The sequence below is a fragment of the Psychrobacter vallis genome (genome assembly GCF_904846715.1).
GTDB lineage: Bacteria > Pseudomonadota > Gammaproteobacteria > Pseudomonadales > Moraxellaceae > Psychrobacter > Psychrobacter vallis.
On sequence record NZ_CAJHBU010000004.1, the window covers coordinates 115344 to 173014 of the forward strand.

The following is a 57671-nucleotide window of genomic DNA, read 5'->3' on the forward strand; positions in this document are numbered from 1 at the left end:
AGCGACGCAAAACATTATGGTGGTGAAATTCAATCCCGCTACTATCTTAACAATAACATCAGTATCGGTAGCTTTGCTGACATCGCATTAATAACGCTAGACAGTAATAATCTCACCAGTAAATATGCACCAAGATTGGTCGCGCCTCGCATTGGTGGTGACATTACGACTCAATTTGGTCAGTTCGATTTGGTAGTTTCTGGATATCACCGTTTTGAGCAAGACCATATTGCTGACTTTGAAACCAACACGCCCAGTTATAACATGATTGACGCCAAGCTTGTCTATCACAGTCCTAGCGCTTATGACTATACCGCCTTTCTCGAAGTTAATAACCTTTTAAACGAGCTGGCATATAACCATGCGTCTTATTTGGTTGAACATGTACCTATGCCAGAGCGTTCGTTAAATGCTGGAGTGACCTATCGTTTTTAACCATCAGTCATCTAAATATTGGCTTTTCTGACTTTTTAATAGCAACTAGTAAAAATAATACCCATGAATGGAGCACCTTTATGATTCAGTTTCACCCATTAAGTAAATCTATTGCGCTAGCTTTATCTACCTTACTAACGGTTACAGCGCTTAGCGGTTGTGGCTCAGATGATGATCGCAAAACACCAACAACGCAACCAGACCATGACCACGATCATGACGAAGAAGACCATGACCATGACGAAGAGTCAGAGGTAACCGCTGAGCTGAGACAAGGGCGGATACTCATTACCGAAAAAGACAGTAATAAAGCTTATGTCTATAGTCTTGCTCAAAACAAAGTTATTCAAAATTTGGACTTAACAGGTCAAGCTGATGCACTACAAACCAGTCCAAGTGGTAATTATGTGCTGGTACTCGACCGTACTAATCAAGGGGTAAACTTTTATCATAGCGGGCTAGAAATTGAAGACCATGGCGACCACGACCATCCTTATGCTCGAGACGTCAGTAAGATGCCACTACAGTTAAATTATACCCGTCCCGTACATTATCAAACGTATGGCGAACAAGCTGGATTGTTTTTTGATGGCTTGGGTGCGGCAGGTAATCCAATAGAGAACCCTGCACAGGCGGCTGGATTTGCCCTAGTAACGGATAAAGACATTGCAAATGGCAAACTTCCTTATCAAAAATTAAATACTAACATGCATGGTACAGCAGAGCCTCGCGGGAACTATGTTATCAGTACAGGACGTTATGATACGGTGGGTAGTGCGCTCGCTGATACAATCAGTGTCTTTGAACTTCACAATGACCACTATCATTTAAACCAGACGTTTGATACCAAATGTCAGGGTCTTCATGGCAGTGGTAGTGTCACTGACTATAGTATTTTCGCTTGTAGTGACGGTATTTTGAGCGTCAAGCAAGCTGGTGATGCATTTAGTGCTGAAAAAATTACTTATCCTGTCAGCTTGACCAATAGCCAATGCATAAATGAAGATGGTAGCAGTAGCCCTGCTCGAATCGGTTCGTTTGTAACCAACCATCATCACAACTATTTGGTTGGCACTGCCTGTGGTCAGCCGTACCGTATTGATCCTGTTAGTAAAAATATTGCTCCTATTGTTTGGACGACGAATAACAGTCGCCGAGTCGTTAGCTATGATTTTGATGCTCATGGTGAGCATTTAATGCTACTTGACGATGCAGGAACCTTGCATCTGCTTGATGTGACACAGAACTATAAACAAGTAGCCGCATTAAACATTATTCCGGATGGAATCAAAAACTATAGTCATGGCGGCCCATCTTTGATCGTTAACCCAAATACTGAGATGGTTTATGTGATGGACAGCGAAAATAAGCAAATCATCGCAATCAATCCTGACGCTAAAAAAATTGAGTCGAAGCTGAAATTGACCTTTGCACCATCGCAGCTGGCTTGGTTCGGGGTAAAAACTGAACACGATGATGAGCATCACCATGAATCATAATCGACTCTTTATAAAAGCCTAAATATTTTAGACTGAACTACTTGTCGCATTCTATCTTAATATGAATTAATAAACCTTGTCGTACCCTTATTTTGAGGGTATCCGCTAACACCTTAAAACGGCAATACCCATCCATGTTAACGTCCAAATAATTGACAGCAAGGGTCAGATTATATACCATTGAAGACTCACCTTACTTATTAAGCAATAAGATCCTATAGGAGTAACTCCATGAAATGGACTAAACCCGCTTTTGAAGACATCCGTATTGGTTTCGAAGTTACTATGTATTTCGAAGCTCGTTAAAATTTAATAAATTTAAATACATTAGAAGCCCTAGATGATTAGGGCTTTTATTTTTTTGGAAATATTGATTTATGTATATTCATGTTTTGGGCTCAGCGGCTGGTGGTGGTTTTCCACAGTGGAATTGCAACTGCCATAATTGTCATGGCGTTCGTCAAGGGACGATTGACGCAAAGACTCGTACCCAATCTTCGATCGCCATATCAGAGAATGGAATCGATTGGATTTTATTCAACGCGTCACCAGATATTCGCCAGCAATTATTTGAATTTAAGGCGGCACAGCCAGCGCGCCAACTGAGAGACACAGGCATCACGAATGTGGTGTTGATGGACAGTCAACTTGACCATACGACGGGGCTATTAACCCTGCGCGAAGGTTGTCCGATTCCTGTGTGGTGTACTGATATGGTCTATCAAGATCTTACGACAGGATTTCCTATTTTCAATATGTTGAAACACTGGAATGGTGGCCTTCAATATCATCAAATTGATCCGAAACAAACCTTTAACATTGAAGGCTTTAGCAATTTAGAACTGACGCCTTTGGTGATTAGAAGCTCGGCACCACCCTACTCGCCACATCGTAATGATCCCCATGATGGTGACAACATTGCCCTGATTGTGAAAGATTTAAAAACAAAAAAACAGCTCTTTTATGCGCCAGGGTTGGGTAAGATTGATGATGACATTATGCAGATTATGAAAGCATCTGATTGCGTCATGATTGATGGCACGCTATGGACTGACAATGAGATGCAAGAATGCGGTGTCGGTACAAAAACCGGTCAAGACATGGGGCATTTACATATTAGTGGCGAAGACGGCTCACTGCATTATTTAGATCAACTCGAAAATACTCGCAAAATATTAATCCACATTAATAACACCAACCCAATATTGAATGAGCAATCTGAACAGGCGGCTCAATTAAAACAACACGGTGTCGAAGTGGCGTTTGATGGCATGCAGATCGAACTGTAAGGCAAAGACAAGGTGAAGACGATGCAAGAAGAAAAAACAGCACTTAGCGCAGAAGCGTTTGAACAAGCGATTATGGCTAAAGGTCAGTATTACCATATATACCATCCCTTTCATATCATGATGCATGAAGGACAGGCGACGCAGCAGCAGATCCAAGCATGGGTCGCCAACCGATTTTATTATCAAATAAACATCCCATTAAAAGATGCGGCAATTATGGCAAATTGCCCCGATCAGCGTGTGCGTCAAGAGTGGATTCAGCGCATGATTGATCAAGATGGCGTGTATCCTGATGGTGGTGGCCGCGAAGCATGGTTAAGTCTAGCAGAAGCGGTTGGTCTTAGCCGCGAGCAAGTGATTTCTGAGGAGTTGGTGTTACCGGGCGTGCGTTTTGCCGTCGATGCTTACGTGAATTTTGCGCGTCGTACCTCATGGCGTGAAGCCGCTAGTAGCTCACTGACAGAGCTATTTGCCCCGCAGATCCATCAGTCGCGCTTAGAGTCTTGGCCAAAACATTATCCTTGGATTAAAGAAGAAGGGTATACTTATTTCCGTTCACGCCTAAGTCAAGCCCGCCGCGATGTTGAGCATGGTCTGACCATCACCTTAGATTCATTCAAAACAGTTGAGCAGCAAGAGCGTATGCTCGAGATCCTACAATTCAAACTGGATATTTTGTGGACGATATTGGATTCCTTGAGCTTGGCCTATGTCCATAACCAAGCACCTTACCAAAGTGTCACGTCTGACCATGTCTGGCATAAAGGATTGTTCAGATGAGTATACCCGATTTAGATCACGCCATCGTACCAGTATGGCGTCATGGTTATCGCTTTCAGTTTGAGCCGGCTCAGAATGCCTATGTCTTACTGTACCCTGAAGGGATGATCAAATTAAATGACAGTGCCAGCGTTATCGGTCAGCATATTGATGGTCAGGCGTCCATTGCTGATATTATTAAAAAGGTGAAAGCCATGTTTGGAGATATTCCTGAGATTGAGCAAGACATTATCGAATATATGTTGGTGGCTCAACGTGAACATTGGATTGACTTAGTATGACTGCGCCAGTAGGACTTCCGTTATGGCTACTTGCGGAGCTTACCTATCGTTGCCCCCTGCAATGCCCATATTGTTCCAACCCCATTGATTATGCCCAGTATAAGCAGGAGCTGACGACGCAAGAATGGTTTGATGTATTTGATCAGGCACGGCAAATGGGCGCGGTGCAGCTTGGGTTTTCTGGCGGTGAACCCCTCGTTCGTCAAGATTTGGAAGAATTAGTCGCTTATGCGCATAAGCAAGGTTTTTATACCAACTTGATCACCTCAGGTATGGGACTTACTGAGGCTAGAATCACGAGTCTAAAAGAAGCAGGCCTACAGCATATCCAGATCAGTTTCCAAGCCAGTGATCCAACGGTTAACAATGCCTTGGCTGGCTCAAAACATGCTTTTGAACAAAAGTATGAGATGTCGCGTTTGGTCAAGCAGTATGACTACCCAATGGTGCTCAACTTTGTCATCCATCGGCAGAATATTGATCAGATTGATCAGATTATTGAGCTGTGCTTGGAGCTTGAAGCCGATACCGTTGAGCTTGCTATTTGCCAGTTTTATGGTTGGGCTTTTGAAAACATCGAGGGTCTATTACCGACCAAAGAACAAGTAGTCAGAGCCGAACGCATTACCAATGAATATCGTCAGAAAATTGAAGAACTAAACATCAAATGCAAACTCATTTTTGTGGTGCCTGATTATTACGAAGAACGTCCAAAACCCTGTATGGACGGTTGGGGCAAGATTTTCTTGACCGTCGCGCCTGATGGTACAGCCCTACCTTGCCATGCCGCCAGACAATTACCAATACAGTTTCCTAATGTACGAGACACTCCGCTAAAAAGCATCTGGTATGACTCTGACAGCTTCAATCAGTTCCGCGGTGACGACTGGATGCCAGACATGTGCCAAAGTTGTCCAGACAAAGAGCGCGATTACGGCGGCTGTCGTTGCCAAGCCTTTATGCTGACTGGAGACGCTAAAAATGCCGATCCTGTGTGTGGCAAATCGCCTTATCATTACCTGATTGAGGAAGCGCGTATAAACAGTGAAACGCCGGTTCCTTTTGAAGAGTTGCGCTTTCGCAATCCAAAAAATTCCAAGCTGCTAAATGATAAACAAGTGGTTCAAGAACAATTGATTCCTACTCGTACGGTAATGGATTAAACATGAATACTCAGCCTGTGATCTTTGATGGACATAATGATCTGTTGACCCGCCTTTGGCTGAGTGCAGCAGAAAATCCCGTGCACGATTTTATTTATGGCGCGCTACCGGGACATTTGGATTTAAAGCGCTGCCGACAAGCGGGTTGGATGGGAGGATTGTTTTCTATTTTCCTGCCACCTTACGCATATGTGAAGAACAATCATCCTGACAAATTAGCTAATCCCTCACATTCAGACTTTACTCCCCAAGAAATCGTCGATATTTGCTGTGCGCAATTGGCACTTGCAAAGCAATTACAAGAACGATCAGACGGTCAGATTCAAATTTGCACTTCTTTAGATCAAATACAAGCTTGCAAGCAGAATCAGCAATTGGCCATCATTCTTCACCTTGAAGGTGCTGAATTTTTGGCCATTGAGCCAGAATTATTGGATGTGTTTTATGACGCTGGACTCAGAAGTATTGGCCCACTGTGGAATAGAAAAAGTCTTTTTGGTGATGGCTTAAATGCACCCTTTCCGCATTCTCCAGATACGGGAGCAGGTCTTACAAGCCAAGGGAAAGACCTCATTCTGAAGTGTCGTGAAAAGCAGATGCTAATCGATGTGTCTCATATGAATGAACGTGCTTTTTGGGATACGCTAGAGATTATTAATCAACCCGTTGTCGCGACACATTCCAACGCCCATGCTTTGTGTGCGCAAGCGAGAAACCTGACCGATCGCCAACTGGCTGCTATCAAACAAAGCGGTGGTATGGTTGGTGTGAATTTCGATGTTGCTTTTCTGCGTGCTGATGGGCAACGCAACACACAAACATCCCTTGATGTGATTGTCGATCATTTAGATTATCTGATTGACCATTTGGGCGAAGATAATGTTGGTTTTGGCTCTGATTTTGATGGTTGTCTATTACCTGATGAGTTATCAGATATCAGTCAAATCTCTAGGCTGATTGAGCGGATGCAACAACGACACTTCTCTGATGCGCTTATTGAAAAAATCACGTCAAAGAATTGGTTCAATGTGCTTGATAAGATATGGCAGTAAACCTTTTGGCTAATTCACAAGGCAAACAAGCCAAGGAACTAGCCAAATTTTTATATCTAAGCATCAATTTTTATTGATGCCTATTAGGGCATGTTTTTAATTCAATCGATAGTCGTCTGAATGAAGACACGTCCTAGTTTCCAGGCATCGAGATATAGCCCGGCAGTTCCTGAAAGCGCTCCATCCACGTCTTAATGTTACTATACTTATCTATGATGACATTTCCTTCATATGCTACTGAAATATAAGGATAAACGGCGCAATCGGCAATAGTAGGACGGTTGGCGGCCAACCAATTGTATTTACCAAGGTGATTGTCGATTAATGCTAATGTTTTATGTGCACGCTCTAACGCTTGAGTTTTATCGATATCCACACCAAATTTCTTAATCAAGCGCGCTGCGCCTGGACCATGTTTTATCTCGTTAGAAGCGACAGACAACCACTGCATCACATCAGCTTGCAGATGCGCTTCGCTAGGCCACCACGCGCCGCCGCCATATTTATTGGCTAAATATACCAAGATGGCTTGTGAATCTCTTAGCACGATATCCCCATCTTCTAAAATGGGTATCTCTCCCCAAGGATTTAATTGGAGCAAGGCCTCTTCTTTATGTTCGCCTTGCAAGAAATCAACAGGCACAATTGTTAAAGGAATATCGATAAATGATGCAAATAGCCTGACTTTATAACAGTTTCCTGACACATCTAAATCATATAGCTTCATGGTTTGTCTCCTCAGACAGTAGTTGATTGAATTCGAGCACATTGCCATCTGGATCACGGATGAATAAAGCAATTCTTCTCGGACCTAGGTTCTTAGGTCCCTCTGTTATCTCTATCCCTTCTCTAAATAGCCAGTTTTGAAACTCCTTTATATCCTGAATAATGAATGCAGGATGGGTGATACCTGGTCTTTTAATCATTTCATCAAGTAGAAGGTTCTTTCGATCTTTTATCTTTGCGCCATTGAAGATTAGATTAATCCGCACACCAGCTGGCGTGACCATTTCATTGGCCTCACCTTCAGGTATGCGATAGGTTTCTCTGAATCCAAGACGCTCATAAAACGTAATCGCTTCTTGCCTATCACTGACTCTAATACCAACGTGATCGTAGGCAAGCGCACTCTGTGAATTTGCTTCAGATGAGGTGCTCATAAGGTATGTCCCATATTTATTTTGACATGACCAGTATGTCACTTTGCCATTTAAAAGATAATACGGTAAATTTGGTAATGATATTTTCAATAAATGAGATAATTATGGATCGATTACAAGCAATGTCTATGTTAATCAAAGTAGCAGAGGTTGGCAGTTTTTCTGCTGCGAGCAAAATTTTGAATGTACCGTTGCCAACCTTAAGTAGAAAGGTATCTGACCTTGAAAACCAACTTGGCGTGCGTCTGTTGCACAGAACCACTAGAAAACTATCTTTAACAGATTCTGGTTACGACTATATAGAGGCTTGTAAAAAGATACTGGAGCAGGTTGAAGAGGCAGAAAGTAAGGCAAAAGGAGAGTATTCGGAGCCAAGAGGCGATTTAGTAATAACTGCGCCTGTTATGTTTGGCAGATTGTACGTGCTGCCCATCATTATTGAGTTTTTATCTTTGTACTCAAGTATCAACGTGCAACTCTTATTATCGGATAAAAATATCAATCTCTTCGAAGATGACGTAGATATGGCGATTAGAATAGGCAAGTTGCCGGATAGTACAATGATAGCGACTCAAGTAGGAAGTATGCGAATCGTGACTTGTGCCAGCCAACAGTTTTTGGCGGAACATCGTAAAGTTGAATCACCTAATGATTTAACTCGGCTCTCTTGCATCTCATTAAATACTGCAATGACCATTCCTTATTGGCGCTACAACCTTCCTGATTCTGGGTTAACAACTCATATAGATATTGTACCCAGACTGACGGTTAATGATAGTGATTCCGCGGTTAAAGCTGCGATAAATGGTGTGGGCATCACTCAACAATTACATTACCAAGTGAAAGGTGCTATAGACAAAGATGATCTTAAAATCATACTAAATGAATTTGAACCTGATGAAATCCCCGTACATTTGCTTCATAAGACACGTAAATACTCACCACAAAAAATAAAAGTTTTTTTAGAATTTATATCACCGAAACTAAAAAATAGCCTGTCTGTTCTCTCAATGTCTAACTAATCCTTCAGTTTTGCGGTAATGATTGCTTAATATAAAATCACTACGCTTAATGGCCACTTAAACACAAAAAATCACCCTGACTGTTTAAGCGAGAGTGATTTTCTATTTTGGTTTTAGAACTATACTTCATAAAGCTAGAAGTTTTAAGTAGGCCAGCCTTCTAAGACAATCTTGCCATGCGCTTGCTGGTTTTCTAGCATGTGGTGCGCAATACGCACATGCTCAGCCGTGATTGTGCCAAGATGATACGCAACTGTGGTTTTAATCACGCCAGCATCAATCATTTTTGCGACATCCGTCAACAAACGATGCTGTTCAATCATATCTGGTGTATGGAACATAGAACGCGTAAACATAAATTCCCAGTGCAGGCTTAAGCACTTAGTTTTAAGAAGATTGGCATCTAATGATTTTGGATCATCAATGAGTCCAAGTTTACCTTGTGGCTTCAAGCATTTAATGATTTCTTCATAATGATCTTCGGTATTATTGAGACTGATCACGTAATCTACTTCAGTGATGCCTGTCTTTTGTAGCTCACCATGCAATGGATTGTGATGATTAATGACATGATCTGCGCCCAAATCCTTCAACCACTGCACGCTCTCTTCTCTTGAAGCTGTGCCGATAATCGTGGCAGAGGTTCGTTTTTTTAATAACTGAGTTAATATTGAACCCACCCCACCTGCCGCGCCAATCACCAATACTGAGACATCATTAGCGCTCTCACCTAATGAGCTATCAGAGACAGGCACTTGTAAACGATCAAACAACATCTCCCAAGCGGTGATGGTCGTCAATGGTAGTGCAGCTGCTTCAGCAAAAGACAACGATGCTGGCATACGCCCAACGATACGCTCATCAACCAGCTGATACTCAGCGTTGCTACCTGAACGGGTTAAATCACCTGCATAATAGACCTTATCTCCTACTGAAAATAGGCTGACCTCTTCGCCAACTTCTGTCACGATACCAGCAGCATCCCAACCAATGACCGCATACTCACCCTCTGGTGCGGGACGCGATTGACGGATTTTATAATCGACCGGATTGACGGATATTGCTTTCACTTCTACCAGAATGTCATGACCTGAGGCAGTCGGTTTATCAAGAGTAATGTCTTGTAAGGCGTGCTCATTATCGATGGCGAGATTGTCTTTATAACCAATGGCTTTTATTGTTTGAGGCTGCATTTTTTATTCCTAATAATAAATGGGTTAAATAGAGTCGTGACATGAGCAGTCATTAGGTGCTGTAGAGCATTCGATCATGGCACTAACTCCTCGCTTTTATCATTGGGGCTAATCATGAAGGTTCAACACATCCCAAATTTATAAATAAAAATAAGGCCTTAGATGACCTTATTTTGTTTACTATTTGCTGTCAAAACTATTCGCCATAGCGAGGATAATCACTATAGCCGAGTTCAGTACCACCGTACATCGTGGCAGGATCTGCCTCATTGAGCGGCCAATTATTGGCAATGCGTTCAGGCAAATCGGGATTGGCAATAAAAGGACGCCCAAAAGCAAATAAATCACCATAGCCTTTGGCTAAAACTTTGACTGATTTTTCTACTGTATATTTTCCTGCATAAATAATACGGCCTGAAAACTCAGCTCTGACTGCTTGATAAAAAGGCTCTGGTAAATCAGGTGCATTGTCCCAATCGGCCTCTGCAATGGATAAGTAAGCAATACCTGCTTGTTCGAGTACTTTAATCGCTTCAATATAAGTATGATGAGGATCTGACTCTACCAGTCCTAAGTACACACGAGTCTCATCCGTACTCGCAAATAAAGGCGCAAAACGCACTCCTAAACGATCCGCACCGACCACCTCACTGACAGCCGCCACCACTTCCTTTAAGAAACGCAGACGATTGGTTAGTGAACCACCATATTGATCATCACGTGTGTTGCTATGCTCGGAGATAAACTGATTCACCAGATAACCATTGGCACAATGCAACTCTACCCCATCAAAACCCGCCTCCAGTGCATTGCGCGCAGCTTGGGCATACATCGTTACCAGCTCGCCAACCTCATCAGTGCTGAGTGCACGTGGTTCACTTGGGTCGGCTAACGCGCCTTCGCCTGGGCCTGTTTCGATAAATACTTTGACATTGTCAGCAGTAATCGCTGATGGCCCGACAGGCTGAGCACCTTCTGGCTGCAAGCTGGTATGCGACACACGCCCAACATGCCATAACTGGGCAAAAATAATACTGCCTTTATTATGTACCGCGTGTGTGACTTTTTTCCAGCCTGCAATTTGTGTTTGCGAATGGATGCCTGGCGTCCATGCATAACCTTGACCTCTTGGCTCAATCTGCGTACCCTCAGTGACCATAAAACCTGCGGTAGCACGCTGTGCATAATAGCTTGCCATTAAATCATTAGGAATATTGTCAGGTTGCGTGCTACGAGAGCGTGTCAACGGTGGCATGACGATACGGTTTTTGAGCGTATACCGCCCAAGCTTTATAGAAGAAAATAATGTACTTGTATTTGGAATAGGTTGTTTCATAACACTCTCTTTTAATGCAAACGGATAGACTTATTATTTGAGCCAATTGAACGGCGGTTAGGTTCAATTGCCAGCTTAAGCAATATCGATAAGCATAGAGTTTTATGGGTACAACTAGAAACAACTACTTATTGTTTAATATACAATTATTAATGGTATGCATAATGAATGGTATGAATCGACTCGATATTAAGCAACTCAGAGTTTTACAGGCGCTACTTGATCTAAAAAATCTCTCACAAGTTGCGCGCAAAATGGGCTTGACCCAACAAGCCATCAGCGAGCAATTGCGTAAATTACGTGAGTTGTTTGATGATCGCTTATTTATTCGCCAAGGCAATAGCATGGTGGCAACGCCAAAAGCGTTATCGATGCAACAGCCTATTAACCATATATTGAAACAGTTAGAAGTGCTGTTAGAGCCGGATATTTTTACGCCGCAAACATATAAAGGCGTATTTACGATTAGCGCGACCGATTATGCAACGCAAGCATTATTGCCGCAATTGTTTAACATCACGCGCCGCGACGCACCAGATTTGAAATTAATCGTCCGCGATTTTGCCTCAGACAATATCAATCAACTGATTGCGGCAGGCGAGCTTGATTTACTGATTACCTTTCCCGAGTTTATTCCCGATAATTTATCCTATGTTACTCTGTTTGAAGAACAACATTTATGCGTCACTGGTTGTGAAAATACGTTGGCAACAGAAGTATTAACACTGGCACAAGTTGCCGCTTACCCGCAGCTGGTGGTATCACCTTCGCGTGCTAATTTACGAGGCTCTCATGACCAGTGGTTTGCAGAAAAGGGTCTAAAACGAAATATTGTCATGTCAGTTCCTAGCTTTTCAGCAGTACCAGATATTTTGCACACCACTGACATGATTGCTTTTTATCCTTCACGGTTGTTGCCGAGCAACAAGGTTAAAGAGCTTAGGATTGAGGCATTACCACCTACATTTAAAGTCATAGCAGCATGGCACCCGCGCACCAGTGATAGTGGTATACATCGTTGGTTGATTGAACAATTACGAAACCTATAGTCAATCCACTATAAAAGAGTGACAGCGTTAACCTCGCTTGAAGTATTACATATACATCTGCACTCGGTTGCCTTGTAACACTTTTGAATTGAATCAACTATATGATGGCTTATGATGGTTAGGCCGTGTTCTCATTTTAAAAACGGTGATAAAAAATAAAGACACGCCCTAGGGCATGTCTTCATACAACCGCATCGATCGGACCTAAACGTTATTCACCATGGTATTTGGTGATAAAATCGCCGCAAGCTCTTCATCACTGAGCAGTTTTTCTTGTCTGACCAATTCGGAGACGCCCAAACCGCTCAATAAAGCGTGGCCTGCGATACGGCTGGCATTGTCATAACCGATGTGTGGCACCAATGCCGTCACAATACCAATGCTGTTTTCTACATGCTGCGCACAGCGTTCTTTGTTAGCAGTGATGCCCTGAATACATAGCTCATCCAGCATGCGAATGGATTTTTCTAACATACGCGCATTGTTAAGCAAATTATAGATAATCAAGGGTTCCATGGCATTTAACTGCAACTGCCCTGCTTCTGCCGCCATGGTCACGGTCAAATCGGTGCCCATGACTTGAAAAGCCGTCTGGTTCATCGCTTCAGGAATCACAGGGTTGACCTTACCCGGCATAATTGAGGAGCCCGGCTGCATAGCTGGCAGATTGATTTCACCCAGACCCGTGCGCGGACCACTAGAGAGTAAGCGCAGATCATTGCTGAGTTTGGAGAGTTTGATTGCCAAACGCTTTAGTGACCCTGAAAAGGTAATAAAGGCCCCCATATCGGCACTTGCGGCCACAAGATCTTCTGCAAGCCTGACTGGCAAACCACTGACCGTCGCCAGTTCACTGATGGCCAAATGCGCGTAACCTCTAGGCGCATTGATGCCTGTACCAATAGCTGTACCGCCTAAATTCACTTCACATAACTGGAGACACGTGTGTTCTATACGAGCAGTCTCACCGCCCAAATCACTGGCAAAGGCATTAAACTCTTGTCCCAATGTCATCGGCACCGCATCTTGCAGCTGAGTACGGCCCATTTTTAACACATCACTGAACGCCTCACCTTTGGCCGCCAAGCTGTGCTGTAACTTAGTGATAGCAGCCATCAACGGCTGTGCGGCAAAGACAATCGCTAAGCGAGCAGCAGTGGGATACACATCGTTGGTCGATTGAGAGCGATTGACGTCATTATTGGGATGTAAGTGCTCATACTCACCATACTCAAAACCCATCTTAGCCAAACCAATATTGGCAATCACTTCGTTGGCATTCATGTTGGTTGACGTGCCAGCCCCACCTTGAATAAGATCAACAATAAACGCTTCATGATGCTCGCCGTCAATAAGATCCGCACAGGCATCGGTGATGGCATTGACTTTATCATCACTAAGCAGGCCATGTTGGTAATTGGCTTTGGCAGCAACATGTTTTACCATCGCCAATGCTTTGATCAAATCAGGAAAATGACTGATAGGCACGCCGGTAATATTAAAATTCTGATACGCTCGTTGCGTCTGAATACCATATAAAGCAGTAGCGGGAACGGCTTGTTCACCCAATAAATCTTTTTCGATACGCGTAAAGATTGTGTCGTTGGTCAGGCTATCGGTATGTGTCATGATTTTAGGGCTTCTTGAGAATGAGTGAAATTAAAGGGATAAAAGCGTCATATCTGTACAGTTACATTAGGCGTTGCTAAAAAGCAGACCCATCGTAACCGAGAATAGTGCGCAAGAAAAACGCAAATATTCCGCTCTCAGACCCAAAAATTTTAGTGCTCAATCAAAATTATCATAGCTAAGGTTGCGCTATATCTGCGTGGATCTTAGCGCCAATAGCACAAATAAATGCCTATTCTCAGTAAAGTATAGATGCCTTAAAATAAACAATCTGCATAACTCACAGTCCCAGCACTTGCTTTAAGGCATTGATCTGTGGCTGCTGGCGATCCGCATAACGATAAGCGAGCACGACCTCTCGAACTAAGCTGTTATCCCCCAAATGGTGGATTTGCACTGGCGCTGTACTTCTAATCCATAATCCCGCGTAAGGAATCAAAGCCACCCCCAAACCCGATTCGACCATCCTAACAATGGCATCCAGATCATTAATCTCCATGATGGTATTGACCTTGATGTCTTGTTGCTTGAAGAACCTGCTTAACTTTGCGCCCGCTGAGGACTGTAGGCTGTAATGGATAAAGGGATGTTGTTCGAGCGTTTGTCTGAGACTATAAAAAGGCCATTTTTTGGGGCTAATCAGTACATAAGGTTCCGTCATAATAGACTGGGTTACGATATCTTTGGGCAACGCAAAAGCGGGCTGTATGGTTATGGCGGCATCTATACTGCCTATTTCCAGCTGCTCGAATAGCTCTATAGAGCGCCCTGGGATAATTTCTGTCTGCATTAAGGGGGCTAATAAAGTAATGGCTTTTAGAGCCTCTGGGAGAATACCCACCTGCACTGAGTTGATAGCGCCAATTCTAAGCTGACCGTAGTAGCTAGCAATGTCGGTATCTGAAGGCAGTTGCATGGTCGCATAAAGTGCCAAAATTTCTTTGGCAATAGGCAGTATGCGGGTGCCTTGCGGGTTGAGGGTAATGGCTCTAGCGGAGCGGGTAAACAGAGCCAAACCTAAATTGTCCTCTAAGGTTTTAATTTGCGCACTGACCGCAGATTGAGTAAGGTTGATATGGCGCGCCGCCGCCGCAAAACTGTCTAACTCGCAAACGGCTACAAAAGTTTTAAGTTCTCTTATCATTTATTTCATCACATTTATTATTCAGATCACGGGTTATTAGAATCACAAGTTATCAAGATCACGAGTTATAGTCGATTCTCAATAAAACAGAACCATTATATTGCAACGCTGAACGGGTATAAATTTTTCTTGCTTGCTGTGTCTATGACTATACCTTCGCAGACAGAGGCTACGAAAATCATTTTAGCAGTACTAAATTCATTTTATAGTAGATTGACTATATCTTGACGCCATCCAATAAACGCTCTATTTTATTAAGAAAGACAACACAACTATTTTGCTAACCAATTTAACAAGAGGGCCAAGGATGATTATAGATAACGACGTATTACGGGAACGCATCAGCTTACTGGCGTCCTTCCTCGGTGATGCAATTGCGCGCCAGACTGGGGAACAGACCATCAATACTATTGAAACCCTGCGAAAAGGGTTCATCCAGCAGCGCCGTGAGCCTAATGAAGCGTATAAGCAGCAACTCATCGATTTTATTGCCTCTTTAGACAATCAAACACTAAAAAACGTCATCCGCAGCTTTTCTATTTATTTTTTCTTAGCCAATCTTAGTGAAGAAAACTACTTTCGAGAGCAACGTCAGGCATTGCGCGCGCAATCTGAGCAAAGCTGGGAAGGATCGTTTCGTCGCACCTTACTGGAGTGCCGTGAACGCAATATTGAGCCTGCACAAATGCAGGAACTCATCGATCAATTAAAATTCATCCCTGTCTTTACCGCCCATCCCACCGAAGCGCGCCGACGTACGACCATGAATATCTTACAAAGTCTATTTACCCATGGTGATGCGCTAAATAACTTTGATGAAAACAGCTTTTCGTACGAACAAGCAAAAGAGCAGACGGCGCAAACCATTGATTTACTGTGGTCATCGGATGAGGTGCGTACCCGTAAGCCGCTGGTTTATGATGAGATAAATAACGGTCTGCATTACTTTAACGCCAGCTTATTTAATGCCATTCCCAAAGTTTATCGTAATATGAAAGCCGCCATTGTCGATATCTACCCAGAATTGACCGACTACCCCTTACCTGCTTTTATGAGCTTTGGGTCTTGGATCGGTGGCGATAGAGATGGCAATCCCTTTGTGACATTTGAGACCACAGAGCTTGCCGTTCTCATGCATGCCGATACCGTACTACGTCACTACCAAGTACTGCTAAAGAAACTGCGCCGCCAGCTGATTCATAGCGATACCATCGTTACGATTGCCCCTGAAGTGTATGCCAAAATCAGCCATTATGCTGAACTCGACAGACAAGTGTTTGATTACAATTTTGATGATTATGGCAACGAGCCTTATCGCCGTTTGCTCTCTTTAATTCTGAATAAAGTCAAAGCTACCAATCAACTGATTCAAAGCAAAGGTGATGACAGCAAAGCCAAAAAAGACGCTTATGCCAACCCGCAAGAACTGCTAGCAGATTTGCGCATCATTCGTCAAAGTGTCAATACTCATGACACCACGCATGGCGAAGGATTGTTGCTCGATATGATTCGTCTGGTAAAAACCTGTGGCTTTCATCTGGCTGCCCTCGATATTCGCCAAGAGTCGTCCTATCATAGCGAAGTGATTGCGGATATTTTTGCTAGTGCCTCAAATTTGCCAGACTATCAAGCGCTGAGCGAAACAGAGCGGCAAGAATGGCTGACGCGCTTGCTCGGAAAATCCGGTACACCGCTCATTTATACTGACAATTTGACGGATAAAACCCGCGAACAATTAGCATTAATGAACTCTGTGGCGACATTGCGCAAACTGGTAGGACAAGACACCTTTGGCAGTTATGTTATTTCGATGACCAATAACGCCAGTCAGATATTAGAAGTTTTACTGCTTATGCGGTTTGCAGGCTTATGTAGAGTTGATGACGAGGGGCGATTGTCTGCCGACTTACCCGTCGCGCCGTTGTTTGAGACGATTGAAGACCTGAAAAATATCGATCAAATTTTACCTGCCGTTTTAGACAATCCTCTGTATCGAGGGTTGCTGAAGCATTCAGATAACACACAAGAAATCATGCTGGGTTATTCAGACTCATCAAAAGATGGCGGGATTATCACGTCTGCATGGCAGCTCTATAGTGCGCAACAAACCATTGATCGTATTGCAGAAAAGTATGGTATCAAAACACGCTTGTTCCATGGGCGTGGCGGCTCTGTCAGTCGTGGCGGTGGCTCGACGCATAATGCCATTGCCGCCCAGCCAGCGGGGACGCTACACGGTCAGATTAAAGTGACGGAGCAAGGCGAAGTGCTTTATGCCAAATACGCCAACACCGATACCGCGGTGTTTGAGCTGACCATGGGTATCACAGGTACGCTAAAAGCCTGCTCATCAAGGTTTGTGGTACAACCTGCGGAGCTGCCGCATTATGAGTCGCTCTTTGCGCGTTTGGCAGATGCAGGCGAGCAGCGTTATCGCAAGCTTACCGACCATACAGAAGGATTTTATCAATTTTACTCACAGGTCACTCCTGTACAGGAAATCTCTTTATTAAACATTGGCTCACGTCCATCACATCGCAAAAAAGGCTTGCCAAGCAAAACCACCTTGCGAGCGATTCCTTGGGTGTTTGGTTGGTCATTGGCACGCTTTACGTTACCTGCGTGGTATGGTGTCGGCAGCGCTTTGCATAGTGTGAAAGCAGATGAAGATTTGATGAAAGAGATGAATGCTCATTGGCCGTTTTTTAGCGTATTTATTAGCAATATCGAGATGGCATTTACCAAATCTGAGATGAGCATTGCTCAGGCCTACAGCCAATTATGCGACGATGAAGCATTACGTGACAAGATTATGAAAGCGGTCATCGAAGAGCACGAACTGACTTATTCAGGCCTGAATGCTTTACTTGAGCAAACATCGTTATTATCAAATCAGCAAAATCTTGCCGCTTCGCTGCAATGGCGAAATGCGTATTTAGACCCCATTAACTATATCCAAATCGAGCTGTTAAAACGTGCCAGACAACAAGGCGATGCGCAAAACCATGAAAGTATCAAGAACAATATCGACGTTGAAGACCCATTAATCCGTAGTATCAATGCCTTAGCAGCAGGTTTACGCAATACGGGTTAATGTCTATAAGGGCTTAAACACCAATACCATAAAAAACCCTTGTAAGCACTACGCTACAAGGGTTTATTTATTCTGAAAGACTTAACCACTAAATAATACCCCTACTACCTATACTGCTACTGATTTGTTGTAGGTGTTTTAGCCAAAATCGTATAAGCGGCTTTAACCCGTTCAATATTGGGATAGTTTTTGTTGGCTAAAATGACAATACCTGTTTTTTTAGCAGGCATATAAGCAATATAAGCGCCAAAGCCATTGGTCGATCCGGTTTTATTGACCCACACATTATTTAGCCCAGGCATCGGTGGCTCATTCACTTGTATGGGCTGAGGGTTTAAGATGGTTTCTGTTGAATTGCCCGCAACGAGCATTTGCAATGTCGTCGGCAAAGGATACATCTCCCACGCCAGTCCTTGCGTGAAGTGCTTGGTTTGATAGTAACCTTTTCTATTGTTGTCTAGCGCTTGCTGCACTTGGTTGTCTAAAGACACCAAACTAGAAGAAGACATTGCACCGCGTCTGCTGTATATGAAAAACATGATTGAGAGCAATTTATATATTAGCTAGCACGATCTGTTGCTTAGACTATAGTGGTCTATAAAAAATTGGCTCCAGAGATACTGCCAGAGCTTAAAAAGCAAGCCAATAAGACAGGTAAAAAGAGCGCTAGACTACATCAAACGCTAACTAGCGATGTAGGCCACCCTAAGCTTAGGGAGCATTTAGCTTCTATCGTGACTTTAATGAAGGTATCTGAAGATAAAGATAGTTTTTTTGAAAAGGTTAATCTTAATCATCCTGATTTCAATGAAAACTATCACATAGATTTTGATGAGTAGACATTACTACTTTTATTGATCAAGCCTTACATCATTGTAGGGCTTTTTTATTGCCAGTGTTTAATTGCTCGCTTGTTACTAATCGGTTATAGTTGGGCTTTAATCGACTGGACAAAAGACATGAAAAAGTTATTGCTGGGCTTTGGGTTAGTGGTATTGCTATCAGCATGTGGAACAGGTAATGAACCTGCAATAGAGGCTGAGCCTGATACTAGCGAACAAAGCTTAGAAGAAAGCGAAGTTATCACAGAGACGGAAGAAGTGGTGGCGGTTGTAGAGCCTGAACCCGTTGTTGAATCTGAGCCTGAACCCGTTGTTGAATCTGAGCCTGAACCCGTTGTTGAATCTGAGCCTGAGCCTATTGCTGAGCCTGATATTCCAGAAGATGACAGTGTGGTTGAAAGTAAAAATAGCGACATGGACTTCTCAACCTGCGTAACGCAACAAGCAACAATGGCAGAAGCTATTTTATCTAGCGGAAATTATAAGGTCATACCTATTGTGGACACAGAGCTTCGATCTATGGTTAAGTTTTGCACCAATGATGGTTCTGTAATTCATGCTTGTAGCGGGCTAGACAATACGATGGTAGTTACCAAGTCAACCGATAGAGAGGGGTGCTAGTTGTGAAAACCATTCTTAATGGTTATCGCTATATCACTCACAACGCTCAATCCAGCTTATGCTGAAGAATTGACGGCTATGGATTATTGCAATCAAATATTGTAGTGGTCAACTAATAAGAGATTTTTGTTGAAGTAGCGTCCCACACGTCGAGCAAACAGGTCTAGAACAACCGCTAAGTAACACCAGCCACCTTTGATACGAATATAAGTCACATCACCTGTCCAAACTTGATTAGGCGCATCTGGGCTAAACCTGCGGTCTAATATATTATCATGGGTTTTATGCGCTTGATCAGCGTGCTTGTACTTGTGAGACTTAAGCTGGCAACTGACCAAACCCATTTGCTTCATAAGCTTAGCGGCTAAGTAGCGCGTCAACCTAATGCTATGCTCATTCCACAGCATGGAGATAATGGTGCGAGTGCCTGCTGACTGCTTTGATTCGTTGAATACCTGACGTATCAAAGCTTTGAGTTTGACACGCTCAACATCAATGGGCTTAGTCTGGATGCCATAGTAGTAACTACTTCTCACTATACCAAACAGGTTGCACAGCTTCTGCTTGCTTAATCGTTTGTCCTGCTCTACAAGCTTACTTATCAGTAGTAGCTTTTGAGACTGTCCGATGCCAGTACAGCTAGCCGTACAACAAATGGTGACCGAACTCATAGATAGCCGAGTTCGCGTCATCTGTGACTTTTCTCATAGTATTCAAGACATGGTCGCAAGCGGCAGACTGTCATATGGCATTATAAAATTAACGGTCGATACTTCAGAAGATCTTCAGTCTTTTGGCTGGGCCAGCAACCAAAAGGTGTCTTTTGATGAATTAGATAAACTGCCCATCGTCTCCGCGCATAATGGTTGTTTTGTGCGGCATATTATAGAATATACCTTAAACGACAGCGGCAAACGTTACTATTTTAGTTATTTGGCGAGCCATTTACAGCACCAAGTGGCGGCCATTCATGCAGGATTTGGCATAGGGTTATTGAGTAAAGACTTCATAAGTCGTACTGCCAATCTTGAGCTGCTCGGAAAAGACGAAGGCTTTCCTATGTTACCCAGCTATCAATACCGCCTGATAGGAGATGCCGATACCCACATCAAGCAAAAAATCGAGCAGCCTTTAAAACACTTTGTGGCGAGTATAAGAGATTAAATGCTTAGGACTAAACGTAATGCCCTATACTTAAATGTGCCGTATAAAAATAACGATTCATCCCCATCAACTATTCAAGCGGTAATCATATAAGCCATATAAGCCATTTATATCGCTTTTGCCTGTCATTTTCCGTGCCTTTAAGCTAGGCGCGTTTTTTGAGGATTCACCATGAGCCAACTTTTCTCGCCTTTGAAACTTGGGCAACTAACATTAGATAACCGTATTATCATCGCACCCATGTGTCAGTACTCTGCAAATGATGGCGCGGCAAGCGATTGGCATACGATCCATTTAGGCCAAATGAGTTTGAGCGGCGCAGGACTACTTATTTTAGAAGCGACTGCGGTCAATCCACAAGGACGTATTAGCTATGCTGATTTAGGATTATGGGATGAAAGGACACAAACAGCACTGGATAAAACGCTAACCGCAATCAGACAGTACAGCCCGATGCCGATAGGCGTACAACTTGCCCATGCGGGGCGTAAAGCGTCAACCGAAAAACCATGGGACGGCGGCGGTGCGATTGCTCCTGATCAGTTAAATGGCTGGCAAACGGTTGCACCGTCGGCGCTTGGGTATGATGAAAATTCTCATGTACCCAAAACAATGGATCAAAATGACATTGATGCACTAATAAGCGATTTTGTGAATGCGGCAAAACGCGCAAATGCGCTGGGCCTTGACCTAATTGAACTTCACGGTGCTCACGGTTATCTATTACATCAGTTTTTATCGCCACTTTCTAATAAACGTGAGGATAAATACGGCGGCAACCTTGAGAACAGAATGCGCTTGTTACTTGAGGTATTTACAGCGGTTCGAGCTGAATTTCCAAGTGAAAAACCAGTGGGTGTGCGTGTTTCTGCAACCGATTGGGTTGAGGGCGGCTGGGATCTCACACAAACGATCGAGCTGGCTAAAGCATTAGAGGCATTAGGCTGTGATTATATTCATGTGAGCACCGCAGGACTTAGCCCACAGCAGCAAATCCCTGTGGCAGCTAACTTTCAAGTTCCTTTTGCAACAGCAATAAAAGAAGCGGTACATATACCAGTAATCGCAGTGGGTTTAATAACCGAAGCCCAACAAGCGCAAAGCATCATTACTGAGCAGCAAGCGGATGCGGTTGCATTAGCACGCGGCATACTTTACAACCCGCATTGGCCTTGGCATGCTGCGGCAGAGCTTGGCGCAAAAGTAAAAGCGCCTAAACAATATCTGCGCTCAAGCCCGCACGGTAAGCCCTCTCCGATAGAATAATCGTAATTGAACCACGAACATAGAATGAAGACATTACTTGCTTTAGTCTATATATTAACTCGCTTTAATTCGAGTATAAGTGATTATAGCGTAGAGATTTAGGTAAGGACAAGTTAGTTCAACTTGACAGTGGAATTCATGCCAATACCTTGATAACTGGCGTTTAGATTTCTTTATTTGTTTCTAGTGGTCACCCATTTATTAGCAACTTCTATATCAATATATTCTGCTAAGTGCAGCATTTTTTGAGCAAAAGAAAGCAACCATTTGAAATCAACTGTAGGGGTAGAGTAACTTAAAGGTAGTAAGAGCCTATAGTCTCCATAACCAGCCATTCTTTTAAAATACTGTGGAGATGCATGACCATCGTTGTGTTGAATTACATTTCTTACTTCTATTAAATCATGAAGCTCAGCAACTGAAACTGGAGATTTTTTAGAGTGAATACCGACATAAAAAATCTTTTGGAATTGTTCTACACGCTTTGGATAGGCACTCATAGCTTGATCCATTACTTTCTTTCCAATAAGTACATTTCGAATCTTATCGATATTACCCAGTTCAAATATTTCTTTAGTAGTTAGTTGTTTTTCATCTACGGCTAGTAGATGATGATTTCTTATAAATATATCCCTTGTTAGTTCATTTAAAAACTTCTCATAATTTGAAACTAGTTGTGATAATGAGTGTCTATAAAGGTTTTTTATCAGATTGCCAGAAATCTCATCATTACTGTTAGATATAGATATATTAGGTAAAATCAACGGTAAACCTTTGCCACCTATATCAGGACTTTTTACTTGCGGAAGAATAGAAGTATTTTCAATATTTATTTCGTTCGCAACATGACTAAAAACTAGTACTTCACAAATATAACTTACCCATCCAGAAGTTCTGATGAAAAAATCATCTAAGGCATCTGATTTTTCACCCTCAGGAAAAACCCGAAATGGTAATGTGATTTCTTCAATTAAGTTGATTTCACTCAGCTTCTTATCATATTGAACACTCAAATTTATTTCCTCTCGCTTAACTCAAAAATTAATTAAAGTTTAATAGCTTATTGAACACCAATTTTGTAATTTATAACACCACAAAACGACCTATATTATACCTCTTGTAAAAGTACCAATTTACTGAACTCTGCCAACGAAGCGGCTGGGGCTAGCGACGACTTATGCAAGAGGTCTATTAAATACTCCAATAATTTCACTAATAACTACCTTTGTAAACAAGTAATTAAAATAGCCAAAAATCACAGCTTGTTAGACTACAATTTCCGTAACAACTTCAGTTTTAACCGAGTTAGCGATAAAACATTGCTCATGCGCTTGATGATGCATTTTTTCAAGCTGCTCCATGGTCGGCTGCTTATCACCCGAAAATTTAACATGTGGTTTTAGGATGACTTTAGTCATTGAAATTTTACCATCGCTGTCTTTTTCCATAGTACCCACAGCATTGTCTACGTATGAATCAATCACATATTTTCTTTTTGCTGCAATAGATAAAAAGAATAACATGTGACAACTGGAAAGAGAGGCAACAAAAGCTTCTTCGGGATCTACATTTTCTTCAACAGAATAAGGCAAGGGAACAACGTGAGGAGAAGATGAGGCTTGAATGATGACACCACCATCAAAAATCCATTCGTGCCCTCGGCTATATTTGTTATCAACGTAACTTTCACTGCTATCTCTAGCCCAGTTGATTTTGGCAAAATACTCTGACATTTGAACTCCGTAAAGAATAGCTATTCTGGACTATAGCATTTATCCACTTTCACGATATGCGTATTGCAAAAACTATTTTTAAAAAAATCAAAAAAAAGCGCCACCTTAATAGGTTGACGCTTTTTAGTTCCTGACAGCTACTCTGCAAGCAAGAATCTACTGGCCTAACTGCTTATAAGTTTGGGTTTACAATGATTTTTACCGCAGATTCATTGTTGTGAATGAGCGTTTCAAATCCTTTTGAAATCAAATCATCCAACGCAATGCGCTGTGTGATAAAAGGCTCAAGATTGACCAAACCGTCTTCGACCAATTTAATGGTATCTTTGTGATTGTTGACATAGCCAATGGTGCCACGAATATCCAACTCTTTCATCACCACGCTATGGACATTGACTGACGCTGGATGACTCCAGATAGAGACAATCACCACCACGCCAGCAGGCTTGGTCAGCTCGACTAGCGAGTCGAGCACTGCATTGACACTGGTGCATTCAAACGCCACGTCCGCACCGCGATTGTCCGTGATTTTCATCACTTCTGCGTTCAAGTCCACTTCCGTAGGATCTAAAATATAATCCGCAACGCCGCTGTCTTTGGCTTTTTCTTTGCGCTTGGCACTCAGCTCCGTAAGTATGACGGTCAGACCTTTGGCTTTTAAGACCGAGGACAATAATAAACCAATGGGGCCACCACCGCCGACCAACGCGATATCGCCTGCCTTAGCGCCACTACGGACAAAGGCATGATAGCCCACAGATAGTGGCTCAATTAACGCCGCTTGATCCAGTGGAATCTCTTTTAAAATAGGATGTACCCAGCGGCGTTTTACAGCGATTTTTTCAGACAACCCGCCGCCGCGTCCGCCCAAACCGATAAAATTCATATCCTTTGATAAATGGTAGTTTTCGCCCTCAGCAGTGGAGACATCATCAGCAATGATATACGGCTCAACCACCACATGCTGACCGACTTCGATGTCATCAACGCCCTCGCCGACTTCGTATACCACACCTGAGAACTCATGCCCCATCGTGATGGGTGCAGACTCGCCTGAGATGGGATGCGGATGACCACAAGGCGGAATAAAAATCGGCCCTTCCATAAACTCATGCAAATCTGTGCCGCAAATACCGCACCAAGCCACATCGATACCGACCGTACCTGCCGCTACCGTGGGCTCTGGAATGTCTTCAATACGGATGTCACCTTTGTCATAAAAACGTGCTGCTTTCATAGTAGTCTCCTTTGAGTGTTGTGATAAAAACGATTACCGCGATGGAAGTAAGGATTACCTACTGACATCATGCCTAGATTAAAGTTACGCTGTCAACGATTGACATGTGTGCAGTTGTTAAGTGAAAGTAACGTGAATAGTCGAGCTTAGCCAAGGTGTTGATATCAATCACTATCTGTCATTACATGACTTTTTATATCAAATGATGACTATTTATAGTCCATAAAACTCTTATGAATATTCTAAGAGAGATAGTAAAACAGAAATCTGATAGCGTCTATTACTGGGCTAATTTCTTATAGTGTTGGCTGATATTGATACGCCAATAATCGAATTAAACAATAAAGGTGATAAGTTGTCAGTGTTGCCAAACTTTTGGTTGCATCTGCCCTTCATTACGCCTAGTATTTCGCCCCTGCAATAATTCTACTTCTCAAAAAAGAGCCTTAGTAGAGACATCTATTCACGATAAAGAGGGATTTATTATGTCAATTGACAACATTACGATTATTGACGGCGGTATGGGCCGAGAATTAGCAAAACGCGGCGCGCCATTTCGCCAGCCTGAGTGGTCGGCGCTCGCGATGATAGAGGCGCCCGAGATTGTCCGTGACGTACACCGCGCTTTTATTCAAAGCGGTGCTGCGGTCATCACCACCAACAGCTACGCTCTCGTACCTTTTCATATTGGCGATGAGCGCTTTGCCAATCAGGCTCAAGAATTGGCAGCGTCAGCGGGTGAGATGGCACGTGCAGCGGTTGAAATGGAAGGGAGCGCGACTAAGGTAGCAGGCTCTATCCCGCCACTATTTGGTTCATACCGCGCTGATCTGTTTGACGCTGAGCATGTCGAAGATATCGCTACCCCATTGATCAAAGGCTTGAGTGCGCATGTGGATTTTTGGCTGGCAGAAACCCAAAGCCTGATTGCAGAATCCGTCGCGGTACGTGAGCTATTAGATACGCTAGATAAAGATAACAAACCATTATGGGTATCTTTTACCTTAGAAGACAGCGAGCACCTTGATGTGCCACGCTTGCGCTCAGGCGAGACGGTAAAAGAGGCTGTTGCGACATTAGCAGATCTGAATGTTGAAGCCATACTATTCAACTGCTGCCAGCCTGAGGTGATTGAGCAAGCACTAGACGTTGCGCAAAGCACTTTGCAAGATAAGAATGCAACGCACATTAAGCTTGGCGCTTATGCCAACGCCTTTCCGCCGCAGCCAAAAGACGCCACAGCAAATGATGGTCTCGATGAAGTGCGTGATGATCTCACGCCGCCTGCATATCTGGTATGGGCACAAAAATGGCAAGCCCAAGGCGCGTCACTAATCGGGGGCTGCTGCGGTATTGGCCCCGAACACATCGAGGCATTGAGCCAGCATTTCACAGGTACTTTGACAACAGGTACTTCGACAAAATAGAGATAGCACGATGCAAAATGGACAAAAAATCGGGCTAACCATGCTCACCGCCATCGTGTTCAGCTCGATGGTCGGTGCGGGCATTTTTAGCCTACCGCAAAACATGGCCGAAGTGGCAGGTGTGGACGCCATCATCACCGCATGGATCATCACAGGCGTGGGTATTTTATTACTCGCGGGCTGCTTTTTGCATTTATCACGCCTCAAGCCTGAATTGGACGGTGGTATTTATACCTATGCCAAAACAGGGTTTGGCGATTTGGCGGGCTTCTTTTCGGCATGGGGTTATTGGCTGTGCGCCACCATCGGGGTGGTGGGCTATTTGGTGGTGGCTTTTGCCGCGCTGGGTAGCTTTGTCGATACGCCAAACAGTATTGTGTTTGGTGAAGGCAACACGATTGGGGCACTGATTGGCGAGTCGATCATCTTATGGTTGGTGCATTATTTGGTACTGCGCGGCGTCAAACAAGCCGCCTTTATCAATCTGCTGGCCACTCTAGCCAAGAGTCTACCGCTCATTGCCTTTATTGTGTTTGCCTATTATGCCTTTGATATGCAAACCTTTAACACCGACCGCGCGGGCACCACATTGGAAGCCCCCTTTATGGAGCAGGTCAAAGGGACGATGCTCATCACCTTATGGGTATTTACCGGTATCGAAGGGGCGATTGTGTTGTCGCAGCGCGCCAAAAAACGGTCTGATATCGGACGCGCCACTTATATCGGCGTGATTTTGGCATTGGTGCTGTATGTCGCTATCACCCTGCTCTCGCTTGGGGTGATGAGCCGTGTTGATGTGGCTGCTCTCAGCAACCCATCTATGGCGGGCATCATGGCACAAATGACAGGTAGCGTGGGCAAATGGGTCATCAGCATTGGACTTATCGTCTCGGTGTTGGCGTCTTATCTGAGCTGGATTCTCTACTCTGCAGAAGTGCCGTATACTGCTGCCAAATACAATGCCTTTCCGCGCATTTTTACCAAGCAAAACGCACAAGGCACACCAACTGCCTCGCTGTTGCTGACCAGTGCTACTGTTCAGCTGTGCTTATTGATGATCTTTTTGACAGGTGAGGGTTATAACACCTTGGTGATTATCTCTACCTCGATGATTTTGATTCCTTACTTTTTGGTCGGAGCCTATTTGGTCAAGGTCTCATTTGCACAGTCAGAGCGCTGGAGCATCAAAGCCATCGGTTTGGGTGCGAGTGTCTATGGCGTTTGGCTGATTTATGCTGCTGGTGTAGACAACTTGCTGTTATCACTTTTTTTATATATACCCGGCCTGTTGATTTATTACTATAGCCGCTATCAAGCAAAGCGGACGCTTCAACAGTAGCGCTAAAAGCTGTGTCTTAAAATAGAACGAACAAAGCAAAAAATGAATGGGGTATAAATCACATGACTTATACCCCATTCATTTGAGCTATTCTACTTTAATGACTTATGAGTAGTTAGCAGAGCCTCTACGCATTCTCTTTACTTCTTACCTATTTTTTATTTCTGCCGCTTACATTACACAAGCAAACAATCACTGCCCTCCAATATCTACGACATAGCGCTGCTTATCATAATGAGCAGCATAAGCGGCGCCAGTGGTTGAATGCGTTCTTTGTACATAGTCGGTATAGTCAATAGTGATAGAGTCTTCAAACTCTGTATATTGAATCTCATACTTATAAGCAGTATGGGCTGGCAGACTACCCAACATATCCACTCTTTTGGCACTGGTATATATGGCCTTAACATCAGATATTGGGTAATCGCTGTTGTTATTAATGACAATCTTGCCTTTTTCTTGCTGATTATCTGTGCATGCCACTAACAGTAATACCATAGTCGCAAAGCCTATGCGGTAATCAAACATAGTTTTTCATAATTATAGTTTTTCCTAATGACAGCATGGAGTTGATAAGAGACTAAACCCCCGCGTTTTTTGGGCTTGTTTTATATTAATGAGTGTCGCTTATCAACCATCTTAACAGCAGTTATGTGGCTAATGCCTCCAAATCAATCACTTGATGACAGTAATGGCGCATTATATGATGATCGTGACTGACCATTACCAACGTGCAATTTTGCGCTTTACATTGCGTCACGAGCAGATCCAGCGTTTCTTTTTGGGTAATCGGATCGAGTCTAGAGGTCACCTCATCGGCAAACAGCAAAACTGGATTAAAGAGTAGTGCACGCAAAATTGCCACCCGCTGCAATTCACCACCCGACACATTCAATGCATTGCGAGTGAGAATTTGCTTATCTAGCTTTAGCTTTTCTAACAACTCAGGCACGCGGCTGGCATCGAGTCGGTGCTTTTTAATCACGTCATTTAGCAAAGTCTGTAGGGGCACATGCGAGGCAAAAGCGGCTGGTGGGTCTTGATACAATTTAAGCACTTGATGGCTCTTTGGTTTTTGTTGCCAAGTGATGACGCCGCTGGCAGGTTTTAATAAGCCGCATAACGCATCGCCCAATGAGCTTTTACCGATACCACTACCTCCAATCACGCCAAGCACTTCGGCCTTTTGTAGGCTAAAATTTAAGCTCTCAAACAAGACCCGTTTACCACGCGCCAAACTTAAGTCTTGGACAGTGAGTAATGGGCTGTCTTGAATGAGGCTTCTGTCTTGACTTTGCCAATTATACGGCGCAGCGGCAATCAATTGTTTGGCGTAGTCTGAAGTGGGTTGATTGAGTACTTGTACGCCACTGCCTTGTTCTAACAACTGGCCTTTTTTCATGACCATGATACGGTCATTAGCACGACCACTTAACGATCTTGCCACCTCGATATCATGAGTAATGGTCAAAAGCGTGCCGCCATTTTCGCTGACATTTTTTAGTAATGTAATGACTGCTTGTTTGTTGGCATCATCCAAGCCTTTGGTGGGTTCATCAGCGATGACAATATACGCACCGCCAGAGGTGGCAATCGCAAAAGAAGCGCGCTGTGCCATGCCGCCCGACAGCTCATGTGGGTAATAATCTGCCGATTTTGCCAGTCCTAAGCTATCGATTTTATCTTTTGCCAACTGCTTACTGGTTTTGTTGTCTTTTTTGGCCACAAAAAATAAGCTTTCCCATACTTGGTCGAGCATGGTCATGGTGGGATTGAGTGAACGGCTTGGCTCTTGCGGCAGCATTGCCATACGTCTGCCCCAATACTGGCGCAGTTGTGATTTGTTTAGTGCTTGATGTTCAATCAGGATATCCCCTTGAGCGACCAATTCATCGGGCAATGCGCCCATAATAGCCTGTGCCAACAAGCTTTTACCCGAGCCTGTTTCGCCCAAAATGGTGACATTTTGCCCTTGATGCAGCGTCAAACTGATAGGCTCAACCAAACTTTGTCCCAACTTGGTAAACACCGCCACGTTATTGGTTTGTACCAAGATGCTGTCTATCGATGATTCTTGTACCGATGAGTGTTGTATCGATGCGTCTGCTATCATTTTATTTTTCCTGAAATCAATTGTAAGCTTAAGACCAAAACGAAGACCGCGATAATAGGCTGTAGGAAAATGAAAGGCGCTTGATAATAATAAGGAAACAATTCGGTCATCATCAATCCAAGCTCAGCCGTGGGCGGGCGCAAACCCACATTGATAAAGCCCAGTGTGGCAAGAGCCAGTACCGCATTACCAGCGGCAAAGGCACTAAGCGTCGCGATAACTGGCAAAATCTTCGGCAAAAAATGACGTTTGAAACAATAAAAAAAGTCCATACCCATCAAGCGTGACGATTCGATTTCGCGGCTGCTGGCAATCGTTTGCGTCATGGCGCGTACCATACGAAAAAACTCGACCCACAACACCAATGAAATCCCCAAATATAATGACCAAAAACTGTTAGGCGCAATAGCCGCAAACAATAATACAAATAGCAGTCCTGGTAGCGCCATGACGATGTCACACAAAAACCGACAGACAAAGTCTATCCAGCCACCAAAATAACCGCTCAACACTCCCATCAGTAATCCAAAAAATAACGCAAAACCCACCGACAACACAATCAGCGAAAACGACAAGCGAATGGCAGATGCCACCCTTGCCAGCATATCTCGGCCAAAATGATCGGTGCCAAACCAATGGCTTATACTCGATGGTTGTAACATGCTACTGAGATTTTGAGCATTGGCATCCATTGGATAATAAATCGGCTGTAAAAAGGCAAACACTAATAGTAAGAGTAGTAAAATAGCCCCAAAAAGTTGTACGGGTTGCAGTTTGTTAAATAGTTTAAACACATTCATAAAATCAGCTTTCCTAGTGTTAATGGTGAATTTAGTGGTAATAAAAGTTAGCGCGCTAAATCAACGCGCGGATCAATCAGACCACTTAATAAATCCACCACCATATTTAGTACCACAAACATAGCGCCCATGATTAACGCCGTGCCTTGTATCATCGGCACATCACGGGCAACAATCGCATGTACCAATGCATGACCGCTACCAGGCCACGCAAACAGACTCTCCACAATCACCACCCCTTCCACCAAATACACCAGTTGTACTGAATGGTAGGCCAAAATTGGAATGGCCACATTGCGTAGACCATGCCGACAAAACGCCGTCCATTTACTCAAGCCCTTAAGCTCGGCAAAATGATAATACTCAGACGTTTGTACTTGCACCATCGCATGACGGCTGACTCGGATTGAGACCGCTGCCAACCCAATCGCCAACGTCAATGCTGGCAAGATATAATGTTGCGGCGTGCCATAACCGGCGGCTGGCAACCATTTGACTTGTACGGCAAGTAGCGTAATCAGAGCAATACCAATAATAAACACTGGGACGGAACGTAGCACGGTACTCACCACCAAGGTTAAACGGTCAAATATCCCGCTCGGTCTTTGCGCTGCCAGTAAGCCTAGAGGTGGTCCAATGACCAGCGATATGACCAATGCGACCAATGCCAGTGCCAAAGTATGTCCGAACTGATGCGCAATCTCAGACCATACGGACTCCCCACTTACCAATGAACGCCCCAAATTAAACTGTGCCAAATCGACCAACCAATCAAAGTAGCTCTGCCACCACGGCTGATCCAAACCAAGCTCAGCTCGTACCATCGCGGCAGCGGCGGCATTCGTCTGATCATAACCGTAGCGACTGGCAGCGATGCGGTAAGCCATGTCGCCCGGTAAACTACGGGTCAAAATAAAGGTCAAGGTGCCGACCGACCATACGACAAAGACCAGTTGTAATAAACGCTGGAAAATATATTTAAACATAGTTATCAATCACAATTTTTTACGTGTATACAGCAAATGACGGCAACAGTGGCTTACCAAGACAATTTATTCAAATAAAAATTTCGTTCTAAACCATCAATTTCCAAGCCCTTTAATGACTTATGCGCGGCGGCGTTCTGTTGGTAATAAACCACGGGCACGATAGGTCGCTCGTCATAGATAATTTTTGAGACCTTTTGTTTGGTCGCAATGTTATTGTCACTGTCATTGTCTTTAGTCGTCTCTAGTTTTGATAAACTGTCGCTCAGCTCAGAATCTTGCCAATTCATCACGCCCCAATCGCTGCCTTTTGGATCGAAATCTTCGATGAGTGAACCCACAGGATCGGGCGTCATACCATAGTTACGCGCATACAATGCCATCTCTAACGTGCCATCTTGATGACCGGCAGGAATCTCTGAAAAATTACCCACGGACACGTCGACATCCACCCCAATTTTTTTCCATTGTGCTTGCAGCGCCGTGGCAATGATTGGTAGTTCTGGACGGTCTGAAAAAGTGCGTAAGGTAAATTTGAATGGCTTGCCTTCTTTTTGTAGCATGCCATTAGCATCCGCTGTAAAACCCAAATCCAGTAAACGTTGTTTGATTGCTTGTGGGTCTGGTGTTTGAGTTGGCGTATTGATTTGCCAGTCTTTAAAAATCGGTGGCAATATCTGATTGGCTGCGGCATTGTCTGCGCGCATCACAGACTGAGCAATGCCTTGTCTGTCAATGGCATCACTGAGCGCTTGACGGACGTTGACATCACTAAACAAAGGGTTTTTGGCATTGACTTTGTATTGAATGGTACGGGACAGCGATTTTGATTTGACCTGCAAATTAGGGTCTTGTTGCAAGCGCGCAAGGCTCGCTGAATCTAGCGTGAATACCAAATAGTTGGGTTTACTTTGCGCCAATAACGTGCGGGTTTCACTACGACTGTTGGCCAGATACGTGACGTCCTGAATTTTAGCTTTTTCGCCCCAGTAGTCTGCAAAGGCTTTTTGCTCAATCTTTTGAGGCGGCTCAATTTTGGTGACGTAATAAGGACCAGTTGCGATCAGCTCTTTGACTTCATTGTTATCGTCAAACGAGGATTTTGCCAAAATAATACTGGTTGCATGTGCCAAATAAGCCGGAAAAGACATCAATGGCTTTTCTAACGTAATTTCAACCGTTTTGCTGTCAATGGCTGTAATCTTTGAGATAAGGGCAGATTCTAATGCTGTGGGTTTGGTTAATGCTACGTCCAAACTTTTTACCACGTCATCAGCGGTCAGTGGCGACCCATCATGGAACTTGACGCCATCGCGCAATACAAACGTCCACACATCGCCTTGGTCATTGGCAGACCAGCTTTGCGCAAGCATCGGCTGCAAATCGGCATTTTGCGCAGCATCCACCAGCGTTTCGGCAAGCTGTAAACGCTGAAAAATAAACCCTGACTTACTTGGATCAGTAGACGTTATTTCCCAAGGTGTAACCACGATTAAGTTTTGTTGTTCATCGCCCTGAGGCATAGAAGCTGTCTGACCCTCTGACGGCTTAGCGCCAGCAATGAAATACCATGCTAGTCCTGCTAGGGCTAATAACACAGAAATTAAGGCAATTTTTCTCATATATTGTTCCGTTATAACATAACATTTCAAAAAAAGCGTTATGTTATAACGAACGCCATTAAAGGTAAACCATTAATATGAAAATAATTCTCATTTGGCGCTAAATCCGTATCAAGCAACTATAAAATGAGAGGCCGCACAAACCGAACTTCGAATATCCCGATGATTACCAATATGAAAGAGCGCATCTTCTAAACTGTAGTAAAACAGGCATCTATCACGCCTTAAAACGTCTTGGTGTCAGTCAAAAAAACCTTATAGCATCCAAAAGCATGTTTAACTAAAATAATGATATATCAAAATAAGCTTGAGCACTTTATAACACTCATGTTCATACCTTCTTATTAAAATTCATAATCGGACTCCTTCTTTCTGCTAAAAAAATCAAGAAGCAACCGACTGTTAATACTGAATATTTTTACAGCCTTGTACAGAAAAAACACGAAAGAACAAGACTGCCTTTATCAAAAAAATATGGCTATACTATGTTCAAATCATTTGATATGGATGAGTAGATGTCTAATATTTTAAAAAAGATATTGGTTATTTTTAGTATAGTAGCAGTTATCGGTGGTACGCTTACTTTTGTAATGACCTGGAATAGCGTCGGCTTTAGCGATGACTTTTTAGCTGCTTGGCTGAGCTCTTTTGCGCTTTGTATCGTCTGTATTGCACCTATCGGCGGTGTTATAGCAATGCTTATAAATAAAATTCTGAGAGTATTATTACCAACTATTTCTGCTGTAAAAATGAATATCATTTTTGGTTTGTGTATGGCAGTGATTATGGAGTCAATCATGGCTATTGTTACGACAATAAACCTTAATGATTTCGCTGATTGGAATCATTTTCTTTATATGTGGATCGCTAGTTTATTAACAGCCTTACCGATTGGAATTGTTTTTTCAATCATACTATCCTTAATCATTAAACCCAAATTGGAAATTTTTTGGGCCAAATAGTTTCTTCAATTATAATTTCATATTTTTTTATTAAAGATCGGTGTAATACTTTTAAAGTTTAGCTATTAAAGCGGAAATAGATAGTTAATAAAGCATAAGTTAGTTAAAGAAAAAAGGTCTAGACGCTTGCCCAGACCTTTTTTATATTTATAGAAAACGATACGTTTAGAAATTAAAAATTAACGCTGACATCGAAGATGTAGTAACGACCCGGTTCATTAAACGTACGAGCACCAGCATTGGTCGTCGTCCCTTCTCGTTTAATTTGCTTATCAAACAGATTCTTGATACCAGCGCCAATGGTGATGTCATCTGTTAGATTGTAGCGTGTGCTGACATTGGCAAGGGCGTATGGATCACGATCCAGTTTCGGTGTGGTAAGTGCATCACCCGTAGTGACAGACACCTCAGGCGCTTCAATGGTTCCATAGTAGCTAATGCCGAAGTCCGTGTTCCAGCGAGGGGTAATATCCCAACTGACATTTGAGTTCATGGTGAATTTAGGGATTAAAGATAACGGCTCGCCCGTATCTTTACGCTCTGAGCGGATATTCCCTGTTAAATTGGTAGACCATGAGACCGTATCAGTGACGGGTACTTTAACAAACCCTTCGATCCCTTCAATGATTGCATCCCCTTGGTTTTCCCACTGAAACACAGAGCGGTCAGCGGCAAGGCCATCAGCCACCACACCAACTACGCCCACACGCTCTACACCAGCGCCGATACGATTGTCATAATCATTGTGATAGTAAGTCAAGCCTGCGTTCAGCCCAGTGTCATCTTTATAAGTAAACGTCAGCTCTTTGTTCCAAGAGGTTTCGTGCTCTAGATCAGGATTACCCAAAACATAACAGCCACGCTGGTCAAGAGGAACGTTAGATGGGCAACCATTACTACGCGTATAATAGATGTAGTTCGGATCAAGCTGATACAGTGAAGGTGCTTTAAACGCGCGACTGGCACCCGCTTTTACTGACCAGTTTGGACTGAAGTTCCAAGTGGTGTTCAGGCTGGGTGACCAGTTGCTACCAGCTTGGTCGTGATAATCAAGGCGTACGCCAGGCGTAATATACCAGTCTGGTGTCAATTGATAGTTGTCTTCTAGATAAGCACCAATAAGGTAAGCATCTGTCTTTGCATCACGCTTAGACGGATCGGCCTCGGTATCACCAAAATCAAAGCCTTCATCAAATTCTACGGTCGAAACCAATGGATTGTCCAATCTTTCGCCGCGGAACTCTGCACCAGCAGTCAAGGTGTGACGATCAAAGTAGATGTCCCACTCTGATTTTGCATTTAATGTGTCATAGGTCGCTTCTGTCCAATTATATTCAGCCTCTCCTTCAGGTTGCGAGATTTCACCTTCATAACGACCGACATTGCCTTCATTAAGACGTTCATTAATGGTGCGCGTATATTCAAGATAGCTGTTACTGCTGGTATTGTCATATTCACCGCGGTGAGTGAATGCAGCACCATAGCGCTCCATCTTATTGGTTTCTTGACCTGCCAGCGCATTGACCAAGTCATCGTTGATCGTCTGGAACTGTGAATCGCCTGCCCAGCGATTGCTCTGGTTGCTATAGTTAACCTCAAAGCCGACGGTGTTCATCGCATCCATGGCATATTCAAAAAGCTGGCGGGCGTCTATATTTTCGACCCCTTCGCGGCCTGCAGCAACAGAAGCGACTGGCTCACCACGATCGTCAATGACTTGCGCAGCTTCTGCATTGATATAAGGGTCGTCGCCTTCGCTATCATGGTAGCCAAGTGTGGTACGGAACGACAGCTTGTCCGTCAATGGGCCTGCCATATTGATGTTCGTGCGCCAATTTTCACCCTCAAGATCACTTTCTGGTAACTCGTAATGACCTGTGACCGAAAACTCCTTTTTGGTTGGGGCTTTGGTGATGATATTGACCACCCCGCCCATACTACCAGAACCATAACGCGCAGCCGCTGGACCACGCAGTACTTCGATGCGTTCAATGGCGCTTGGCGGTACCCATTGTGAGTCACCGCGAGTGTCTTGCTCGCTGCCACGACCAGGACGCACCGCATTACGCGAAGTAACTGGACGACCATCGATTAAAATGAGGGTATTATTCGGTCCCATACCGCGCAAATCGATTTGACGTTGGTTACCACGCTGCCCTGACGTAGACGATCCTGAGAGATTCACACCCGGCATCTTACGCACGATTTCTGAGATATCATTAGAAAGTGAGGCTTTTTCAATCGCCTCTTCATTAATAATAGACAGACCAGGCGCTTGTACCAACTCATCCCTTGCCGCAAGTACGACAATGGTATCTAACTCAGTGCTAGGCATGTCTTGTTGTTCGGCAGCTTCTTGAGCGGCTGTCTGCTGTACCGTAAGCTCATTACTCTCAGCTGCCAATGCAGTGGTGCTAAAAACAGAAGCAATGGCAAGGCTCAACAAGGCTTGACGAGTCGCGAAATGTGGCGGTTTTTGTGAGTAAAAATGTTCTTTGGAGGCAGAAGAGGTGGATAACATGGGCATAAATAACAATCCTGAAAGTATTTGGTTGTATCGATAGCTTTCCGCTTTGCCGATAGATGAAGTACCACATAACATCGCCTATACACGCTGCAAAACAGGCATAAAAGTTGATGCTACCCTTCTTCGACTACCACTGACATAAGCTGAATGGCTAAAGCTTTCATACAGTTCACATTTTAAAAACAACAAGACCGAAGCGCTATTAACGTTTCGGCAATAAAGAACGCATACTTTAGCAACATTATAAAAATAATACAAACAATAATGATAATTATTACTATTTAGTTTTATAAACTTTGTTTTTGATGACGTTATTAGGGCGTGTTGAGTGAAAAGTGCACCCTCTCAGTGAGACAAAATACGTTACTATCAACGCGGCAAAAGCATTAAGATAAAATCTGGAAAATAACTAACAACCAAACGTTGATAGTACTCTTAACAACATTCTCAGTAATCGATGCGATGAAAATAGGCAAGATGAATAATGGATAGAATCGATGCGATGCGAGCATTTGTAGCCGTGGTGGTTGAAGGCAGCTTTAGTAATGCCGCAGCAGCCATGCAGCTGTCGCCGCAATTGGTGAGCAAATACGTCTCCAAACTAGAAGAACGACTTGATGTGCGGCTGTTTAATCGCACCACTCGTAAAGTAAGCCTGACTGAAGCAGGTACTCACTACTTTGAACATGCACAACAAATTTTATTGAGTATCGACAACATGGAATCTCAGTTGGGCGGCTTGCATCAAAACCCCAAAGGCACGTTAAGGATAAGCGCGCCTGTCTCATTTGCTATGAGGCACATGGCCAAATTGGTCACGGATTTTCAGACGTTATATCCTTCCGTCACTGTCGATTTGCAACTGACTGACCGAAAAGTAGACATCGTTGAGGAAGGGTTTGATGTTGCCCTGCGTATCGGCGAGCTAAAAAGCTCTTCACTGATTGCAAAACTGGTTGCGCCCATTCGAGTGGTACTGTGCGCCTCACCAGAGTATCTTGAAAAGTATGGCATGCCTCGCGAACCCAAAGACCTCAAACACCATCGCTATTTACACTACAGCTATATGGAGAGAAATACGAAAGAAGTCATTCATCCATGGCTCAGTACAGAGAGTGGTCAGCATCGCGGTGAATTAACCAGCAATAACGGCGACCTGCTCGTCAATGCGGCCATCGCAGGCGCAGGTTTGGCTGTGCAGCCGACATTTATTGCAAGCGAGGCCATTCGTAAAGGTGAGCTGGTCATCGTGCTGCCTGATGACGAACCCAAGACGTTGGGTTTGTATGCGGTGTATGCCCACAGAAAGCTACTGCCCCATAAAATCCGGTGCTTTATTGATTTTATTGATGGGTATTACGGTTCACCGCCCTATTGGGATGAACCGATACAAAACATATGAGAAGTGGGTATGACTGATAAATATAACTGCTAAATGTCTGGCAGTGCTGACGCGCTCAATCAGTTGATATCCAAGCAGATATATTTGGTCTCTACGTACTCTTCAATGCCGTATTTTGAGCCTTCACGACCCAAACCAGATTCTTTGACGCCGCCAAATGGTGCCAATTCTGTGGTGAGCATGCCTGTGTTGACACCGACCATACCCACTTCGAGCGCCTCAGCCACACGCCATACCCGTCCAATATCTCGACTATAAAAATAACCCGCCAAGCCATATTCTGTGCGATTGGCTAAGGCAATGACTTCTGCTTCTGTATCGAATTTAAAAACTGGCGCGATTGGTGCAAAGATTTCTTCATCCGCCACCCGCATGTTATTATTGACGTTGGTTAAAATGGTTGGCTCAAAGAAGTTTTTATCCATCGCCACTCTTTGACCGCCGCACAGCACAGTACCGCCTTTGTCTTTGGCATCATTGACAAGTGCCTCTGCATTATCGGCAGCAGATTGAGAAATCAGTGGGCCTTGCATCACACCTGCCTCTAACCCATTACCGATTTTTATGGCGCGTACTTGCTCTGCCAATTTTTGTGTAAATGCTTCATAGACACCCGCTTGTACAAATAAGCGATTGGCGCAAACACACGTTTGACCACTATTACGATATTTACTCATCATTGCGCCTGTCACAGCCGCGTCAATATCAGCATCGTCAAAGACAATAAAAGGCGCATTGCCACCCAGCTCCATTGACATTTTTTTGACCGTGTCGGCGCACTGCTTCATCAAGATTTTTCCGACACGTGTAGAGCCTGTAAAGCTGATTTTTTTGACCAAAGCGTTGGCAGTCATCTCTCCGCCAATAGCGACTGGATCACCAGTGACCACACTATAAATCCCATCAGGCACGCCCGCTTGCTGAGCCAAATAAGCCATCGCCAATGCTGAATATGGCGTCTCCATAGCAGGTTTGACGATCATTGGACAACCAGCTGCTAGCGCAGGGCCAGCCTTGCGACTAATCATGGAATGAGGAAAGTTCCACGGGGTAATGGCAGCGGTAACGCCCACTGGTTGTTTAATCACTATCAAACGCTTATCTGCCATATGACCCGGAATCACGTCACCATAAATGCGCTTCGCTTCTTCGGCAAACCATTCTAGATAATCCAGTCCACTTTGGATTTCACCTTTGGCCTCAGCCAGTGGCTTGCCTTGCTCATGGGTCATAAGCACAGCCAAATCCTCGATGTTTTCGGCAATCAGCGTGTGCCAACGGCGTAAAACGGTGCTACGTTCTTTGCCTGTTTTTTTTGCCCATGCTGATTGAGCGATGTCTGCCGCTTCGATGGCACGGCGGGTTTCATTGCTTCCCATGTTTGGTACCGTACCGATGACTTCACCGGTGGCAGGATTGAACACGTCATGGGTTTCTTTGCTATCAGCATCACACCACACGCCATTGATAAAGGCTTGTTGTTTGAACAACGCATCATTTTTTAATTGCATTTCTGTCTCCAATTATTTTTTAGGATTCTAACAACCCACGAGTAGTCAATACTTGACGGGCAATGCGAAAACATTCCACACCTTGCGGTACACCGCAATAAATCGCAATCGCATGGATAGCGGCACGGATTTCTTCCACAGAGCAGCCATTATTGATTGCGCCATTTAGATGCAGCTCCCACTCATGCATCTTGCCTAACGCAGCGATCATGGTTAGGTTCATTAATGAGCGGGTTTTGGCATCGATTGTCTCATCACCCCAGCCAAAGCCCCAGCACCATTCAGTCATGGCTTCTTGGAACGGACGGTTGAAATCATCGGCAGCTTGTAGGTTTTTTTCGACATACTCAGCCCCCAAGGTGGCTTTGCGCTGAGTAAGTCCCAACTCAAATCGTTGTTTATCCATGACTAATCCTTAGCATTTATTGTTGATTAAGAGGGTTGTTTATTGAGATGCAAGCCCATACGGCAGGCTTCATCAATATGCTTGCGGCAAGCTTTGACTGCCGCCTTGCTATCCCCTTGAGTAATATTGCTCACAATCTCTTGCAGATTACTTGGGCCTTTGACTGCGCGCTCTTGGGTAGACAAGGTCATAAAGCGCAGACGACCAATACGTCCGTTCAATCGCTCTGTCAACTCCCACGCGACCGTCATACCAGCCGTCATGAATAGACGCTCATAAAACGAATATGAATGCCCAAGCGCCTTTACCACGTCGCCTGCCTGCAAGTTATCGCGAATCTGAACCAAATGATTTTGCAACGTTTCTACCAATTCAGGCGTCACTTGTTCGGCACAATAACGAACCGCTTCGCTCTCTAACATCGCACGCAGATGATAGATTTGGCGGATTTCATCACTTTCTAATACGGCAACCGAAGACCCTCCAGCAGAAACGGTCACTAAATTCTCGCTTTCTAAATGCCTGATACATTCACGTACGACCGTTCGGCTAACCCCTAACTGCTCACAAATCGTGCGCTCTACCAGCCTTTTACCGGGTGCGAGCTGGCCGATCATAATAGCCAAGCGCAATTGTTCCAGCGCCGTCTCTTTTAAAGTCTTTGGTTTTTCTACTTTTTCTAACATAAGGTTTTTACTCTCTCAAATATAAATAAAGAGTATAACGTCTATGGCGCAGAAAAACAGTACGCTTTCATATCGTATTACGGTATACCATAATATTTATTTTCAAAAAAAGCTAGTAATTTATTTAATACCGTATTATGGTATACCAATATTGTTAGCCATCATTCATCGATAGAAGGAACTTGTTATGTTAAAACCAGATATTAGAAAAATCGTCACTTTTGAAGAAGAGATTTTAGTTGAAGGTTATAAAAAAGCCGACACGCCTCTGCGTATGTTTGCTGTTGCAGCAGTGCTTACCAATCCATGGGCGGGTCGTTATGCAGAAGATTTAAAGCCTGAAATCCAAGCGTTCGCCCCCGTCTTAGGTAAGCTACTCACCGACAAAATCGTCACTTTAGCAGGTGGCGCGGACAAAATAGAAGCCTATGGCAAAGCTGCTGTGGTCGGCTTGAATGGTGAAGTTGAACATGCTTCGGGCTTGATTCATACCTTGCATTTTGGCAATTTTTATCGTGAAGCGTTGGCTGCCAGTACGTATTTGGCATTTACCAATATACGCGGCACAGCCAATACTCCCATCATGGTGCCACTCATGGACAAAGACGATGCGGGTCGCCGCTCGCATTATTTGACGATTCAATTTTCCATTCCTGATGCGCCGCGCGACGATGAGGTTGTGATTGTGTTAGGCGGTGCCACAGGTGGTCGTCCACATCATCGCATTGGCGATCGTTACCAAGACTTAAAAGACCTCGGTCACGATTTGAATAACCCAGCCGCCGTTTAAGGAGCATTTACCGATGGAATGGTCACGCAAAATTTCTAATGGCATTGCCTACTATCATAATGAGAATAAAAATGACAAAGCCACTCCGGTCGTTTTTGTGCATGGCGTGGGCTTGCGAGCAGAAAGCTGGTATCAGCAGGTATCTGCATTTGACGGCCAATATCGCTGTTATGTGATTGATATGCCGGGACATGGAGAGAGCGACTTGTTGCCTAACCCTGCATTGACGCTATCAGACTTTACTGAGGTACTGAGCACTTTTATTAATAGTGTAATTGGCAAGCCTGCCATCATCGTTGGGCATTCTTTGGGCGCGATGACTACATTACAAACAGCGGTCAGTTACCCAGAAGTGGTACGCGGCGTTGCGGCCTTTAATGCGATCTATGATCGTCCAGACAATGCCGCCCAAAATGTACAGAACCGTGCCGAATCCCTACTCAATGATCTTGACCAAAATGTGACGGATCAGCCGATTGCCAGATGGTTTGATGGCGATTCGCAATACCGCCATGAGGCTGAGTTATGCCGATTGTGGCTAGATACTGGCAATCGCTTAGGATATGCGCAAGCCTATCAGATGTTCGCGCATTTACGCGGCATTGCAGCAGCAGATTTGCAGACCATCAGCGCGCCTACACTACTGCTAACGGGCGAGATGGATGTAAATTCTAGCCCTAAAATGTCATTGACGATGGCCAATATATTGCCCAATGCCAATACTGTCATCGTGCCAGAAGCCCGACATATGGCACAAATGACCCATGCCAACGCGGTTAACGCGGCATTGGCAAGATTTTTTATCCAGTGCGAGTCGCACTCCACGGTCAACACCTAACTTACAAACGCCCCATTTAAAAAAGAGGTTCCCATGAAACAACTTGATCCTAAAATGTTACGCAACGCCTTTGGCAGTTATATGACTGGGGTGACCGTGATAACCGCCATGAGTAATGACGGCACGCCCGTCGGCTTTACGGCCAATTCATTTACGTCGGTATCGCTTAACCCGCCGCTACTATTGGTTTGCCCAGCCAAATCGCTATCGAGCTTTGATGTATTTGCCAATTGTGACAGCTTTGTTGTCAACATCTTAAGCGAAGACCAGCAAGCCATCTCCAACATATTTGCAGGCTCAAAAGCAGACCGTTTTAGTCAAATTGAATGGCACAAAGACGAACAAGGCAATCCTGTCATCGATGGCGCATTGACGCATTTTTCTTGTAAAACCGATCGCAACCTTGATGCAGGCGATCACCATCTGCTGGTTGGTGAGGTTCTCGATTTTTCATCTCGCGAAGGCCACGGCTTAGGATACGCATCTGGCGGTTATTTTAGCTTAGCACTAGAACGTGAAGCAGCAGAGATCAGTACGCAAGAAAAACACGTCAGCGTGGGGGTGATTATAGAGCACAATGGCAAAGTCTTGCTCAGTCAAAAAGATGGCAAAGTATCTCTACCCAGTACAACGACTGATGACAATACCAATGCCGTCAGTACTATCCAGCAGTTTTTGGCAGACAATGGTATTGATGCTCAGTTGGGTGCTGTCTTCTCTATTTATGAGAACAGCAAAACAAATACTAATTACATTTTTTATCGCGCCATTGCACAATCATCAAATACTAAAGGACTGGGCGAATACATCGCAATAGATGATATTGCAGAACAAGACTTTGCTACCTCAGCCATGAATTCGATGATGACACGCTATGCAACTGAAAGTAAAAATGGTCTTTATGGGGTGTATGTTGGGCAAGAAGAACAAGGCCGTGTCCATTAAACTTTATATCTAAACGACATTTAGACAAACATAACATTTAACCAAAATAAGTTAAAACAAACAGCAAAGGATTTGCCTCATGAAATTTTCACTATTTTTACATATGGAACGCCTCGACGAATCACAGACGTATCAACAACTACATGATGATTTTATTGAGCTGGCAAAAATGGCTGACCAAGGCGGCATGCACGCGATTTGGACAGGCGAACATCATGGTATGGATTTTACCATCGCCCCCAACCCATTTTTAAACCTGATCGATTTATCCCATCACACCAAAAACGTACGTTTGGGCACAGGTACAGTGATTGCACCGTTTTGGCATCCGATCAAACTGGCTGGTGAAGCCGCGATGACGGACATTATCACGGGCGGCAGATTGGATTTGGGTATTGCGCGCGGTGCTTATAACTTTGAGTATGAGCGCTTGATGCCGGGTATGGATGCCATGGAAGCGGGTGGCCGTATGCGCGAGCTGGTGCCTGCGGTACAAAAACTATGGAAAGGCGATTACGCCCACGATGGCAAATTTACCCAATTCCCATCGACCACCTCAGCGCCAAAACCGCTACAAACAGGTGGCGTACCTATGTGGATTGCAGCTCGTGACCCGCATAGCCACAACTTTGCGGTAGAGCATGGCTGCAACGTACAAGTTACCCCGCTGTGGCAAGGTATGACAGAGATTCAGAACCTAATGGCGGCTTTTAAAAATGCCAAAGCGGAACACGGAGAAGGTAAAAACCCAAAAATCATGCTGTTGCAACATGCTTACGTAGGCAGTGATGCTGATGATGTGACAAGCGCAGCCAAATGTATCAGCCGTTTTTATTGCTATTTTGGGGCTTGGTTCAAAAACGAACGCCCCATTCGCCAAGGATTACTTGAGCCATTGAGCGAAGAAGAAATGGCAAAAATCGACATGTATGCCCCTGAAAAAATGTTAGAGAACATGCCGATTGGCACCGCTGAGCAAGTGATTGAAAAACTCAAAGTATATGAAGCGTTGGGCTATGACGAGTTTGCCTTTTGGATTGACTCTAGCATGACCTTTGAGCAAAAACAGGCATCGTTACGCCGTTTTATTGATGACGTCATGCCAGCATTTGCATAACTCTATTGAGTCTCATACTCTAGTGCAGAATCAAAAGACAAACTAATAAAGAATGTGGAGAAACACCATGAATAAACCTCATTACCAGCTCTATATCAACGGTGAGTGGTGCGAAGGCAGTAACAACCAACGCCTAGACAGCTATAACCCTGCAACGGGCGCGGCGTGGGCGACGTTCGCCTGTGCCAGTCCTGAAGATGTTGCACGCGCGGTCGATGGTGCCAAAGCCGCACTCAATAACCCTGAATGGGCCAACATGAGCGCCACTCAGCGTGGCAAACTCATATACCGCCTAGCAGATTTGATCGAACAAAATGCCGAAAAACTAGGCAAGATCGAAACGACAGACAGTGGTAAGTTGGCACACGAAACCGTGGCACAAACGCGCTACGTCAGTGACTATTATCGTTACTTTGCGGGGCTCGCTGATAAGTTAGAAGGCGCTACCCTACCGATTGATAAGCCTGACATGCACGTCTTTACCACGCGTGAACCGATTGGTGTGGTCGCGGCGGTCGTACCATGGAATGCGCAGATGTTTTTGACCGCCACTAAACTTGGTCCTGCACTGGCTGCTGGTTGTACCATTATCTTAAAAGCGTCTGAAGTCGCCCCGTGTCCGATGTTTGCCTTTGCTGAGTTGATCGAACAAGCAGGCTTTCCAAAAGGCGTCGTCTCTGTCATCACTGGTGACGCCGAAAACTGTGCCATTCCGCTGACCAGTCATCCTGATGTGGATAAAATTGCCTTTACGGGTGGTCCAGACGCGGCACGCCACGTGGTGAGAAACTCTGCCAATAGTTTTGCAGTGACAAGTTTAGAGCTGGGCGGAAAATCACCGATCATCGTCTTTGAAGACTCCGATTTGGAAAGTGCGGCCAATGGCTTGATTGCGGGTAACTTTGGTGCGTCTGGACAGTCTTGCGTTGCAGGATCTCGCGGTTTTGTTCATCGTTCTATCTTGCCTGAAATCATCAGACGCGTGGAAGAAAAAGCCAAAGGTATTGTTATTGGTAATCCACTCAATCCTGAAACGCACGTTGGGCCGCTATGTACCAAAGCGCAGGTTGAACGAATTAAAGACACGCTAGAGAAGTCTGTGGCCCAAGGTGCAACCATACGTTTTGGCGGTCATGCGCCGACAGATGCTGATTTGGCTAACGGCAATTATTTTTGCCCAACGCTAGTAGAATGCCCAAACACGGATATCGAAACTCAAACCATTGAGATGTTCGGCCCTGTCATGTCATTGGTAGCGTTTGATACCGAAGACGAAGCTATTGCGATGGCAAACGATAGTGTCTACGGTTTAGGCTCAGGGGTATTCACACAAAATCTAGCACGCGCCCATCGCGTCTCTAAGCAAATTAAGTCAGGGGTTTGTTGGATCAATACCTACCGTGCGATTTCTCCGACTGCGCCATTTGGTGGTTACAACCAATCTGGTTATGGACGAGAGGCTGGTAGCGAATCTGTACTGCAATATACCCGCACAAAAACGACATGGATTAATATTTCGGCGGAGCCGATGGCTAATCCTTTTATCATGAGGTAACCAACCAGTGTAGTCAGCTACATTCAGTTTTAAGGAAAAAACTATGGCTATCCGTCCTCCCCTAAAAGAGTTAAATATAAAAACCCACGACAAAGGTTTTTATAAAGGTTTTAATCGCTTTGTCACTGTGACATCGAAGATTTTGGTCACCTTATTTGTGATTTGGATTTTAAGCGATATTGAGCGTTCTGGTGCCATGCTTGATGCCATGAAGAACTGGTCTTATACCACTCTTAATGGCTATTACACCTACTCTGTTGCTTTTTATATTCTGGTTTGTTTGACGGTTATTTTATGGCCGTCATTTGGTCGTATTAAACTTGGCTCTGACCCAAATGGCAAACCCGAATTTTCAAATTTTTCATGGTTTTCGATGATCTTTGGTGCTGGGATCGGTATTGGGGTGTTGACCTATAGTGCTGCTGAACCGCTGTGGCATTTGGCAAACAACCCCGACATCATCATGTCAAAGGAGCTGGTCGTATCAGCACTGAGTAGTAATGGGATGACCGTGCCCGAAGGCGCCGATGTCTTTACGTTTTACCAAAACCAAGTCACTGCCAGCGCGTTAGCGCCCATTGATGGTCTTGTCCTACCCAAGAGCGAGGAAGCACTAGACACCGCGTTTCGTTATTCCTTTTTTCACTGGGGTATCAGTGCGTGGGCCACGTATTGTCTCGTGGGTATCTGTTTGGCGTTTTTTACTTATGTGCGCGGTTTACCGCTCACCATGCGCTCGGCGCTCACACCTTTGTTTGGTAAGCATTTAGAAGGGCCACTTGGCAATATCATCGATGTTGCGGCAGTCATTGCGACTATCTTTGGCGTGGCACAAACCATTGGCTTAGGCCTGAGCTCTTTTGCTTCAGGACTATATAGTATTACGGGTATCAGCTGGTTAGTGACAGATGCCGTCAATCCTGAGCCAACCACAGGGGCATTACTGATGTCACTGTTCGTCGTCATGTGTCTCTCGATAACGTCAGCATTGTCGGGTGTGGGACGCGGGGTCAAATGGCTCAGTAATATTAATATGGTGCTGTCCTTTTTACTCCTCGCTTTCTTCTTGATTTTTGGCGCAACGATGTTTGCGTTAGAGATGCTGGGCAAAGGTATCTTTAGCTATATTGTACATCTGCCCGCAATGGCGGTGACGGTTTGGGATCCTAATACCGAACTGGGTGCTTGGCAAACCAGCTGGTCTATCTTTTATTGGGCGTGGTGGATTGCGTTTGCGCCATTTGTGGGATTGTTCTTGGCGCGTATCTCAAAAAACCGTACCATCCGTGAATTTGGCTTGATCGGCATTGTCGCGCCTAGTCTCACGCTTTTTGTCTGGTTCTCTCTCATTGGTGGTACTGGCATTGATTTAGAGTTAAGCGGACTCGCAAATGGCAAGATATTTGATTCTGGATTGACGGCTCAGCTGTTCGAGATTATCGGTTTTATGCTTAACCCAGCTTTGGCAGGTGTATTGTCATCGATGGTGGTTGTGCTACTACTCACGTATTTGGTCACATCCGCGGACTCTGCATTATTGGTCATTAATACCCTAAATGCTGCTGGTGAAGTCGATATTGAGAATGGGCCAAAACATATTCTTGTTTGGGGCATTGCGCTCACCGCTGTGATTGGCGCATTGATACTGGCAGGTGGTTTAAATGCCATTACTTCAGCCATGATTGTGGCTGCCATCCCCTTCTCCTTTATCATTATCTTGATGGCAATAAGTTTGTTAAAAGCGCTGATTTTGGACATTGCACGAGCAAAAGAGCACAAGCTATAGCGTCACGCTTGCTTATAGACGGCAATGTAAAAAGCCATACTATTTAAAAGAATAAATAATATGGCTTATCTATATAACATGCACCTTCGATGTTTTAGTAGTCGATAGTATAACTTAAACCATACGTGGTGCCTGTGGCAGGTAGACGGTTCGTATCGCCAAACGTGGTTTGATGGTAGACCGTTTGATAGTCTTTATTCAGTAAATTATAAACCCCATAACCCACTCGGCCGACAGGCATGTTTACTTGACCCAGTACGTCTAACGTCATATAACCTTTGACTGGTTGCGCACTAGAATCAGGGTCGTTTTTTTGGTCTTTAAACGCTCTATCATCGCCACCAATCGCCAACGCTTGCAGGCGTATGTTGCTGCCTTCGTCAAAGTTATATTGTGCAAATGCCGTGCCTTTAAGCGGCGTCAAGCGCACCGCATCCAGCTCAAGCCAATCGCCGTCTTTCTTATACTGACCACGCGTATAAGCCACACTACCGCCCACTTGCCAGTTATCACTAATATCCTGAGTGAGCGATCCCTCTACGCCATAAACTCGCTCGTCAGTATCTACCACTTCTACCGTATAGTCGTTGGTAAAACGCACGGTTTTGTCCGAGGTGTTATAAAAGGTGCTGACTCTGGCTGACGTATCACCGCGCTTACCTTCCCACCCTAAATCATAGTTGTTGATCGAGATGGGCTGCACGTTGTCTGAGTTGACCACAAAGCCTGCTCGCACATCACGTAGGGCGCGCTGTATATCAGCGGTGGTAAAGCCTTGTGAGAAATTGGCAAATATCTGATCATTTGGTGTTAGTTGATAGCTACTGCCAATGTTAAACAAGGTTTTGTCATGATCCGTCTTACCCTTGGCTACTTCACCTGCTTGATAGTCAGTACTAGAGCCATTAAAGTATTCTTCTAATAGCTGCTCATAAATGGGGATAAAGGCATCTGTTTTTGATTTGAGTTTTTGATAACGCACGCCAGCGCTAGCATGCCATTTATCCGTGATATCGGTATCAGCATTGATAAACACCCCAATTTTATCGATGGTGGTAACAGGTCCAGCATTGTAGGTATTGCCATTAGACACAGCGGTCAAACCATTACTAGCGATAAACGTATTTAAGTTTTGGCCCTTATAAGTTTGCTCGCTGTTTTCACGCTCAAAATCCGCACCATAGCTCAATAGCGTCTGTTTGCCAGCAAGCTCAGTATCAGTCTGCATGGCGGCGCGCAGACCCATCACTTCGATATCTGCTTCTGATTGCATAATAAATATCGCACCGCCTGCCTGCTTTTTCGCTGTGTCTTTGTCGATGCCGTTTGCTAGCAATACTTCACGGGCTTGTTTTCTGGCGTCTTTACCCGAAGGGTAAAAACGTCCCTGTTCATCACGGTAGTAACCCGTAACGCTTAAGTTAGAACCTGCGACATCGTCGTTGTTATAATTGAGGTTCACCGATGTTTTGGTGGTATAAGGCTGTTTTTCTATACGAGCACCATCGATCGCTTTTAAGGATGGCGTAGCACCAAGTAACAATACTCCTAAGTTTTTGCCATAATCTGGGCCGTAATCAGTGTCTTGCTCATCGTTATAATAGGTCACCGCCAGATTCACGCTTTGGCTGTCATCGATGTCCATTCCTAAGTTGGCATTGACACTTAATGACTCGGTATCTTGCTGATCGGTTTGATTGACATCTGGACTGATACGGTCGCCGTGGCTATCAAATTTACCGCCTTTGCTGGCGTAATCTACATCTAGGCGACCGTAGACGCGCTCGCCGCCATAACCCAAGCTCTGACCCACATGATAACCCAATGAATCTGATTCAAACTCACGGCTGCTATCAACACCCAAGCGGGTTTGACCGGTAAAGCCTGCGCCTGCTGCCGATTTGGTGACCAGATTGATAAGGCCACCTGCTGCGCCAGCGCCATAAATGCTGGTCGCACCAGATAGCACCTCTACCCGCTCAAGCTGGGCTGGATCAATACTGTTTAACTCTCGTGATAAGCTGCGTGACCCTGATAACGGCACGCCATTTAGCAAGTATTGCACCGGACGACCACGCATGGTTGTACCATAGTTACTGGTTGAACCACTACTGGCCCCCAAACTTGGAATCAGCTGCGCCAATATATCGCCTGTCGTACGGTTACCTGTGGCCTGTTCTCGAATGTCTGCTTCCCCAATCACTTGGGTGACTGCTGGCATCTCACTGATTTTTTGTGCCAGTGCCGTCCCCGTCTTCGCACGCGCCGTGACTGTGATGGTATCCAAAGTAACATTTGGTGTGTCACTGGTCGCCGAGGTTACGGCTGTCTCTGTGGTGGAATCTGAAAGCGTAACATCCGTTTGCGCATACAATTGCTGGCTAATACAGAGCGTAAGAAGGGATAGAGCAACTTGATGATGGCTTTTCATTGTCATTTCACTTATTTGAATAGTGGCTGGATAGTGGTCTGAGTTATGTTTAGCTCGTAATACAGAATGTACTAAGTTTGTGAATGGCATTGTAAATGATAACTATTCACATTTCCAGACCTATTTACAAATCCAACTCCCTATTACCTCATGACAATAAATGAGCGCAACTACTTATCATATTTAAAAACATGTGTTCATTATTTACTGGTTCATGCCGGATGGTTTATCGCTTAAATAATGCATCCAATTGATCGTTCTGATAAGCCTCAAAAAACAGCTGAAACTTGGTTTCATCTTTCTGATGTTTTGTTTGACAATCTGGTAATAATTGCTGTGCCAAATCAAGTGGCAATACAAACACGCCATCTTCATCCATGATAGCGATATCGCCTGAACGAATAAGCGTACTCTGCGAGCCGAAAAGGTAATAGATGTCAGATGCCAATACGCCTTGTGTCTGATGGCTTTTAAATGTGGTCACGGCGCTGATGCCTTGAGCAAATACCGGAAAGCCCAATTGCTGAATCTGCCTTGAATCTGTCGCTTGTCCAATGACGATCACGCCAGCGAGCTTTTCATAAATGGCGGCGCAAGTACGTAACGCGCCCCAACAGGCTTTGATGCCGAGGACTTGCGCGTCGATACACAAAATGTCATTCGGCTGCGCCTGAATCAACGCTTGATTAATTACCTCCGTATTGTCTGAGTTCAAAGTCGCTGTGATGACTTTTCCAACGATAGTATGGGTGCAAGGAAATAGCGCTTTTATATCTGGCAAATACCCCACTTCGGTCAGATGCCCAATCGTTGAGGTGGCTATATCTTTGTAACTCTCTACTAGCGTATCAATATCAACTTTATCCATTAACCTTTATCTCACTATGTTTTCGTACTGAATCCACCCTAAGAGTTGCGTCGATGTTTTTTGCCCTAAAAAAAGGATTGGTGGTCACACTCTCTCCTGCGGGCATGCTGCCATGCGGATCGTCACCACGCTCAATCACGGGCAACAGCAACGTTTTATGCGGATAGTATGGATTGGTCAATAGCTGCTCACGGAGAATCTCACACTGATCGGCATCAAAGTCAATATCCGTCAATGCCCTATTGATACTGTCCCTCGCCTCACACCACAGTGCTTGTTCATCAATCTCGTAATGCGCAGACAATGCTTCAATAATGGCGCGAAGATTGACCAATATGCCCAAGGACTGAAGATAAAATATCAGTGCTTTCGGGGTCTCTAGGTACAAGCGATTTTTGAAATTTGGCGGGCTTAAATACTCAGGATCTGCTATTTGATGACGCGTGAGCCATGGCAAATAAATACGTAACGAATCATGATCGCGCAGTAGCAAGCTGGTAAAACGATGATTTTTCATCACCATCACGATGTTTTGTCCGTGCATCTCAGGAGCAAGTCCTAAACGCAGGCAGCGCAGCATCGTACCCAAAAACACCTCGCAGAGGTTTTTGAAGCAATCAATAGCGGCGCGTTTTATGTGAGATGTTTGAGTCGTAGGCGATTTTGCTTGGATGATCTCATCAAAGATATGATGACTCACGCCGTCTTTAGACACCAACATGCCGAGGCTTGCCATGGGCAGTAGCCGCACTTGGTCATCACACAGATCTGTTGGTAGACTCCTGAGCATAGCACCTAAATGCGTGGGTTTTTCTTGATAAAAACAGGGATTGGTTGCGCTTTTATCTTGTAGATGCATCGGCGACATATAGCCCCACCAAAGACGCTCATCCCATAGTCGCAGCTGCGCTGACAATACCTTATCAATCTGTCTGGCCTGCATCAGAATCGCTTGGTTTTTTTCGCCATTGATTAGTTTTAGTGCTGGCAAATACCGTTTGGAGTTTAAGGCGTACACTCGTATGGGCAACTTGATGCTATACGGCGTATCGGCACTCAACAGCATACTGCGCATAGAGGCGCTGGCGTAAGTGATGGGTGCATTGAATACTAACTTTATAACCGTACCATCTGCCAAATCCTTAGCATAACTATCAGCGTCATGGTTAGAAGCATCGTTATCACAAGAATTATTATTAGAAGGATCAATCACTTGAGCCAGCTGCCAAGGATGAACGGGTATCGCCACATGGGTATCTATCAAATTGCGGTCTACGAGTATCTGTCTCAATTGCTGTTGCTGCGTCTTGTCCAATAAATACGCTGCTGGATTTTGATGGCTGATGTCTTTTACCTGAGCCGACATCATAAGATGGCTTTTGGCAACCGCTACCCACACCAACGCAATGGGCTGATTGAACTCTGCCATGTAACGCTCATACTCTATGGCAGTAAAACCCAGCTTGCCCTTTGCCAGTGGATGAAAAGGACGATCCATCAATGACGCCCATTGCTCTGCGGCAATCAGGGTTTGATACCAATGCGGCTGACTATAGACCGTCGTAGAGATATCGGCATGGGCAGATTGGGTTTTGGCAACCAAGGACGCTTGCAAGCTCTCTTTTAATTTAACAATTCCTGTCGCACTCAGTGCCGAATGATCCATAGCAGACAGTAAAATGTCTAATAGCGGCTCTACTGCCTCTAATGGTTGCAAACAAGCGCTGATAGCATTATTCAAACGATATAAAATCGGCACGCAAGATTGATGCAGGCGCCACGGTGCGGTATAGGCCGACTCCACAGGTAATAACAATCGGCTGTCGCTGCTGATTTGAAGCACCAGTAGTGGGTTGTCTTGAGCAAAAAATGATTGATAAGCGTTTGGTAGCGAATCTACAGCCTGTGGCAAATCTTGCTCTGCTAGATAATCAAACGTTGTGGTGACCTCAATACGGTTTTGTGCTAGCCACTGCTCAAGTAAAACGCACTCAATCAAATACGTCATCAACGAGCTTTGTATTGCCATCATATTTGGCTGGCTGTCCGAATGACTCATTTGGACTGGAAATAAAGTAGGCATGGTATTTAGATTTACTGTTTTATCGGTACTTAACATGGTGTCTGTACTCGGATTTTGGCTAATGGGTTATTGATATATTTGATCGGAAACACCTGATCGCCGAACAGTCTGCGCTTAGCCAAAGACTCAATACGCGTTTGCTTGGCGAAGACGTCAAACAACTCAAACCTCGATTGATGCTCTGGATGACGCGTTTGATAATCCGTCACACAGTCAGCAACTTGCTGCCAGAACTCAGTCTCAGGATAGTGATAATGTGTCTGCATAAAAATAGCAATGTCGGCAAATGCCACAAAGAATAAGCAGGCAACCGTCATATCACGAATGCCATCGGTATCATCCGTTTCAATAAACGAGCCACGATTCAGCGCTGCGTGGGCAGCTGGCAGGCTATGAAAATTGGGAATCAAATCTTGGCGAGTCAGATGCTTTGGCGAATAGCGCACCCCGTCATGCAAGTCTTTTAGCAATACTTTTATAGGAAAACCCGCTTCGTGTACCAATACGATGTTTTGGGCATGGCACTCGAGCGCAATACCGTGACCAAATAACAAGTGCAATATCGGGGCGACAGTCACTTTGATAAGCTGAGCCGTCCAACCCTCTACGCTGTATTTTTTAATCCAAGGACCAATGAGTACAGAGCCATCCCTATTTATATAGCTGACGCCATTTAAGGGAAAGGCTTTTTGGTTGGTCGATAAATACTGACTGACGTTTTCGCGCCAAATTGCCCCAAGTCCGCCATAGATATGGGGATGCTGATAGCCGCGCTGCTGTAGTACTTCGTGATCTAAGCTGATACCCACCGTTTCGCCTAAAAACGCAATTTGTAATGCTTGCGCTGTCTTATCCTCTGCCACCAATTGATTGAGCCATCTGGTCACCACCGCAGCATTCATGACCGTATGTTTGGCCAGTATTCGCGTACTTGAGGTATTCATCAGATGCATACTGAGCTTGAGGTAGGCTTTGTCTGCTTGCAACATTGATAAAGAGCGAATGGACTGCTGCGAGCGGTATTCAGCGTCCGTACTGCCTAAATAAATCACTTCTTGCGTGTCAATCAGTGGCTGTAATGCAACAATTAAAGTTTTTTGCCATTGCCAAGGATGCGCTGGTATCAAACCATAAGCATTGGTAGCCTCATCTTCGTTTGCCACGCTTTGATTATTCGTCGTCACCAGAATACGTTTCAGCATGTCATTTAACGCGGCAAAATTATCCGTATCCACATAGTTTTTGATCCACTCATTGGTATCAATATCCAAAGCCGTATTACTGACCAGCAGCTCCTTTTTAACTGCCAGCCAAACCACTTCGATATTTTGGCCAAATTCTGGCCCATAGTCATAATTGTCCTGTAAATCAAAACCGATACGAGATTTAAAACAGGGATGATAAGGGTGACCCGCCATCAAATAGCCCTCGAACTGCTCGTAAGTGAGTACGTCAATTGGCACTGGTGCGTTTGGTGTTGGTGCGTTTGGTGTTGGTACGTTTGGTGTTGGTACGTTCGGCATTGATAAGTCGGGTGATAGCCGCTGGGCTTGGGTCTCGTTTACCAAAGTATGACGCAGCTCTTTGATAAAGCTGTCTTTTAAAGAAGCATCGGCTATGTTTAACAAAATATCACTAATGACATGCTCAAGTATGGCATCGCAAGCATTGCCATCAACGACTCGCTGGACGTTAAAATCATTAAAACGAATGATATCAAAGCTATAATGAATATAACCTTGAGCGCGGTAATTGATATCGCGGTAATTGACATTGTCAGTGGCTTTTATCGTAAAGTCTAAGAGTGCCTTGTCATTACTAGAGTCTGCACTCGCATATTTAAACTCAATAATATTTTCATACAATAACGCTTGTAATAGCTGCTTAATGACGCGCTGCTCTGCACGCTGCCTGACTCGATGGTCAATCGGCGCTTGCCACGGCTTAGTGACATCCATATCTACACGACTCGTGTTTTGTTCTACTTTATGATTGTGCATATATAAATTTCCTATCTAAAAATAAAAAAGTGAATGACTAAACCAACCAGACTTTTAAAGCGAATGATAATCAATTACATTAATAAACTAAAACAACCCCTTATACGGGTTTGTCTCACAGATTCATACCGTCAAAACACGGCTACATGACTTATGCCGTTTTTGGTAATTGCCGCGCTGAAAAAACCGTCAAAAACAACATCACAGCCAAAATGACAAAAATCTCTTGGATAGCAGTACTGACGCTCTGATTACTGCCAGCTGCTAATAACTGCGCGCCGCGTCCTGCCACATAGACCGTCACCAACGTGATAAAAATAGTAGAGACAATTCGGCGACTGATATTGTTGAGCGCCGCGCCTTCGGTGACCACTTCTTTAGCCAAGCTACTAAAACCGACCGTGGTGGTAGGCAAATACGCCAGTCCCACACCCACACCTTGGATACTCATAATCGCCATTAGCAGCCAAAGCGTTGGCTGATATAAACACCATGCCAGCATCAACATGGACAGTGCGCTGATCAAAATGCCCAAAATGCCGATGCTTCTCGCACCGTGCCTATCCACGCGCTTGCCAGCAAAATGGGTCGTGATACTAGATACGAGCGTCGCTGCCATCAAAATAACGCCCGTCCATAACGCGCTTTCGCCCATCACCTCTTGCACCAAGATGGGCAATAGCAATAGGCCCACCATTAAACCCAAAGTCTGAGTGATGCTGATAATCGTACTGTGCAAATACACTTTATTGCTAAACAAGCGTACGCTTAATAGCGGCTGACTCTGCTGGCGTTCATACGCCCACCAACCCAAAAATGACAGTAAGAACAACACGGCTAATAAGCCTGTCCCTACCATACTGGCAAAACTGCTATGGAAATCTGCCTTGAGTGTGCTAAGCCAAGTCATCAACGCCAACAGCCAAACGAGCAAACTGACAAAACCTATGACATCAAAGGGTTTTTTTGCCTTGTGCGCGCGGACATCCGGTAACCATGTCCACACCATAACCATGACCAACGCACTCAGCGGCAGAGTAGCCGCAAACAATGTCCACCATGCAAATTGCTCTACTAGATAAGCCCCTACTAGCGGACCGAACGCCAGTGACATCATGATAACGATGCCCCATAACGCCATCACTCTGCCATGTCTGTGCTGCGGATAAATCTGATAAAGCATACCAATAGACAAAGGGATAATGAGACCGCCGCTAAAGCCTTGCACAGCGCGCGCCACAATCACCATCATCATGGATGGCGCACACATCCCAATCACCGAACCCAACATAAACCCTAGAATAGCGGTCGAATACACTGGCCTAAAATCAAACCTTTTACTCAAATAACCGCTGAGCATCAGCCCCACGCTCATAGACAGTATATAAGCGTTCAACACCCAGCCGCCCATCACAATATCGACTGCGAACACCGACATAAAGACGGGAATAGCAGGGTTAAGGGCGCTATTACTAAAGCTGACCACCGTACCGCCGAGCAGTAGCGTCAACAGTACCTGACGCACTTGCTTTTCTGTCAGTCCGTGACTGCTATCTGTTGAGCGTATCATTTAAATCCCTGTTCCATAATGGTATGACCGACCCTGCCCTGCCGCCAAACTGCATGGAACGTGGTAGATCAGGCCGATGTCAAAAAGCCTGTTCATTGAGCAACAGCACCATAAAATTTGAGATAGCCACTCGATTCAAAAAATTCATCACGATTACAAAAATAAAGCGATGCCTTTTTTTCAGGCATATCGATCAATCGTTGTAAGTGATAGGCAAAACCATCAGCCACCCATTTATACGCCTCAACCTTACTATCAGGTTCGCCCACTATTTTTTTGGCATCAGTATGCTCAAAGATAAACTTATTGAGCATCATTATTATTGGCTTGAGATACCCTTTGCCAACGACGGCAGGATCACCCAATAACATATGCCAGCCCATGTCACTTTCTTTGGCTTTGTAGTAGTAAGACAAACGATCGCGAGCAGCTTCATAAATCTCTGCATAGCCGATAGGCACACCCTCACAAAGTATGATGTAGAGACGGTGATGGTCATCGGCAAGCATTTTTTCAAAATGTACTCGCAGCTGCGGCATCGGCAAATGTAGCTGCCACTGCTCGACCACATGCTCAGCGTGCATCCATTTATAAAGCAGTGGCATGTCTTCAGGATATTTGACCGCTCGTAGTCCAAACTTTTTTTGATAAGCGTCTACGGCAAAGGTATCTGGCAGATTCTGTGTAATGGTTGGCATTAATTACTCCTTATCTTATGTGATTTATTTTGTATTCCTTAAGGCGTGCTTGACATTACGATGACGCCCCAAATGTTTGAAATACTTGTAAAGCCTGCGTGTCGTAAACCGTTTTGCCTGTCAATTGATTGACAATACACCCCGCTCGATAAGCGCCCAATCCTAAATCAGGCGTACCAACCCCATGGGTATGAATTTCTTGGTTTTGCACAAACACTTT

51 protein-coding genes and 2 pseudogenes (2 of these 53 cut by a window edge) are annotated in these 57671 nt (G+C 44.5%); 26 read left to right on the top strand and 27 right to left on the bottom strand.

The features are described from left to right. The 8 genes from JMY02_RS04105 to JMY02_RS04140 form a co-directional block, all read left to right on the top strand. Nucleotides 1-435, top strand: partial view of a TonB-dependent receptor gene (locus tag JMY02_RS04105; protein WP_201595452.1) — the end only. 1914 nt of this gene lie to the left of the window's left edge; the window shows 435 of its 2349 coding nt (coding positions 1915-2349); the start codon falls outside the window, past its left edge; its stop codon occupies nucleotides 433-435. 80 nt (nucleotides 436-515) lie between these two features. Next, a complete protein-coding gene (locus tag JMY02_RS04110; RefSeq protein ID WP_201595454.1) occupies nucleotides 516-1934 on the top strand; it encodes a hypothetical protein in 1419 nt (472 codons plus the stop codon). 231 nt (nucleotides 1935-2165) lie between these two features. Further along, nucleotides 2166-2240: a pyrroloquinoline quinone precursor peptide PqqA gene (gene pqqA, locus JMY02_RS04115; RefSeq protein WP_084606225.1), complete on the top strand. Its 75-nt coding sequence runs from the start codon at nucleotides 2166-2168 to the stop codon at nucleotides 2238-2240. A 71-nt stretch (nucleotides 2241-2311) separates the two neighbouring features. Further along, entirely contained in the window at nucleotides 2312-3223 is a 912-nt protein-coding gene (pqqB, locus tag JMY02_RS04120; protein WP_201595456.1) for a pyrroloquinoline quinone biosynthesis protein PqqB, read from the top strand. Nucleotides 3224-3244: 21 nt separating this feature from the next. Next, a complete protein-coding gene (gene pqqC, locus JMY02_RS04125; protein WP_201595458.1) occupies nucleotides 3245-4003 on the top strand; it encodes a pyrroloquinoline-quinone synthase PqqC in 759 nt (252 codons plus the stop codon). After that, nucleotides 4000-4284: a pyrroloquinoline quinone biosynthesis peptide chaperone PqqD gene (gene pqqD / locus JMY02_RS04130; protein WP_201595460.1), complete on the top strand. Its 285-nt coding sequence runs from the start codon at nucleotides 4000-4002 to the stop codon at nucleotides 4282-4284. The genes pqqC and pqqD overlap by 4 nt, the downstream gene beginning before the upstream one ends. Further along, nucleotides 4281-5447, top strand: coding sequence for a pyrroloquinoline quinone biosynthesis protein PqqE (pqqE, locus tag JMY02_RS04135; RefSeq protein ID WP_201595462.1), 1167 nt, complete (start codon nucleotides 4281-4283; stop codon nucleotides 5445-5447). The genes pqqD and pqqE overlap by 4 nt, the downstream gene beginning before the upstream one ends. Before the next feature lie 2 nt (nucleotides 5448-5449). After that, on the top strand, nucleotides 5450-6499 hold the full coding sequence (locus tag JMY02_RS04140) for a dipeptidase (protein ID WP_201595464.1): 1050 nt from the start codon (nucleotides 5450-5452) through the stop codon (nucleotides 6497-6499). A 133-nt stretch (nucleotides 6500-6632) separates the two neighbouring features. Here JMY02_RS04140 and JMY02_RS04145 read toward each other — a convergent pair whose 3' ends face one another. Both JMY02_RS04145 and JMY02_RS04150 read right to left on the bottom strand, forming a co-directional pair. Then, nucleotides 6633-7226 (bottom strand): glutathione S-transferase family protein, encoded by a 594-nt coding sequence (locus JMY02_RS04145; RefSeq protein ID WP_201595467.1) that lies wholly within the window; start codon nucleotides 7224-7226, stop codon nucleotides 6633-6635. Beyond that, nucleotides 7213-7659 carry a VOC family protein gene (locus JMY02_RS04150; protein WP_201595469.1) on the bottom strand — a complete coding sequence of 149 codons (447 nt, stop codon included), beginning with the start codon at nucleotides 7657-7659 and terminating at the stop codon, nucleotides 7213-7215. The genes JMY02_RS04145 and JMY02_RS04150 overlap by 14 nt, the downstream gene beginning before the upstream one ends. Before the next feature lie 104 nt (nucleotides 7660-7763). Between JMY02_RS04150 and JMY02_RS04155 the strand changes: the two genes are divergently transcribed. Next, complete coding sequence (locus JMY02_RS04155) at nucleotides 7764-8681, top strand: LysR family transcriptional regulator (protein WP_201595472.1); 918 nt, start codon at nucleotides 7764-7766, stop codon at nucleotides 8679-8681. A 143-nt stretch (nucleotides 8682-8824) separates the two neighbouring features. Here JMY02_RS04155 and JMY02_RS04160 read toward each other — a convergent pair whose 3' ends face one another. Both JMY02_RS04160 and JMY02_RS04165 read right to left on the bottom strand, forming a co-directional pair. Next, entirely contained in the window at nucleotides 8825-9859 is a 1035-nt protein-coding gene (locus JMY02_RS04160) for a zinc-binding alcohol dehydrogenase family protein (RefSeq protein ID WP_201595693.1), read from the bottom strand. 211 nt (nucleotides 9860-10070) lie between these two features. After that, the gene (locus JMY02_RS04165) at nucleotides 10071-11210 is read right to left on the bottom strand and encodes an alkene reductase (protein ID WP_201595475.1); all 1140 of its coding nucleotides are present in this window, start codon (nucleotides 11208-11210) and stop codon (nucleotides 10071-10073) included. A gap of 173 nt (nucleotides 11211-11383) precedes the next feature. On the opposite strand from JMY02_RS04165, the gene JMY02_RS04170 reads away from it, so the two are divergent. After that, nucleotides 11384-12259 carry a LysR family transcriptional regulator gene (locus JMY02_RS04170; RefSeq protein WP_265087947.1) on the top strand — a complete coding sequence of 292 codons (876 nt, stop codon included), beginning with the start codon at nucleotides 11384-11386 and terminating at the stop codon, nucleotides 12257-12259. A 204-nt stretch (nucleotides 12260-12463) separates the two neighbouring features. Here the strand turns inward: JMY02_RS04170 and JMY02_RS04175 are convergent, their stop codons facing one another. Further along, nucleotides 12464-13888: an aspartate ammonia-lyase gene (locus JMY02_RS04175; protein ID WP_201595481.1), complete on the bottom strand. Its 1425-nt coding sequence runs from the start codon at nucleotides 13886-13888 to the stop codon at nucleotides 12464-12466. Between the two features lie 280 nt (nucleotides 13889-14168). Then, the gene (locus JMY02_RS04180) at nucleotides 14169-15032 is read right to left on the bottom strand and encodes a LysR substrate-binding domain-containing protein (RefSeq protein ID WP_201595483.1); all 864 of its coding nucleotides are present in this window, start codon (nucleotides 15030-15032) and stop codon (nucleotides 14169-14171) included. 307 nt (nucleotides 15033-15339) lie between these two features. Here JMY02_RS04180 and ppc point away from each other — a divergent pair, with 307 nt between their 5' ends. After that, on the top strand, nucleotides 15340-18126 hold the full coding sequence (gene ppc, locus JMY02_RS04185; RefSeq protein WP_201595486.1) for a phosphoenolpyruvate carboxylase: 2787 nt from the start codon (nucleotides 15340-15342) through the stop codon (nucleotides 18124-18126). A gap of 116 nt (nucleotides 18127-18242) precedes the next feature. On the opposite strand, the pseudogene JMY02_RS04190 reads toward ppc, so the two are convergent. Further along, nucleotides 18243-18632 (bottom strand): annotated as a pseudogene (locus tag JMY02_RS04190) (serine hydrolase); the annotation flags it as partial. Nucleotides 18633-18716: 84 nt separating this feature from the next. On the opposite strand from JMY02_RS04190, the gene JMY02_RS04195 reads away from it, so the two are divergent. Together JMY02_RS04195 and JMY02_RS04200 are read left to right on the top strand one after the other, a co-directional pair. After that, nucleotides 18717-18965: a P63C domain-containing protein gene (locus JMY02_RS04195; protein WP_227678409.1), complete on the top strand. Its 249-nt coding sequence runs from the start codon at nucleotides 18717-18719 to the stop codon at nucleotides 18963-18965. Nucleotides 18966-19085: 120 nt separating this feature from the next. Beyond that, the gene (locus tag JMY02_RS04200) at nucleotides 19086-19589 is read left to right on the top strand and encodes a hypothetical protein (RefSeq protein WP_201595494.1); all 504 of its coding nucleotides are present in this window, start codon (nucleotides 19086-19088) and stop codon (nucleotides 19587-19589) included. A gap of 92 nt (nucleotides 19590-19681) precedes the next feature. On the opposite strand, the gene JMY02_RS04205 is transcribed toward JMY02_RS04200, so the two are convergent. After that, nucleotides 19682-20260, bottom strand: a complete 579-nt coding sequence (locus tag JMY02_RS04205) for a DDE-type integrase/transposase/recombinase (protein WP_201595496.1) — start codon at nucleotides 20258-20260, stop codon at nucleotides 19682-19684. On the opposite strand from JMY02_RS04205, the gene JMY02_RS04210 reads away from it, so the two are divergent. Further along, nucleotides 20217-20753 (top strand): type 2 periplasmic-binding domain-containing protein, encoded by a 537-nt coding sequence (locus JMY02_RS04210; protein WP_201595499.1) that lies wholly within the window; start codon nucleotides 20217-20219, stop codon nucleotides 20751-20753. The two genes, JMY02_RS04205 and JMY02_RS04210, sit on opposite strands and share 44 nt — an antisense overlap. A 171-nt stretch (nucleotides 20754-20924) precedes the next feature. After that, nucleotides 20925-22019: an NADH:flavin oxidoreductase/NADH oxidase gene (locus JMY02_RS04215; RefSeq protein WP_201595503.1), complete on the top strand. Its 1095-nt coding sequence runs from the start codon at nucleotides 20925-20927 to the stop codon at nucleotides 22017-22019. 173 nt (nucleotides 22020-22192) lie between these two features. Here JMY02_RS04215 and JMY02_RS04220 read toward each other — a convergent pair whose 3' ends face one another. The 3 genes from JMY02_RS04220 to JMY02_RS04230 all read right to left on the bottom strand — a co-directional run bounded on the left by JMY02_RS04220 (nucleotide 22193) and on the right by JMY02_RS04230 (nucleotide 24989). Then, the gene (locus tag JMY02_RS04220) at nucleotides 22193-23032 is read right to left on the bottom strand and encodes a hypothetical protein (RefSeq protein WP_201595506.1); all 840 of its coding nucleotides are present in this window, start codon (nucleotides 23030-23032) and stop codon (nucleotides 22193-22195) included. Nucleotides 23033-23284: 252 nt separating this feature from the next. Then, entirely contained in the window at nucleotides 23285-23752 is a 468-nt protein-coding gene (locus tag JMY02_RS04225; RefSeq protein ID WP_201595509.1) for an OsmC family protein, read from the bottom strand. 172 nt (nucleotides 23753-23924) lie between these two features. Beyond that, nucleotides 23925-24989, bottom strand: coding sequence for a 2,3-butanediol dehydrogenase (locus tag JMY02_RS04230; protein WP_201595512.1), 1065 nt, complete (start codon nucleotides 24987-24989; stop codon nucleotides 23925-23927). A gap of 500 nt (nucleotides 24990-25489) precedes the next feature. On the opposite strand from JMY02_RS04230, the gene JMY02_RS04235 reads away from it, so the two are divergent. Together JMY02_RS04235 and JMY02_RS04240 are read left to right on the top strand one after the other, a co-directional pair. After that, on the top strand, nucleotides 25490-26416 hold the full coding sequence (locus JMY02_RS04235; RefSeq protein WP_265087949.1) for a homocysteine S-methyltransferase family protein: 927 nt from the start codon (nucleotides 25490-25492) through the stop codon (nucleotides 26414-26416). A 10-nt stretch (nucleotides 26417-26426) separates the two neighbouring features. Then, nucleotides 26427-27755, top strand: coding sequence for a basic amino acid/polyamine antiporter (locus JMY02_RS04240; protein WP_201595518.1), 1329 nt, complete (start codon nucleotides 26427-26429; stop codon nucleotides 27753-27755). Nucleotides 27756-27947: 192 nt separating this feature from the next. Here JMY02_RS04240 and JMY02_RS04245 read toward each other — a convergent pair whose 3' ends face one another. From JMY02_RS04245 to JMY02_RS04265, 5 genes are all read right to left on the bottom strand, one after another. After that, nucleotides 27948-28283, bottom strand: a complete 336-nt coding sequence (locus JMY02_RS04245) for a hypothetical protein (RefSeq protein ID WP_201595521.1) — start codon at nucleotides 28281-28283, stop codon at nucleotides 27948-27950. Between the two features lie 121 nt (nucleotides 28284-28404). After that, nucleotides 28405-29868 carry an ABC transporter ATP-binding protein gene (locus tag JMY02_RS04250; protein WP_201595523.1) on the bottom strand — a complete coding sequence of 488 codons (1464 nt, stop codon included), beginning with the start codon at nucleotides 29866-29868 and terminating at the stop codon, nucleotides 28405-28407. Continuing rightward, nucleotides 29865-30668 carry an ABC transporter permease gene (locus JMY02_RS04255; RefSeq protein WP_201595527.1) on the bottom strand — a complete coding sequence of 268 codons (804 nt, stop codon included), beginning with the start codon at nucleotides 30666-30668 and terminating at the stop codon, nucleotides 29865-29867. The genes JMY02_RS04250 and JMY02_RS04255 overlap by 4 nt, the downstream gene beginning before the upstream one ends. A gap of 47 nt (nucleotides 30669-30715) precedes the next feature. Then, entirely contained in the window at nucleotides 30716-31654 is a 939-nt protein-coding gene (locus JMY02_RS04260; RefSeq protein ID WP_201595529.1) for an ABC transporter permease, read from the bottom strand. 53 nt (nucleotides 31655-31707) lie between these two features. Further along, a complete protein-coding gene (locus JMY02_RS04265; protein ID WP_201595532.1) occupies nucleotides 31708-33276 on the bottom strand; it encodes an ABC transporter substrate-binding protein in 1569 nt (522 codons plus the stop codon). Between the two features lie 152 nt (nucleotides 33277-33428). On the opposite strand from JMY02_RS04265, the pseudogene JMY02_RS13785 reads away from it, so the two are divergent. After that, nucleotides 33429-33560: pseudogene (locus JMY02_RS13785) on the top strand (IS630 transposase-related protein); the annotation flags it as partial. A gap of 231 nt (nucleotides 33561-33791) precedes the next feature. After that, entirely contained in the window at nucleotides 33792-34238 is a 447-nt protein-coding gene (locus tag JMY02_RS04270; protein ID WP_201595535.1) for a DUF2798 domain-containing protein, read from the top strand. Between the two features lie 172 nt (nucleotides 34239-34410). On the opposite strand, the gene JMY02_RS04275 is transcribed toward JMY02_RS04270, so the two are convergent. Continuing rightward, nucleotides 34411-36765: a FepA family TonB-dependent siderophore receptor gene (locus JMY02_RS04275; protein ID WP_201595538.1), complete on the bottom strand. Its 2355-nt coding sequence runs from the start codon at nucleotides 36763-36765 to the stop codon at nucleotides 34411-34413. 484 nt (nucleotides 36766-37249) lie between these two features. Here JMY02_RS04275 and JMY02_RS04280 point away from each other — a divergent pair, with 484 nt between their 5' ends. Next, entirely contained in the window at nucleotides 37250-38167 is a 918-nt protein-coding gene (locus JMY02_RS04280; RefSeq protein ID WP_201595541.1) for a LysR family transcriptional regulator, read from the top strand. 59 nt (nucleotides 38168-38226) lie between these two features. Here the strand turns inward: JMY02_RS04280 and JMY02_RS04285 are convergent, their stop codons facing one another. The 3 genes from JMY02_RS04285 to JMY02_RS04295 are packed head-to-tail and all read right to left on the bottom strand — an operon-like array spanning nucleotide 38227 to nucleotide 40770. Then, a complete protein-coding gene (locus JMY02_RS04285) occupies nucleotides 38227-39678 on the bottom strand; it encodes an NAD-dependent succinate-semialdehyde dehydrogenase (protein WP_201595544.1) in 1452 nt (483 codons plus the stop codon). Nucleotides 39679-39697: 19 nt separating this feature from the next. Further along, on the bottom strand, nucleotides 39698-40084 hold the full coding sequence (locus JMY02_RS04290) for a carboxymuconolactone decarboxylase family protein (RefSeq protein WP_201595547.1): 387 nt from the start codon (nucleotides 40082-40084) through the stop codon (nucleotides 39698-39700). Between the two features lie 26 nt (nucleotides 40085-40110). Further along, a complete protein-coding gene (locus JMY02_RS04295) occupies nucleotides 40111-40770 on the bottom strand; it encodes a GntR family transcriptional regulator (RefSeq protein WP_201595550.1) in 660 nt (219 codons plus the stop codon). Between the two features lie 187 nt (nucleotides 40771-40957). Between JMY02_RS04295 and JMY02_RS04300 the strand changes: the two genes are divergently transcribed. The 6 genes from JMY02_RS04300 (at nucleotide 40958) to JMY02_RS04325 (ending at nucleotide 47801) form a co-directional block, all read left to right on the top strand. Then, nucleotides 40958-41560 carry an amino acid synthesis family protein gene (locus tag JMY02_RS04300; RefSeq protein WP_201595553.1) on the top strand — a complete coding sequence of 201 codons (603 nt, stop codon included), beginning with the start codon at nucleotides 40958-40960 and terminating at the stop codon, nucleotides 41558-41560. A 13-nt stretch (nucleotides 41561-41573) separates the two neighbouring features. Next, nucleotides 41574-42398, top strand: coding sequence for an alpha/beta fold hydrolase (locus JMY02_RS04305; RefSeq protein WP_201595555.1), 825 nt, complete (start codon nucleotides 41574-41576; stop codon nucleotides 42396-42398). A 33-nt stretch (nucleotides 42399-42431) separates the two neighbouring features. Further along, nucleotides 42432-43343 (top strand): flavin reductase, encoded by a 912-nt coding sequence (locus JMY02_RS04310; RefSeq protein ID WP_201595557.1) that lies wholly within the window; start codon nucleotides 42432-42434, stop codon nucleotides 43341-43343. 79 nt (nucleotides 43344-43422) lie between these two features. Then, complete coding sequence (locus tag JMY02_RS04315) at nucleotides 43423-44460, top strand: LLM class flavin-dependent oxidoreductase (RefSeq protein WP_201595560.1); 1038 nt, start codon at nucleotides 43423-43425, stop codon at nucleotides 44458-44460. Nucleotides 44461-44527: 67 nt separating this feature from the next. Continuing rightward, entirely contained in the window at nucleotides 44528-46015 is a 1488-nt protein-coding gene (locus JMY02_RS04320; RefSeq protein WP_201595564.1) for an aldehyde dehydrogenase, read from the top strand. 43 nt (nucleotides 46016-46058) lie between these two features. Beyond that, the gene (locus JMY02_RS04325; RefSeq protein WP_201595567.1) at nucleotides 46059-47801 is read left to right on the top strand and encodes a BCCT family transporter; all 1743 of its coding nucleotides are present in this window, start codon (nucleotides 46059-46061) and stop codon (nucleotides 47799-47801) included. A 94-nt stretch (nucleotides 47802-47895) separates the two neighbouring features. Here JMY02_RS04325 and JMY02_RS04330 read toward each other — a convergent pair whose 3' ends face one another. From JMY02_RS04330 to JMY02_RS04360, 7 genes are all read right to left on the bottom strand, one after another. Further along, nucleotides 47896-50232 (bottom strand): TonB-dependent receptor, encoded by a 2337-nt coding sequence (locus JMY02_RS04330; RefSeq protein WP_201595570.1) that lies wholly within the window; start codon nucleotides 50230-50232, stop codon nucleotides 47896-47898. Between the two features lie 226 nt (nucleotides 50233-50458). Next, the gene (locus JMY02_RS04335) at nucleotides 50459-51100 is read right to left on the bottom strand and encodes an RraA family protein (protein WP_201595572.1); all 642 of its coding nucleotides are present in this window, start codon (nucleotides 51098-51100) and stop codon (nucleotides 50459-50461) included. After that, a complete protein-coding gene (locus tag JMY02_RS04340; protein WP_201595575.1) occupies nucleotides 51093-53219 on the bottom strand; it encodes an IucA/IucC family protein in 2127 nt (708 codons plus the stop codon). The genes JMY02_RS04335 and JMY02_RS04340 overlap by 8 nt, the downstream gene beginning before the upstream one ends. Beyond that, nucleotides 53213-55183 carry an IucA/IucC family protein gene (locus JMY02_RS04345; RefSeq protein WP_201595578.1) on the bottom strand — a complete coding sequence of 657 codons (1971 nt, stop codon included), beginning with the start codon at nucleotides 55181-55183 and terminating at the stop codon, nucleotides 53213-53215. Before JMY02_RS04345 ends, JMY02_RS04340 begins: the two co-directional genes overlap by 7 nt. Nucleotides 55184-55334: 151 nt before the next feature. Then, entirely contained in the window at nucleotides 55335-56753 is a 1419-nt protein-coding gene (locus JMY02_RS04350; RefSeq protein ID WP_201595581.1) for an MFS transporter, read from the bottom strand. A gap of 92 nt (nucleotides 56754-56845) precedes the next feature. Beyond that, complete coding sequence (locus JMY02_RS04355) at nucleotides 56846-57451, bottom strand: GNAT family N-acetyltransferase (RefSeq protein WP_201595584.1); 606 nt, start codon at nucleotides 57449-57451, stop codon at nucleotides 56846-56848. 55 nt (nucleotides 57452-57506) lie between these two features. Then, nucleotides 57507-57671 carry the 3' end of a lysine N(6)-hydroxylase/L-ornithine N(5)-oxygenase family protein gene (locus JMY02_RS04360; RefSeq protein WP_201595587.1) on the bottom strand. Its footprint extends 1218 nt past the window's final position, so 165 of the gene's 1383 nt are visible here — the last part of the coding sequence; the start codon falls outside the window, past its right edge; it ends in the stop codon at nucleotides 57507-57509.

Bases quoted from the DNA above. Each gene is read 5' to 3' on its own strand.
- JMY02_RS04350 (WP_201595581.1), bottom strand. From the start codon at position 56,753: ATGATACGCTCAACAGATAGCAGTCACGGACTGACAGAAAAGCAAGTG.
- JMY02_RS04110 (WP_201595454.1), top strand. From the start codon at position 516: ATGATTCAGTTTCACCCATTAAGTAAATCTATTGCGCTAGCTTTATCT.
- JMY02_RS04345 (WP_201595578.1), bottom strand. From the start codon at position 55,183: ATGCACAATCATAAAGTAGAACAAAACACGAGTCGTGTAGATATGGAT.
- JMY02_RS04265 (WP_201595532.1), bottom strand. From the start codon at position 33,276: ATGAGAAAAATTGCCTTAATTTCTGTGTTATTAGCCCTAGCAGGACTA.
- JMY02_RS04305 (WP_201595555.1), top strand. From the start codon at position 41,574: ATGGAATGGTCACGCAAAATTTCTAATGGCATTGCCTACTATCATAAT.
- JMY02_RS04335 (WP_201595572.1), bottom strand. From the start codon at position 51,100: ATGGATAAAGTTGATATTGATACGCTAGTAGAGAGTTACAAAGATATA.
- JMY02_RS04270 (WP_201595535.1), top strand. From the start codon at position 33,792: ATGTCTAATATTTTAAAAAAGATATTGGTTATTTTTAGTATAGTAGCA.
- JMY02_RS04310 (WP_201595557.1), top strand. From the start codon at position 42,432: ATGAAACAACTTGATCCTAAAATGTTACGCAACGCCTTTGGCAGTTAT.
- JMY02_RS04215 (WP_201595503.1), top strand. From the start codon at position 20,925: ATGAGCCAACTTTTCTCGCCTTTGAAACTTGGGCAACTAACATTAGAT.
- JMY02_RS04315 (WP_201595560.1), top strand. From the start codon at position 43,423: ATGAAATTTTCACTATTTTTACATATGGAACGCCTCGACGAATCACAG.
- JMY02_RS04150 (WP_201595469.1), bottom strand. From the start codon at position 7,659: ATGAGCACCTCATCTGAAGCAAATTCACAGAGTGCGCTTGCCTACGAT.
- JMY02_RS04340 (WP_201595575.1), bottom strand. From the start codon at position 53,219: ATGTTAAGTACCGATAAAACAGTAAATCTAAATACCATGCCTACTTTA.
- JMY02_RS04290 (WP_201595547.1), bottom strand. From the start codon at position 40,084: ATGGATAAACAACGATTTGAGTTGGGACTTACTCAGCGCAAAGCCACC.
- JMY02_RS04180 (WP_201595483.1), bottom strand. From the start codon at position 15,032: ATGATAAGAGAACTTAAAACTTTTGTAGCCGTTTGCGAGTTAGACAGT.
- ppc (WP_201595486.1), top strand. From the start codon at position 15,340: ATGATTATAGATAACGACGTATTACGGGAACGCATCAGCTTACTGGCG.
- JMY02_RS04330 (WP_201595570.1), bottom strand. From the start codon at position 50,232: ATGAAAAGCCATCATCAAGTTGCTCTATCCCTTCTTACGCTCTGTATT.
- JMY02_RS04240 (WP_201595518.1), top strand. From the start codon at position 26,427: ATGCAAAATGGACAAAAAATCGGGCTAACCATGCTCACCGCCATCGTG.
- JMY02_RS04175 (WP_201595481.1), bottom strand. From the start codon at position 13,888: ATGACACATACCGATAGCCTGACCAACGACACAATCTTTACGCGTATC.
- JMY02_RS04285 (WP_201595544.1), bottom strand. From the start codon at position 39,678: ATGCAATTAAAAAATGATGCGTTGTTCAAACAACAAGCCTTTATCAAT.
- JMY02_RS04260 (WP_201595529.1), bottom strand. From the start codon at position 31,654: ATGTTTAAATATATTTTCCAGCGTTTATTACAACTGGTCTTTGTCGTA.
- JMY02_RS04140 (WP_201595464.1), top strand. From the start codon at position 5,450: ATGAATACTCAGCCTGTGATCTTTGATGGACATAATGATCTGTTGACC.
- JMY02_RS04295 (WP_201595550.1), bottom strand. From the start codon at position 40,770: ATGTTAGAAAAAGTAGAAAAACCAAAGACTTTAAAAGAGACGGCGCTG.
- JMY02_RS04255 (WP_201595527.1), bottom strand. From the start codon at position 30,668: ATGAATGTGTTTAAACTATTTAACAAACTGCAACCCGTACAACTTTTT.
- pqqD (WP_201595460.1), top strand. From the start codon at position 4,000: ATGAGTATACCCGATTTAGATCACGCCATCGTACCAGTATGGCGTCAT.
- JMY02_RS04225 (WP_201595509.1), bottom strand. From the start codon at position 23,752: ATGTCAGAGTATTTTGCCAAAATCAACTGGGCTAGAGATAGCAGTGAA.
- JMY02_RS04325 (WP_201595567.1), top strand. From the start codon at position 46,059: ATGGCTATCCGTCCTCCCCTAAAAGAGTTAAATATAAAAACCCACGAC.
- JMY02_RS04320 (WP_201595564.1), top strand. From the start codon at position 44,528: ATGAATAAACCTCATTACCAGCTCTATATCAACGGTGAGTGGTGCGAA.
- JMY02_RS04275 (WP_201595538.1), bottom strand. From the start codon at position 36,765: ATGCCCATGTTATCCACCTCTTCTGCCTCCAAAGAACATTTTTACTCA.
- JMY02_RS04250 (WP_201595523.1), bottom strand. From the start codon at position 29,868: ATGATAGCAGACGCATCGATACAACACTCATCGGTACAAGAATCATCG.
- JMY02_RS04355 (WP_201595584.1), bottom strand. From the start codon at position 57,451: ATGCCAACCATTACACAGAATCTGCCAGATACCTTTGCCGTAGACGCT.
- JMY02_RS04300 (WP_201595553.1), top strand. From the start codon at position 40,958: ATGTTAAAACCAGATATTAGAAAAATCGTCACTTTTGAAGAAGAGATT.
- JMY02_RS04200 (WP_201595494.1), top strand. From the start codon at position 19,086: ATGAAAAAGTTATTGCTGGGCTTTGGGTTAGTGGTATTGCTATCAGCA.
- JMY02_RS04210 (WP_201595499.1), top strand. From the start codon at position 20,217: ATGCCAGTACAGCTAGCCGTACAACAAATGGTGACCGAACTCATAGAT.
- JMY02_RS04170 (WP_265087947.1), top strand. From the start codon at position 11,384: ATGAATCGACTCGATATTAAGCAACTCAGAGTTTTACAGGCGCTACTT.
- JMY02_RS04145 (WP_201595467.1), bottom strand. From the start codon at position 7,226: ATGAAGCTATATGATTTAGATGTGTCAGGAAACTGTTATAAAGTCAGG.
- JMY02_RS04165 (WP_201595475.1), bottom strand. From the start codon at position 11,210: ATGAAACAACCTATTCCAAATACAAGTACATTATTTTCTTCTATAAAG.
- pqqC (WP_201595458.1), top strand. From the start codon at position 3,245: ATGCAAGAAGAAAAAACAGCACTTAGCGCAGAAGCGTTTGAACAAGCG.
- JMY02_RS04205 (WP_201595496.1), bottom strand. From the start codon at position 20,260: ATGAGTTCGGTCACCATTTGTTGTACGGCTAGCTGTACTGGCATCGGA.
- pqqB (WP_201595456.1), top strand. From the start codon at position 2,312: ATGTATATTCATGTTTTGGGCTCAGCGGCTGGTGGTGGTTTTCCACAG.
- pqqE (WP_201595462.1), top strand. From the start codon at position 4,281: ATGACTGCGCCAGTAGGACTTCCGTTATGGCTACTTGCGGAGCTTACC.
- JMY02_RS04245 (WP_201595521.1), bottom strand. From the start codon at position 28,283: ATGTTTGATTACCGCATAGGCTTTGCGACTATGGTATTACTGTTAGTG.
- JMY02_RS04155 (WP_201595472.1), top strand. From the start codon at position 7,764: ATGGATCGATTACAAGCAATGTCTATGTTAATCAAAGTAGCAGAGGTT.
- JMY02_RS04280 (WP_201595541.1), top strand. From the start codon at position 37,250: ATGGATAGAATCGATGCGATGCGAGCATTTGTAGCCGTGGTGGTTGAA.
- JMY02_RS04230 (WP_201595512.1), bottom strand. From the start codon at position 24,989: ATGAAAGCAGCACGTTTTTATGACAAAGGTGACATCCGTATTGAAGAC.